At 30.0% G+C, this 57,671-nt stretch carries 42 protein-coding genes (1 of these 42 only partly in view); 33 read left to right on the top strand and 9 right to left on the bottom strand.

Annotated features, from left to right (window positions below):
• The 6 genes from radA to IPP08_10950 form a co-directional block, all read left to right on the top strand.
• A protein-coding gene (radA, locus tag IPP08_10975; protein QQS66276.1) for a DNA repair protein RadA crosses the window boundary here: on the top strand, positions 1 to 457 show its final stretch. The gene continues 899 nt to the left of window position 1, outside the view; 457 of the gene's 1,356 nt are visible here — the last part of the coding sequence; its start codon lies off the left edge, out of view; its stop codon occupies positions 455 to 457.
• Positions 458 to 613: 156 nt separating this feature from the next.
• Positions 614 to 1,402, top strand: a complete 789-nt coding sequence (gene rpsP / locus IPP08_10970) for a 30S ribosomal protein S16 (protein ID QQS66275.1) — start codon at positions 614 to 616, stop codon at positions 1,400 to 1,402.
• A gap of 5 nt (positions 1,403 to 1,407) precedes the next feature.
• Complete coding sequence (gene rimM / locus IPP08_10965) at positions 1,408 to 1,917, top strand: 16S rRNA processing protein RimM (GenBank protein ID QQS66274.1); 510 nt, start codon at positions 1,408 to 1,410, stop codon at positions 1,915 to 1,917.
• Positions 1,918 to 1,937: 20 nt separating this feature from the next.
• Positions 1,938 to 2,618: a tRNA (guanosine(37)-N1)-methyltransferase TrmD gene (gene trmD, locus IPP08_10960; protein QQS66273.1), complete on the top strand. Its 681-nt coding sequence runs from the start codon at positions 1,938 to 1,940 to the stop codon at positions 2,616 to 2,618.
• 92 nt (positions 2,619 to 2,710) lie between these two features.
• Positions 2,711 to 3,091 carry a 50S ribosomal protein L19 gene (gene rplS, locus IPP08_10955; protein QQS66272.1) on the top strand — a complete coding sequence of 127 codons (381 nt, stop codon included), beginning with the start codon at positions 2,711 to 2,713 and terminating at the stop codon, positions 3,089 to 3,091.
• A 186-nt stretch (positions 3,092 to 3,277) separates the two neighbouring features.
• Positions 3,278 to 4,375, top strand: a complete 1,098-nt coding sequence (locus IPP08_10950) for a M20/M25/M40 family metallo-hydrolase (GenBank protein QQS66271.1) — start codon at positions 3,278 to 3,280, stop codon at positions 4,373 to 4,375.
• A 6-nt stretch (positions 4,376 to 4,381) separates the two neighbouring features.
• Here the strand turns inward: IPP08_10950 and IPP08_10945 are convergent, their stop codons facing one another.
• Positions 4,382 to 5,011 (bottom strand): 4'-phosphopantetheinyl transferase superfamily protein, encoded by a 630-nt coding sequence (locus IPP08_10945; protein QQS66270.1) that lies wholly within the window; start codon positions 5,009 to 5,011, stop codon positions 4,382 to 4,384.
• Between the two features lie 77 nt (positions 5,012 to 5,088).
• Between IPP08_10945 and IPP08_10940 the strand changes: the two genes are divergently transcribed.
• Entirely contained in the window at positions 5,089 to 9,024 is a 3,936-nt protein-coding gene (locus IPP08_10940) for an amino acid adenylation domain-containing protein (protein QQS66269.1), read from the top strand.
• Between the two features lie 16 nt (positions 9,025 to 9,040).
• On the opposite strand, the gene IPP08_10935 is transcribed toward IPP08_10940, so the two are convergent.
• The 3 genes from IPP08_10935 to IPP08_10925 all read right to left on the bottom strand — a co-directional run bounded on the left by IPP08_10935 (position 9,041) and on the right by IPP08_10925 (position 11,803).
• Positions 9,041 to 9,493, bottom strand: coding sequence for a DUF1569 domain-containing protein (locus tag IPP08_10935; protein QQS66268.1), 453 nt, complete (start codon positions 9,491 to 9,493; stop codon positions 9,041 to 9,043).
• Positions 9,494 to 9,542: 49 nt separating this feature from the next.
• The gene (locus IPP08_10930; GenBank protein ID QQS66267.1) at positions 9,543 to 10,481 is read right to left on the bottom strand and encodes an NAD-dependent dehydratase; all 939 of its coding nucleotides are present in this window, start codon (positions 10,479 to 10,481) and stop codon (positions 9,543 to 9,545) included.
• Between the two features lie 71 nt (positions 10,482 to 10,552).
• A complete protein-coding gene (locus IPP08_10925; GenBank protein QQS67879.1) occupies positions 10,553 to 11,803 on the bottom strand; it encodes a divalent metal cation transporter in 1,251 nt (416 codons plus the stop codon).
• Positions 11,804 to 12,321: 518 nt separating this feature from the next.
• On the opposite strand from IPP08_10925, the gene IPP08_10920 reads away from it, so the two are divergent.
• Positions 12,322 to 13,227: an ATP-binding cassette domain-containing protein gene (locus tag IPP08_10920; protein ID QQS66266.1), complete on the top strand. Its 906-nt coding sequence runs from the start codon at positions 12,322 to 12,324 to the stop codon at positions 13,225 to 13,227.
• Between the two features lie 40 nt (positions 13,228 to 13,267).
• Here the strand turns inward: IPP08_10920 and IPP08_10915 are convergent, their stop codons facing one another.
• Together IPP08_10915 and plsX are read right to left on the bottom strand one after the other, a co-directional pair.
• Entirely contained in the window at positions 13,268 to 14,416 is a 1,149-nt protein-coding gene (locus IPP08_10915; protein ID QQS66265.1) for a glycosyltransferase, read from the bottom strand.
• A gap of 359 nt (positions 14,417 to 14,775) precedes the next feature.
• Positions 14,776 to 15,774, bottom strand: a complete 999-nt coding sequence (gene plsX, locus IPP08_10910) for a phosphate acyltransferase PlsX (GenBank protein QQS67878.1) — start codon at positions 15,772 to 15,774, stop codon at positions 14,776 to 14,778.
• A 71-nt stretch (positions 15,775 to 15,845) separates the two neighbouring features.
• Here plsX and ispE point away from each other — a divergent pair, with 71 nt between their 5' ends.
• From ispE to IPP08_10850, 12 genes are all read left to right on the top strand, one after another.
• On the top strand, positions 15,846 to 16,688 hold the full coding sequence (ispE, locus tag IPP08_10905) for a 4-(cytidine 5'-diphospho)-2-C-methyl-D-erythritol kinase (GenBank protein ID QQS66264.1): 843 nt from the start codon (positions 15,846 to 15,848) through the stop codon (positions 16,686 to 16,688).
• A 190-nt stretch (positions 16,689 to 16,878) separates the two neighbouring features.
• Complete coding sequence (locus IPP08_10900) at positions 16,879 to 19,557, top strand: T9SS type A sorting domain-containing protein (GenBank protein ID QQS66263.1); 2,679 nt, start codon at positions 16,879 to 16,881, stop codon at positions 19,555 to 19,557.
• Positions 19,558 to 20,110: 553 nt separating this feature from the next.
• Positions 20,111 to 21,235 (top strand): hypothetical protein, encoded by a 1,125-nt coding sequence (locus IPP08_10895; GenBank protein ID QQS66262.1) that lies wholly within the window; start codon positions 20,111 to 20,113, stop codon positions 21,233 to 21,235.
• Between the two features lie 46 nt (positions 21,236 to 21,281).
• Complete coding sequence (locus tag IPP08_10890) at positions 21,282 to 22,643, top strand: hypothetical protein (GenBank protein QQS66261.1); 1,362 nt, start codon at positions 21,282 to 21,284, stop codon at positions 22,641 to 22,643.
• Positions 22,633 to 24,096 (top strand): T9SS type A sorting domain-containing protein, encoded by a 1,464-nt coding sequence (locus tag IPP08_10885; protein QQS66260.1) that lies wholly within the window; start codon positions 22,633 to 22,635, stop codon positions 24,094 to 24,096. Before IPP08_10890 ends, IPP08_10885 begins: the two co-directional genes overlap by 11 nt.
• Positions 24,093 to 24,749: a hypothetical protein gene (locus tag IPP08_10880; GenBank protein ID QQS66259.1), complete on the top strand. Its 657-nt coding sequence runs from the start codon at positions 24,093 to 24,095 to the stop codon at positions 24,747 to 24,749. The genes IPP08_10885 and IPP08_10880 overlap by 4 nt, the downstream gene beginning before the upstream one ends.
• Positions 24,746 to 26,626, top strand: coding sequence for a T9SS type A sorting domain-containing protein (locus IPP08_10875; protein ID QQS66258.1), 1,881 nt, complete (start codon positions 24,746 to 24,748; stop codon positions 26,624 to 26,626). Before IPP08_10880 ends, IPP08_10875 begins: the two co-directional genes overlap by 4 nt.
• A gap of 71 nt (positions 26,627 to 26,697) precedes the next feature.
• Positions 26,698 to 28,194: a T9SS type A sorting domain-containing protein gene (locus IPP08_10870; protein ID QQS66257.1), complete on the top strand. Its 1,497-nt coding sequence runs from the start codon at positions 26,698 to 26,700 to the stop codon at positions 28,192 to 28,194.
• Positions 28,191 to 28,685, top strand: a complete 495-nt coding sequence (locus IPP08_10865) for a hypothetical protein (GenBank protein ID QQS66256.1) — start codon at positions 28,191 to 28,193, stop codon at positions 28,683 to 28,685. The genes IPP08_10870 and IPP08_10865 overlap by 4 nt, the downstream gene beginning before the upstream one ends.
• Before the next feature lie 11 nt (positions 28,686 to 28,696).
• Positions 28,697 to 30,643: a T9SS type A sorting domain-containing protein gene (locus IPP08_10860; GenBank protein QQS66255.1), complete on the top strand. Its 1,947-nt coding sequence runs from the start codon at positions 28,697 to 28,699 to the stop codon at positions 30,641 to 30,643.
• A gap of 70 nt (positions 30,644 to 30,713) precedes the next feature.
• The gene (locus IPP08_10855; protein ID QQS66254.1) at positions 30,714 to 30,953 is read left to right on the top strand and encodes a hypothetical protein; all 240 of its coding nucleotides are present in this window, start codon (positions 30,714 to 30,716) and stop codon (positions 30,951 to 30,953) included.
• A 29-nt stretch (positions 30,954 to 30,982) separates the two neighbouring features.
• Positions 30,983 to 31,375 (top strand): hypothetical protein, encoded by a 393-nt coding sequence (locus IPP08_10850; protein ID QQS66253.1) that lies wholly within the window; start codon positions 30,983 to 30,985, stop codon positions 31,373 to 31,375.
• A 189-nt stretch (positions 31,376 to 31,564) separates the two neighbouring features.
• Here IPP08_10850 and IPP08_10845 read toward each other — a convergent pair whose 3' ends face one another.
• A complete protein-coding gene (locus tag IPP08_10845) occupies positions 31,565 to 31,738 on the bottom strand; it encodes a hypothetical protein (GenBank protein QQS66252.1) in 174 nt (57 codons plus the stop codon).
• A 117-nt stretch (positions 31,739 to 31,855) separates the two neighbouring features.
• Here IPP08_10845 and IPP08_10840 point away from each other — a divergent pair, with 117 nt between their 5' ends.
• From IPP08_10840 to IPP08_10785, 12 genes are all read left to right on the top strand, one after another.
• Positions 31,856 to 32,119: a T9SS type A sorting domain-containing protein gene (locus IPP08_10840; GenBank protein ID QQS67877.1), complete on the top strand. Its 264-nt coding sequence runs from the start codon at positions 31,856 to 31,858 to the stop codon at positions 32,117 to 32,119.
• A 211-nt stretch (positions 32,120 to 32,330) separates the two neighbouring features.
• Entirely contained in the window at positions 32,331 to 33,176 is an 846-nt protein-coding gene (locus tag IPP08_10835; GenBank protein ID QQS66251.1) for a hypothetical protein, read from the top strand.
• 9 nt (positions 33,177 to 33,185) lie between these two features.
• Positions 33,186 to 34,346, top strand: a complete 1,161-nt coding sequence (locus IPP08_10830; GenBank protein ID QQS66250.1) for a hypothetical protein — start codon at positions 33,186 to 33,188, stop codon at positions 34,344 to 34,346.
• Positions 34,347 to 34,374: 28 nt separating this feature from the next.
• Entirely contained in the window at positions 34,375 to 35,718 is a 1,344-nt protein-coding gene (locus tag IPP08_10825) for a PQQ-binding-like beta-propeller repeat protein (protein QQS66249.1), read from the top strand.
• A gap of 234 nt (positions 35,719 to 35,952) precedes the next feature.
• A complete protein-coding gene (locus IPP08_10820; protein ID QQS66248.1) occupies positions 35,953 to 41,163 on the top strand; it encodes a choice-of-anchor D domain-containing protein in 5,211 nt (1,736 codons plus the stop codon).
• 165 nt (positions 41,164 to 41,328) lie between these two features.
• Complete coding sequence (locus IPP08_10815) at positions 41,329 to 43,458, top strand: hypothetical protein (GenBank protein ID QQS66247.1); 2,130 nt, start codon at positions 41,329 to 41,331, stop codon at positions 43,456 to 43,458.
• A 537-nt stretch (positions 43,459 to 43,995) separates the two neighbouring features.
• On the top strand, positions 43,996 to 45,882 hold the full coding sequence (locus IPP08_10810) for a hypothetical protein (protein QQS66246.1): 1,887 nt from the start codon (positions 43,996 to 43,998) through the stop codon (positions 45,880 to 45,882).
• A gap of 150 nt (positions 45,883 to 46,032) precedes the next feature.
• The gene (locus tag IPP08_10805; protein QQS66245.1) at positions 46,033 to 47,865 is read left to right on the top strand and encodes a hypothetical protein; all 1,833 of its coding nucleotides are present in this window, start codon (positions 46,033 to 46,035) and stop codon (positions 47,863 to 47,865) included.
• A gap of 39 nt (positions 47,866 to 47,904) precedes the next feature.
• Positions 47,905 to 49,335, top strand: a complete 1,431-nt coding sequence (locus tag IPP08_10800) for a hypothetical protein (GenBank protein ID QQS66244.1) — start codon at positions 47,905 to 47,907, stop codon at positions 49,333 to 49,335.
• A gap of 93 nt (positions 49,336 to 49,428) precedes the next feature.
• A complete protein-coding gene (gene rlmD / locus IPP08_10795; protein ID QQS66243.1) occupies positions 49,429 to 50,850 on the top strand; it encodes a 23S rRNA (uracil(1939)-C(5))-methyltransferase RlmD in 1,422 nt (473 codons plus the stop codon).
• Positions 50,851 to 50,977: 127 nt separating this feature from the next.
• Positions 50,978 to 52,342, top strand: coding sequence for a hypothetical protein (locus tag IPP08_10790; GenBank protein QQS66242.1), 1,365 nt, complete (start codon positions 50,978 to 50,980; stop codon positions 52,340 to 52,342).
• A gap of 25 nt (positions 52,343 to 52,367) precedes the next feature.
• Entirely contained in the window at positions 52,368 to 53,291 is a 924-nt protein-coding gene (locus IPP08_10785) for a CPBP family intramembrane metalloprotease (protein QQS66241.1), read from the top strand.
• 23 nt (positions 53,292 to 53,314) lie between these two features.
• Here the strand turns inward: IPP08_10785 and guaA are convergent, their stop codons facing one another.
• Positions 53,315 to 54,859 (bottom strand): glutamine-hydrolyzing GMP synthase, encoded by a 1,545-nt coding sequence (guaA, locus tag IPP08_10780; protein QQS66240.1) that lies wholly within the window; start codon positions 54,857 to 54,859, stop codon positions 53,315 to 53,317.
• 267 nt (positions 54,860 to 55,126) lie between these two features.
• Between guaA and IPP08_10775 the strand changes: the two genes are divergently transcribed.
• The gene (locus IPP08_10775; protein ID QQS66239.1) at positions 55,127 to 55,777 is read left to right on the top strand and encodes an NAD(P)-binding domain-containing protein; all 651 of its coding nucleotides are present in this window, start codon (positions 55,127 to 55,129) and stop codon (positions 55,775 to 55,777) included.
• 100 nt (positions 55,778 to 55,877) lie between these two features.
• On the opposite strand, the gene IPP08_10770 is transcribed toward IPP08_10775, so the two are convergent.
• A complete protein-coding gene (locus IPP08_10770; GenBank protein QQS66238.1) occupies positions 55,878 to 57,593 on the bottom strand; it encodes a CTP synthase in 1,716 nt (571 codons plus the stop codon).
• Between the last annotated feature and the right edge of the window lie 78 nt (positions 57,594 to 57,671).

Here is a 57,671-nt window from a genome sequence, read left to right as displayed (position 1 = left end):
ACCGATTTTGTTGGAAGCACAAGCTTTGGTAACAAAATCTAGTTATGGAGTTCCACAAAGATCTGCAACTGGTTTTGATTATAAAAGACTACAAATGATTATAGCAGTTCTTGAGAAAAGATTAGGGCTTTCATTAGGTACAAGTGATGTATTTGTAAATATAGCAGGCGGAGTTAGAGTTGATGACACAGCTGTAGATGCTGCAGTAGCTAGTGCAATTGTATCTTCATTTAGAGATATCCCAACTGATTCTCAATCAGTAATTGTTGGTGAAGTTGGTCTTGGAGGTGAAATTCGAGCAGTTTCACAGATTGAACAAAGAATATCTGAATCAATTAAATTAGGTTTTAAAACTATTATAATCCCAGAATCAAATTTAAAATCAATTACTAATAAAAAAGGGATTCAAATTGAAGTAGTAAATACAATAAGTGATGTAATTAAAAAAGTTTTATAGAAGTGCATTTAAGATAATCAAAAAATAATTTATTGTCATTGTTAATATAACCCTTATTTTCGCGAACTTAACTTTTAGGTTAAGTATGTTCTTTACTGGAGGCTGCCGGGAAGAATAATTTAAATGTAACTTTTAACAAAACAAATTAAATTAGTTATGGTAAAACTCCGATTAAGGAGAATGGGAAGCAAACGCCGTCCCGTTTATGACATCGTAGCGGCTGATGGTCGTTATCCACGCGATGGAAGATTCATTGAAAAAATTGGACAGTATAATCCAGTAGTTAATGCTCAGGAAATTGTTTTAAAACGAGATCGTGCGTTATATTGGTTATCTAATGGTGCGCAACCAACTGATACTGTTAATTCTATCCTCCGTAAGGAAGGGGTAATTATGGAATATTATCTTTCTCGTAAGGGTAATTCTCCAGATAAAATCGCTGAAGAACTAGCTAGTCATAAACTTCGCCAAGATAAGAAAAAAACTTCTATAGCTAAACCAATCAAAGTTGTTGCAGCACCAGTAGTTACTGAAGCTCCAGCGCTTAAAGAAGTGAAAGCACCAGTAGCAGAAGCTCCATCGGTAGTAGAAGTTGTAGCACTAGTAGCAGAAGCTCCAGCATTAGAAGAAGTTGTTGCACCAGTAGCAGAAGCACCAGCATTAGAAGAAGTTGTTGCACCAGTAGCAGAAGCTCCAGCATTAGAAGAAGTTGTTGCACCAGTAGCAGAAGCACCAGCATTAGAAGAAGTTGTTGCACCAGTAGCAGAAGCTCCAGCAGTGGAAGAAGTTGTTGCACCAGTAGCAGAAGCTCCAGCAGTGGAAGAAGCTGTTGCACCAGTAGCAGAAGCTCCAGCATTAGAAGATGTTGTTGCACCAGTAGCAGAAACTCCAGCAGTGGAAGAAGTTGTTGCACCACTAGGAGAAGCACCTACTCAAGAGGCATAATTTTTATGGATAATCTTGTTAGATTAGGAGTTATTACTCGCATATTTGGACTTAAGGGTGATGTAATATGTTCTCTTGATTTTAAAGTTATTCCAGAAATAGTAATTCCTTGTAAAGTGAATTTAGGATTTACTGAAGGTTATTCAAAAGAAATATTGTTGTTGAGTTCAAAACCTCATTCAGCTTATTTGGTAATGAAGTTCGAAAATATCAATACTCCTCAAGCTGCAACAGAATTAATTGAACAAGCATTATTTATAGATAGAAAATATGTAGTTTATAGTAATCCATTTATTACTCCTGATTTAATTAATTACAAAATTAAAGACAATAATAATTTGGTAATTGGAGAGTTAAAAGAAATTTATTCATCTTCAGCTCATCCAGTTTGGTTAATTGTAAATGATGATAAGCAAGAATTGATGATACCTGCAGTAAAAGAATTTATTACTGAATTAAATTGTTCAGATAAATATGCTACTGTTAAATTAATAGAAGGAATGGCATTTGAATAGAATTATCGGGTTTAGATTTTATGAGAATAGATATTATAAGTGCAGTACCTCAAATTTTCGATAGTTTTTTATCTACCTCTATACCAAAAAGAGCAATTGATAAAGGTGCTGTGGAGATTATAATACATAATCTTCATAATTATGGAGTTGGTAAATATAAACAGATAGATGATACACCTTGTGGAGGAGGAGCTGGCATGATACTCAAGCCAGAACCTATTTTTGATTGTATAGAATCTTTGAAATTGGAAAGGGAATATGATGAAGTTATTTTTATGACTCCAGATGGTGAACAGTTGAATCAGAGTTATTCTAATAAATTATCTTTGCTTAATAATCTGATTATCCTTTGTGGACACTATAAAGGGATTGACAACAGAGTAAGAGAAACCTTAATCACTAAGGAACTCTCAATTGGTGATTATGTTCTTTCTGGAGGTGAAATTCCAGCGATGGCATTATCTGACTCAGTTATTAGGCTTTTACCAAAAGTGATTAGTGATATTGATTCTGCATTAACCGATTCTTTTCAAGACGGGTTATTAGAAGCACCTCAGTACACAAAGCCTGCTGAATTCAGAGGGTTAAATGTTCCAGAGGTTTTGCTCAATGGAGATCATAAAAAAATTTCTGAATGGAGATTGAATCAATCACTTGACAGAACTAAGGAAAGGAGACTTGACTTGTATGATAAATTTTAAATCATCAGATATTTTATAGAAAATATTTTTTATAAAAATAATGTTTTAGACTTTCCTTTAAGAAAAAATTAAATTAAAAATAAAAATTGACAATGAAAGCAATTCTAGAACTACAGAGCGCAATTATTGCGCAAGTTGCCTCAGAACGTAAAGAGCGTAACGGAGGTAATGATGTAAACATCCCAAATTTTAGATCTGGAGATGTTATAAGCGTTGATGTTCGTGTTGTTGAGGGTGAAAAAGAACGTATCCAAAAATATGAAGGGATTGTTATTTCACGCAGAGGCTCTGGAGTTTCAGCCACATTTACAGTTCGCAAAATTAGTAATGGTGTTGGTGTTGAAAGAATTTTTCAACTTAACTCACCTATAATTCAAAACATAAATATTGTTCGTGAAGGTAAAGTTCGTAGAGCAAAATTATATTATTTGCGTGAACTTTCAACTAAAGCAGTACGAGCAAAAACAACTTAATTGTAATACTAAATAATGTTGTTCTTACATTAATGATTTAAAAATTATTGAATTTTTTGAGCCCATGATTATTTATAATTATGGGCTCAATTTGTTTTAAAAAACTATTTTAAATTAATTACAATCAATGTATTTTCAGAATTAAATACCCATTATTTTAACAATGATTTCTTAAATTATATTAACATGAAAAATCTTGATAAAACATCTATTATAAATAGTACTTCTATGAAATTTTTGGAAGACTATTTAAATAATCCAGCACCATCTGGAGATGAATCAAATGGTCAAAAAATTTGGTTGAATTATATTGGCAAATATATTGATGAACATTTCGTAGATAACTATGGTACTGTTGTGGGAATTATAAATCCCAAAAGTAAATTTAAAGTTGTAATTGAAGCTCATGCAGATGAAATTAGTTGGCAAGTTAAATATATAACTGATGATGGATTTATTCATGTTTGTAAAAATGGTGATATAGATCATCAAATTGCTCCATCAAAAAGGGTTAACATTTTTACCGATAAAGGAATTGTTAAAGGAGTCTTTGGGTGGCCATCAATTTCTATACGTGAAAAATTAAATAAGCCATTTCCAAAAACAGAAAATTTAAGTATAGACATTGGAGCTACTAGTAAATCACAAGTTGAATCTTTAGGAATACATATTGGATGTTTGATAACTTATGAAGATCAGTTTGAGATTTTAAATTTCGGCAATTGGATTGGAAGGTCATTGGATAATAAAATTGGTGGCTTTATTATTGCAGAAGTTGCAAGGTTAATTAATATAAATAATGTTAAACTTCCATTCAGTTTATTCATTGTAAATTCTGTTCAAGAAGAAGTAGGCTTAAATGGTGCGAGTATGATTGTAGAAAATATTGAACCAGATTTGGCAATTTGTATTGATGTTACTCTTGATACAAATACTCCTTTTATAAAAAAAGAAATTCATGGGGATGTTAAATGTGGTGAAGGTGCTGTAATAAATTTTGCGCCATCAATTCATAAAGTAGTTCGTGATTTAGTAATTGATAATGCCAAAAAAAATAACATCCCATATCAATTTGAAGCTACTTCAAACGTTACGGATACAGATGCTGATGCTTTTGCATATGGATGTTGTGGAGTCCCAACTTGCTTGATTTCAATACCATTGAGATATATGCATACAACTGTAGAAATGGTTAATAAAGGTGATGTGGAATCTTGTATTCAATTAATTTATGAAACCCTATTATCAATAAACACTAAATTAGATTTAAAATATTTAAAATAATTAAATTCAACTTTCCTCTATTATCAAGGAGCAAATAAATTTATTATTTATTTCAAGTTGAGTGAATTTATAATTTTTACCTTGAAAAATAATATTATCATTTGTAACATCAACTGTGTTAAATTTTAGCTCTATTCCAAAACCAGTAACTTTAGACAATGCTTCTTTTCTTGTCCAAATATTATAAAAATATTGATTAGGATTTTGATTTTTATTTATCATATAAATCTCTTTTTTTGTTAAGTATTCATCAAATAAATTTAGATTATTTGGAATAATTTTTTCTAAATCAAGTCCAATTCTATTATGAATTGATAAACCACAAATAACAACATTACCGCTATGGGAAATCGAAAAATCAATTTCATCATTTAGGTATGGTTTATTAGTATTAGAAGTTTTAATATTATTAAGATTATACTTTTCTTCTAAATTAAATTCATGTATTAAATTAATCAATAACAATTTACCTTCAATTTTAAGTTGTTTTATCATAGGGTCTTTGTATTCCAAAATTGAAGATTGAATGAAAACTGGGAGCTTATGTAAGTTAAATTCAAACTCATCAATATCCCAAATTGTAATAATTTCTTTATACTTTATTTTAAGAAATTCTACTTCAACTTTTATTTCCATAATATTAAAAAATTATATTTTTTATTTTAATAAATAGTTTTACGATGAAACAAATTTAACCTTCTTAATTTTAATTAATGAAACAAAGTATTCTTTTAGGAGATATAAAGGACGAGTTTATTGTTAATGAATCACTAAGTGATATTTTTAAAAATACTGTTAAAACCTATCCAAATAAGCTAGCTGTAGTTTTTAATGAAAAAAAAATTACTTATAAAGAACTGGATCAGTGGAGTGATGAAATTGCATCTTCCTTAATAAAGGATGGTATTAATATTGGAGATTGTATTGGGTTATGGTATCATAGAAGTATTGAATTGCATGTAGCAGTATTGGCAATTACAAAAGCTGGTGCAACATACATTCCAATTGATGTGGATATGCCTATTGATAGAGTTGAAAATATATATAATGATATAAGTTTTAAAGCAATCTTTACTGAAAAGCAAATCACATTTAATTGTAAGATATATAAAGTAACCGAATTCAAAAATAAAGAAAATCCAATACTTCCTCAAAAGCCTAAGCCTTCAAATTTCGCATATATTTTATATACATCTGGAAGTACTGGCAAACCAAAAGGGATACCAATTACTCACAGACAAATTTGCCATTTAATAAGATCTGAACAATCTATTATAAATATTTCAAAAGATGATAAAGTTTATCAAGGTTTTTCTATTTCATTTGATATGTGGTGTGAGGAGACTTGGATTAGTTATTTCGTAGGTGCAACTTTATATGTTGCAGATTCTGAGACATCTAAAGCAATTGATGAGCTATCATTTTTCCTTAAAGAAAAGGGAATTTCAGTTTTGCATGCTGTTCCAAGTTTGCTCGGAATTATGGGAACTGATATACCTACATTAAGACTGGTAAACGCTGGAGGAGAAGCATGTTCAAAGCAAGTTGTTAGTAAATGGGCAACATCAGAAAGAGAGTTTTATAACAGTTATGGACCTACTGAAACTACTGTTACTTCTTCGATGGTTAAATTAAAGCCAAATGATGAAATTTCTATTGGATTGCCCTTACCGAATTATCATTATGCAATTGTTGATGAAAATTTAAATATACTTCCAATAGGTCATTTTGGAGAGCTTGTTATAACTGGCGTGGGAGTTGGGAATGGATATATAAATTTGCCAGAATTAACTACAGAAAAATTTGTGAAAAACAAAAATTTACAAACTGATTTTCCTGGAGAAACAATTTATAGATCTGGTGATGCAGCATTAATGAAAGAAGATAATACTATTGAATTCCATGGAAGAATTGATGATCAGATAAAATTAAGAGGTTATAGAATTGAGTTAGGTGAAATTGAAAATCAAATCAGTATTATTGAAGATGTTTTAACTGCTGCAGTAACCATTAAAAAAGATAGTTTTAATCAAGACCAACTTGTTGGTTACATAATTATAAAAGATAATGTTGAATTAAATGAAACCTACATTCAGAAAAGGTTATTAAATGTTCTTCCCTCTTACATGATTCCTCAGTTGATTTTGGTTTTAGATGAGATGCCAAGATTACCAAGTGGTAAAGTTAACAGAAAATTACTTCCTACCCCCGAATCATTCCAGATTAAACAAGATGACTTAAATGATTTCAGTATTGATGAAGATAAAGGAGTTGAAGAAAAAGTAATATTGATACTTCGAAAAATATTTCCTGACAAAATTGTTAGTGTAACAAGTGATTTTTTTACCGATTTGAATGGTCATTCAATGTTAGCAGCAACTTTTGTTTCTATGTTAAGGAAAGGTGGTGGGATGAAAAATATCTCACTTAAAGATGTTTATATGAACAGACCTATTTTAAAATTAATTGATGAATGGGATAAAAAACAGATTGACAAAAAACCTACAAAAAATATCTTTATAGAAACAAATTGGTTAAGGCATGCTTTATGCGGAATAGCACAAACTATATCTTTAATTTTTGTATATGGATTATTTGCATCTCAAATATACTTACCATATTTAGGTTATTATTACATCCAAACAGAATTTGGAAGTCACATAAATGCTATATTAACTGCTCTGTCCCTTTTCTGTTTTATACCATTATTACTTTCATTATTAAGTATTTTAATAAAGTGGGTTGTAATTGGTAAATATAAGGAAGGAGTGTATCCATTATGGGGAACATATTTTTTTAGATGGTGGTTTGTTGAAAAAATTGAGCGTTTAGTTCAGATAAATTTTTTAAATGGAACACCCATTTACGGTTCTTATTTAAGATTAAGAGGAGTTAAAATTGGGAATGACTCACAAATTAGTGCTTTTAATATTACTGCTGAAGACTTAGTAGAAATAGGTGATGATGTAAGCATAAGCTCTAATGTGAACTTTAGTAATGTTGAAATTAAAAATGGTACAATAACATTTAGTAAAATAATAATAGGAAACCACGCCTATATTGGAAGTGCTTGCGTAATTGAAGGAAATACTGTTATTGAGGATTGGGGTGAACTGAAAGATTTAAGTTGTTTAAATGAAGGTAAAACAATTAAATCTAATGAAATCTGGGAAGGTAGTCCTGCTGAATTGATAAAAACTAAATCAATAAGTGAATTGCAATTACCTCTTGAAACTAAAAAAATTAAGAAGTTAGTTTATTATATTATATTTAGTTTGTTATTATTTATTTTCCCTTTTGCACTGCTTACCCCTTTATTGCCAGTACTTATATTAATTACAGAACTTGATAATAATGCTAATGATTATGATTTTTCATATTTCATTTATATGCCATTACTCTCGTTAATTTATATTGTACTTTTTTCCATTCAAACAATAATTTTAACACGATTATTACAACAAAATATTAAGTCTGGTAAATACCCAATTTATAGTTTTACATTCTTAAGAAAATGGCTTTCAGATCAACTTATATCTTTATCATTATTAGTTCTACATCAAATATTTGCTACAGTTTACATTTCAACTTTATTTAGATTACTTGGAGCTAAAATTGGAAAATATACTGAGATCTCAACAGCAAACAATGTATCTCATACATTCTTGGAAATTGGAAGTAACTCTTTTATAGCCGATAATGTTACATTAGGGGAAACTGACGTTAGGGGACAACAACTTATAATTGAAAATACTTTAATAGGAAGTAATAGTTTTGTTGGAAATAGTGCTTTAATCAGTCAAGGTTATGTTCTTAATGATGATATGTTAATAGGTGTTTTATCATTACCACCAAATGAAGAGCAAACTAAAATCCATAAATCTAAAGATTGGTTCGGTTCACCATCTATACCTCTCCCAAGAAGACAAGGTAGTGGTGACTATGATCAATCATTAACATTCAGACCAACCAAACTTATTTGGGCAGCAAGAGCAATAGTTGAGCTTATACGTTGTATACTCCCCGAAACAATTCTCCTTTGTTGTAGCACACTTTTTATAGCTTTTATTCATGATATTCTAATTGATTATTCTTGGTGGGAATTTATTATATATTTTCCATTTTATTTTTTATTCTTTATCGGATTGCCTACTCTAGTTTTTACACTTCTTCTTAAATGGATTTTTATTGGGAAGTACAAACCAAAACATATGCCTATGTGGAGTAAAGGTGTTTGGTTTAGTGAGGCTATAACTTCTATATACGAATCATTAGCCGTACCATTCTTTTTAGAGTTTACTAGGGGGACACCTTGGTTGCCTTTTTTTATGAGACTCTTTGGTTCAAAAATTGGTAAGAAAGTTTATATGGATACTACAGATATTACAGAATTTGATATGGTTGAATTGGGTGATTGTGTATCTTTAAATGAAGCGAGCGGACCACAAACTCATTTGTTTGAAGATAGAGTTATGAAAATAGGTAAAATTAAAATAGGAAGTTATTCTTCTGTTGGAACAGCAAGTATAATTTTATATGATACTGAAATTGGTGAGAATGTTAATATAGGTTCTTTATCATTACTAATGAAAGGAGAAACTTTAGAAAAAAATACTAATTGGTCTGGTTGTCCAGTTAAAAGTAATTAAGAGATAAACCTAGTTTTTAGACACCAAATTGGCTTAAATGGTGGTCTAGATGTTTGTAAAATAAATTATTCCATTCACTAGTTGTTAATGCTCCAAAAGAATGAGATTCTTTATTGTGAAAATAAGATCCACCTAACTTTTGTGTTTTTAATAAATAACTAATTAATCTTTTCTTTTCTGAGTCAAAATCTTTATCAATTTTAATAATAAATTCCTTACCAGTTGGACCATTCTGTTTATAAGGTTTTTCATTGACAACAAAATTTTTAACAAATAATTTCAACAGTATTTTCTTGAAAAAATTTGGTTTGGGATTTTTATTTTCATAAACCAATTCATAAGTTACATTGCAATGAGCTAACATTTGAGACACAGACATTTTACCCCAAAGAGGTTGAGAGTTATTATTTAACAAGTTAATTCGATTTATAATTTCACTAGTAATTTCTTTATCAAAATAATTTTTCATAGTATTAATTTGGTTTTATATTCTATTGTTTGATGTTAAATTCAATTTGTTACACTCCAATACTTTTCAATGAATCTATAGTTAATCTTACAGCTTCTTTATTTGAGGTAGGTTTGAATTCAAATTTATCAATAAATTTTGTACAATCAAAATTAAAAGGTCTATCAAATTGATACATCATTTCAGCCATTTCTTTAAGTATCGGAACAAATATTCCTAATAACTTAAGTCCCCAAATTGGTAAAACAAAAACTTTATTTTTAACATTTAACTCGTTAGCGAATAATTCAACCCATTCTCTACCTGTTAGAGAATTCATATCAACAGGAAGATTCCATATTTGGTTGTATGCTTCAGGAGTATTTCCAAGCAAAGCAGTCCCTTTTGCTAAATCAGGAGTAAAGCCCATTGTATGAACAACATCAGCATTTACAAACCATTGAGCAGATTTCCCTTTTATTAAATTATCATAAACTAAATTCATTAATAAACTATTCTGCTTTTTTATTGGACCAAAAAAATCTGGTGCTCGAGCAATGATAGCATTTAAATTACCTTCTTTAACTTTATTTAAAATAAGAAGATCTACTTCAGCTCTAACATCACCTTTTTTACTACTTGGTGAGATTTGAGAATCTTCTGTTATGCGTATTACATTGTTACCACCTATTGCATAAACATTATCAAACAATACTAACTTGCAATTATGTTTAACACAAGAATTTATTGTATTTGAAATGAAAGGGACCCATTTTTCTTGCCATACTTTTGTACTATAATCAAAACCTACAGTTACATAACAAATTTCACTCCCTTCAATTGCTTCATCAAGTTGTAACGGATTGGTAACATCAGCTGGGAATAAAGAATCTGTATCATTAATTTTAATTGGATTTCTATTAACCAACCTGATATCATTTGTATACATCATCAAAGATTTTGCTAAATCTATTCCGATTGATCCTCCTGAGCCTATAATTGTTTGCATTTGTTAATTAATTTAATTAGTACTTAAGTTTAAATTTTTAGATTCTTTTATAATATCATAATTAATTTATTCTATGTAGTTAACTGCAAATAAAGTAAAATTAAACTTGAAGCGGTCATAATAAATAATGTTATAAATCCTAAAACATTTGATTTAATACTATTTGTAAAAGTTCCCATCACTTTTTTATTATTGCAAATATGCAATATGATTGCTATCAAAACTGGAGCAGTGATTCCATAAAAAATGGCTGAATATATCAAAGCTTTAATAGGGCTTATGCCAATATAATTTAAAGATAAACCAAGCAATAATGAGATTGCAATAATTATATAAAAAGGTTTAGCCTCGTTAAATTTATTATCAAGCCCTTCTTTCCAACCAAAAGTTTCACAAAATATATATGATAAAGCTCCACTTAAAACAGGAATTGCTAACAGACCAGTGCCAATTACACCTAAAGCAAAAAGTAAATATGCAAATTCTCCAGCCAAGGGTCTTAAAGCCATTGCTGCTTGTTCTACTGTATCAATTTGATGAATACCAGATTTGTATAAAACTGTTCCTGTTGTTAAAATTATGAACCAAGCAACTATCCCCGAAAATGACATTCCAAAGTCAACATCAGCTTTCATATCGTGAATAATTTTTTTATTGACCATAAGATGATTTTTTTTATGTTTCATATCTTCAACTTCCATTGTTGCTTGCCAGAAGAATAGATAAGGAGAAATTGTTGTGCCCAAAATTCCAACTATTATACTTATAAAATTTTTATCAAACTTTATTGTTGGAATAAAAGTAGCAATTAAAATAGAAGACCAATCTTGTTTATATAAAAATGGAACAATCAAATAAACTAAAAGTACGATGCATAGATATTTAAGAATTGCAGCAATTTTTAAATAAGGTAAATAAATTATTGTAATTAGTAGAAGCAATGTAAATAAAACACTAAAATATGAAGCCTCAATTTTTGGAAATAACAAATTGCCAACTGCTCCCATTCCAGCTATATCAGCACCTATATTAAGCACAATTGCAGGGAAACTAAAAGCTAACATTAAATACAAAATTGATTTTGGATAATATTGTTTTAAAGTTCCGGTTAAGCCTTTTGAAGTAACTAAGCCAATCCTTGCACACATTTCCTGTATTGCTGCCATTAATGGAAATGAAATCAAAGTTGCCCAAAGCGTTGAAAGCCCATAAGCTGCCCCAGCTTGAGAATAAGTTGCAATCCCAGAAGGGTCGTCATCACTTGAGCCTGTAATTAAACCTGGACCTAATTTCTTCCAAAATTTAATTAGTTTATACTTAATATTATTTTTGATATTAATTTATGATGAAAAATTATGTGTAATTTTTAGGAATTTATTTGAAATGAATTTGCAACATTGAATTTACACATTTATAAAATTTTTTAACTCAATACTTATTTAATCTTAAATCTTGGTAGTTTTTATAACTTTATCAAATCCAAACTCCTAATTTGAATTTGAAATAGTATAATTAATGATGATTATTCATAAATTCTTATCTTATTCCATTTTTGATTTTCTTTTGATTATAAGGAATTAAAATATTTTTATTATAAATAGTTCCAATAAAATATATTATTTTTTTATAATTAAGATTTAAATCAATACTTGAATTAGCTTATTACTCAGAACAACTTATAAATATAAAGCAAATATACACAACTTAGAAAACAAGTAAATAAAATATAAAATTGAAAATTGATTTAAATAAATAAGCTCTAACTTTTAAATTTTAAAGATTGACTATTATTCAAAAAACAATAAACAATGAGGTTGTATATTTGTAAAATATTAATAATATGATAAAAGCAGAAAATCTAAATAAAAAATTTGCAACTGTTCATGCTGTTAAAAATGTATCTATTTCAGCACAAAAAGGTGAGATATATGGGCTTATAGGTCCTAATGGTGCTGGGAAGTCAACAACTATTAGGATGATAACTAACATAGTGCAGCCCGATAGTGGGAGCATAACATATAATAATGAGATATTCTGTGATAAAATTAGAGATAATATAGGCTATATGCCAGAAGAGAGAGGATTATATCAGAAGTCAAAAATACTTGAAACTATAATTCATTTTGCAAAGTTAAAGGGTATGGATAGTAATGATGCAAAAACTAAATCTGAGAATTGGTTAAAAAGATTTTCAATAGAAAAAGCTGAAACAAGACGTATTGAAGAGCTTTCTAAGGGGAATCAACAGAAAGTTCAGTTAATTATTTCATTAATTCATGAACCAGAATATATAATATTAGACGAACCAGCTTCTGGACTTGACCCAGTAAATCAAGAATTACTAAGAGAAATTATTAACCAGTTAAGAGATGAAGGAAAAACAATTCTATATTCAACTCATCAAATGGAACTTGCAGAAAAACTCTGCAACAGAATTGCTTTAATTAATAAAGGTGAAATTGTAATTGAAGGTACAATTAAGGAAGTTAAATCTAAATACGGAAATAAAAATATATTATTGGAATTCGAAGGGGATGGTAAGTTTATTAGCTCATTGAATGGAATTGAAAAAGCTGATATTTATATGAACTATGCTGAGTTAACATTAAAAGGGAATTCAAATTTAAATGAAATAATATCTCAGGTTTATGATAAAATAACAATCTCTAAAATTGAATTAGTTCAACCATCCCTTAAAACTATTTTTATTGAAACAGTAGGCAAGCAAAGCTTAGAATCTAATTAAAGTGTAAAATATATATTTTATTATTAGTTAATTATATTGATTATTCAATTATCTGATTATCAATTAATATATCAACTACTTTATATGCAGCATCTGGGCTTGAAATCCTTAAAGCATTTTCTTTCATTTTATTTAATTGAATTTCATCTTCAATTATTTTATCAATTTTATAAGCTAATGTAGATAGATTATTAGATTTAATTGCAGCTCCTTGTTCAGTAATAAAATCTGCATTATAAACTTCTTGACCTGGAATAGGATTAACAACAACAAAAGCAAGTCCTTTAGCCATTGCTTCGGCAGTTGTAGATCCTCCTGGTTTCCCAACAACTATATCAGCAGCTGACATATATTCAACCATTTTTGTTGTGTATCCAATAATATCGAAAGTTAAATTATCAATTTTTCCATTTTCAACAGCAATATCAATTAGCTCCTGAAGTCGTAATTTTATACTTTCATTCTTACCACAGATTACAACTATATGTGCTTTCTTAGTCATTCTCATTAATGATTCTATCAAGTAATCAGCTGTTAAACCATGTCCAAAACCGCCAGCAGAAATGAGAATTATTTTATCTTTAAGTGGTAAATTTAAAATGCTTCTAGCTTCAGATTTATCTAATTTATTCATGAAGGCAGGATCTATTGGAATGCCTGTTGTAGATATTTTTTCATCGAGTATTCCAACTGATATTAAGTGTTCTTTAACTTCATCTGTAGGCACAAAATACCGATCAACATTTTTACATAACCAAAGAGCGTGTGCATGATAATCAGTAATTACAATAGATAATTTACAACTAATTTTTTCATTTTCAATCAAATCGGAGATTACAGATGCTGGAAGGAAATGAGTACAAACAACATAATCTGGGTCAAGTATCTTTAGTAATTTGACAAGTTTTCTAGAGTTCATTTTATCTATACTAGACCTTGAAGAGTTGTTCTTCCAAGGTTTATCTAAATTTTTATAAACCCATCCAACAATATCCGGAACATTCCTAATTAAATCGAAATATGTTTCTGCATAAAATTTTCTAAATGTTTTTGGCATGAACTGAAGTGCATCAATATGGTAAATTTGACGGGTAGCATTTTTATTTCCAAATGCTGTTACCAATGCTTCAGCTACTCTTAAATGACCACCCCCTGATGAAGCTGAAATAACTAAAACTTTATTGAACATTTTTGTAATTATTTTATTGTGTCAAATATTGAGTAATTGAAAAGGATAACAAAATAAAATTGAAAATTTAATCTTTATTTATCAATTCTAAAAAATTTAATTTCAAACTCTTCAATACTTCGAATAAATAATTTTTCAACTCCTAATTTGGTATACAATACAAAAACTGAACCTTCATTTGAGTTTGTGCAATCTATTACCTCAGCTAATTTTATATACTCTTGTTTATTCTTTAAATTGATATAAAAGGTGGGCACTATTGAATTTAGTATTTTTAAATTATGATTAATAAAGATATTTGTTAAATTGATAAAAAAAATAAGAGAATAAACTTAAACTATATTTAATTATAAAATTAACTAATTTGATAATTCCTCTGCAATCCGCATATTTACTTGCTTTATTACCATCTCTCTTGCTTTCAAAATCATGTTCTTCATTGCTTTTTCATTAGAAGATCCGTGCCCAATAATAGTAACTCCATTAACACCTAATAATGGAACACCTCCATATTCTTGATAATCTAATTCTTCTAATACTTTTTTTAAAGTACCCTTTGAAAGTCCTGTAATTATTTTATTAAACAAGCTCTTTTTAGAAAATTCTACGAGTTTTGTTTTCAATAGTTTAGGTATACTTTCGGTTAATTTGAGAACTACATTGCCAGAAAATCCATCACAAATAATTACCCTAGCTTTGTTACCAAGAATATCTCTTCCTTCAACATTTCCAACAAAATTAAGTTTGCTTTGTTTTATAAGTTTGTAAGCTTCTTGGGTTCTTTCATCTCCTTTACTTTCTTCTTCACCAACGCTTAAAAGAGCAATAGTTGGGTTTATATATCCTAAAATTTGTTCAGCATAAATGCTTGTCATAACAGCAAATTCATAAAGATTTTGTGGCTTTGTATCAACGTTTGCACCAACATCAGCAACTACAGTAAAACCTTGTGTTGAAGGAAATAAAGCTGCTATTGTTGGTCTTGATACACCATTGATTCTTCCAAGAATTAAAGTTGATGCTGCCATTACTGCACCAGTATTTCCTGCTGAAATAAAAGCATCAGCTCCTGAATCTTTATGTAAATTGATCCCTTTTACAATAGAACTTTCTCTTTTTGATCTTACAGCTAAAGCGGGTTCATCTTTCATTGTAATTACATCAGATGCATGATGAATTGTAATTCTTGATTTATCATAATTATTATGTTTTGATAACTCAAAATTCAACTTATCTTTATCACCAACTAAAATAATATCAAAATCAGTTTCCTTAGAATCTTTAATAGATTTGATTGACCCAGTAATATCTGCAATTGGAGCATTATCAGAGCCCATTGCATCAACAGCTATTTTGATTTTATTAGACATAATTATTATTTATCTTGCAAAAATAATTTTATTTAATTATTAATTTGATTAAAACTAGAATGATACATAAATCTCCTGCTAAAATAAACCTTGCACTTGAAATATTGAACCGTAGAGATGATGGTTATCATAATATTATTTCTTTATTTTCAACTGTAAATTTATTTGATGAGTTAAAAATAGAAAATCTATCAACTGGTTTAATTCGATGTATAGTAAATGGTAACGATAAATTATCTACTGAAATAGATAATTTATGTATTAGTGCTGCTAAATTGTTAAGAGAAACTGCAAACAACAATTTGCTTGGAGCTGAAATCTTATTGAAGAAAAATATTCCAATTGGTGCTGGTTTGGGTGGTGGAAGTAGTGATGCTGCAACTACATTGATTATATTGAACGAAATTTGGAAACTAAATTTAAGTATTTCAGATTTAAAAGAACTTGCATTTAAATTAGGAAGTGACGTACCATATTTTATAGAAAAAGGATTAGTGGAAGTTAGTTCAAGAGGTGAAGTTATTAAAAAAATACATATAAAATTACCTTATACTGTTTTGCTTGTTAACCCAGGAATTCATATACCAACAGTATGGGCTTACAATTCTTTAATTATAAATTTAAAAAAAGAAAATTTAAATCTAGAAAATTTATTGTTTGAAGCAGTCAATGATGTAAGTTTATTTAAAAAATATTTTGTGAATGATTTTGAAAATGTAGTGTTCAAAGAGTATCCTGGTATAAAAAAAATAAAAGATCAAATGTACGATAACGGATCTTTTTTTAGTTTAATGAGTGGAAGTGGTTCAACTGTTTTTGGGTTATTTGAAGATTTTGAAAAAGCTAATTTGGCTAAGCAAAATTTTGATAATTGTTTTACATATGTATGCAATTTTATTTAAAAAAGTAAACTTAAAAAAACTAAATTATTAATTGTAACATATAGATACAAATATTTTTAATTTTTCTTTGTTTTCTTATTTATAAAAGTTATAGATTTGCTTATATTGCTTTAAGGGGAATTCCTTTTAGTATAATTTAATAGATTTTATAATTTCAAACTATAAAGCTAACTGGGCAACCAAATCATTTATGATTAAATTTTCACTATTTACAAAAAAATCAATGTTGCTTATAGTTGCATTGACATTATCGGTAACAGCATCTAATGCACAACCATCATGGGGATTAAATCCTACTTCTGGTACAATATTGTCACCTGGAATTTCTGTGGTTTCTTCAATGGCTCAGTTCAATAACGTTCATCCATTTCCTCCTTATGCTCCAAATGGTGATCCTTCAACAGGGTTCAATATGGATACATACGTTCTTACTGTTGTTGATGTAAGAAATAGACCTGCAACAGGACCAGATAACTGGAATGCACTTAAATATGTAAATGATTCCTGGAAGTTTAGCAACATTGGGTCTATTTTTGGTTTAGCAACAGATAATAATGAGAATATTTATGTAACTGCAACTTCTTCTTTTAGTTCAGGTTATATGATTAATGGAAGAAATGGTACTTTTTCTGGAACAAATGGATTTCAACCATTGGGTATTACACCTTATGGATTTGGTGGACCCGGAGCTGTGTATAAGATTAATGCAGTTACTGGGGCTGTAACTTTGTTTGCTTCTTTGCCACAACAGAGTTCTTTACCTATTTATGATCAATCTAATGTTGGTCCTGTAGTTCAAGGAACTGATACTTTTTATTATGCTAATGACAGAGTAAAAACAGGTCCAGGATTAGGTAATATTGCATACGATTGGTCGAATAACCAGTTTTTTGTTTCCAATATGGAAGATGGTAGAATTTATAGAATTAGCAACACAGGTACAGTTCTTGGTGCTTATGATCCTTTAATGCCAGATAATGGATTAGCTGGTTTTGCACCACTTGGTGAGAGAATTTGGGGTTTAGGTGTAAAAGGAAATAGACTATTTTATAGTGTATGGGTTGAAAATAATGGGAATAGAAATGCAATTAGTCAAAACGAAATTCGCTCTGTAAAATTAGATGCCTCAGGGAATTTTATTTCAGCTACTGATCAATTGGAAGTAACTATGCCTTCAATTGCTTTTCCAGGAACAACATATTCAAATCCAGTTTCGGATATTGAGTTTTCTCAAAATGGTAAAATGTTAGTATCAGAAAGAACAATGTTAGCAAGTTCAGCGCTTCGTGCTCATGCTGCCCGAGTTTTAGAGTTTAGCCCATTAGCAGGTAGTTCTTGGAGCGTTCCTAAGGAATTTCATGCTGGTTCTCCAAATCCTGATCCTCGAAATAGTACTTCAGGTGGTTCAGATTATGGATATCTAAATTATAGTCGTAATTCAGGAGTATCTGGTTGCGATAGTATACTTTGGATGGGAGCTGATGCAATGAGGTTTAGTTTAGAAGATGGATTTCCTTTGCCTCCAGGATTTACATTTTATGGTATCTTTGGAATTCAAGGCACTCCAGTTACAGGTAACACTAGAGCAAATTTATATACTTCAAGTAATTTTGTTGATATTGATAATTTATTTAATGCAGCAACAAAAGCTCAAATGGGTGATGTGGATGTATTTAGAGTTTATCCAATGGTCTCTGGGGCAAGTGTCTCAGAAGTTTGTATAGACAAACCATTTACTCTTAGTGCTAATGTTAAAGATAATCCTCCATTTATTGTAACTCCATTTACTTACCAATGGTATCGTGAAGAAGCTCCAGGAACTCTTATTCCAGTTGGTTCCTTGGGTACAATACCTAGTGGAACTGGTTCATTCTCAATTAGTACAACACTTACAGGAACTTCAGGTGATGTTGGAAAAAGATTCTTTATAAAACTTAACTATGATGGGAATACTTGTTCAGTTTTAGATTCTACTAAAGCATGTCAATCAGGAAAAGATTGTTGCCCAAATCCAAAAATAGGACTAACTTTATCACCAGACAATAGGGTGATTGGTTCTAATGCAACAATTACAGCAAATGTTACAGGAATTACCGCACCGTTTACTTATAGATTTTTCCGTGAAGATTCTCCTGGTGTTCGTACTCCTATAACTGTTTTAAATACAGTTTCTTCAGGAGTAGATCCTTTTGTTTTAAGCTATAGTTTTGTATATGCTGCAATTGATTTAGGAAATAAAAAATATATTTTAGAAATCAATAAAGAAGGTTGTATTGCCGAGGCTGGAATTTTACCAGTTGAACTAACTTCTTTTACCGCTAATTTAGATTATCAGATTGTTTCTTTAAATTGGTCAACAGCTTCTGAAGTAAACAATGCTGGATTTGAAATTGAAAGAAATTATAATGGTATTTGGGAAAAAATTGGGTTTATCAAAGGATTTGGTACCACTTATGAATCACATATTTATAAAGAAACTAATGATGTATCAAATTTGATTGAAAATCAAGTTGCTTTTGTTGATTATCGTTTAAAAATAATGGATATTGATGGTAAGTCAAATTATTCAGATTCTAGAAGAGTGTTACTTTCTAAAAATGAAGAGTTTGGAGTTACTTTATCTCAAAATATTCCAAATCCATTTAATAAAGAATCTGTGATTGAATACTCAGTTAAGAATGAAGGAAGAGTTGCACTTGATATATATGATATGCAAGGTAAGTTTGTTAGCAATTTAGCAAATGGAGTAAAGCTACAAGGTAAATATAAAGTAACTTTAAATTCAGATGGTTTAAATTCTGGAATGTACTATTATCGACTAAATGTTAATGGTAAAATTCTTATGAAATCATTAGCAATAACAAAATAGGTTCTTTAAAATATTTTAAAGTTTTTATATAACCGTTTGAAATGAAAATTTTAAACGGTTTTTTTTTTAGCTATATTTTGATTTAAAAAATTATTTTCATTTGTATTATAAAATAATTAAATTAAATAATGCATTACAAATATTTGAATTATTCCTAAATGCTCAAAGCACGATTTTATATAGCTTTGAAGAGATTTGAAAAATATAATTTTGATAATTTTTTATTAAAACATATTTTTGAATTACCTGAAAAAATAATCTAAAGTTTTTCTAATAAAATAATTTGACTAATTGATATTGGAAAGTATTTTTATAAAGCTTATAAAAATATCATTGTCAATTTAAAAAAATAAGTTACGTTGTGTTTGTAGAATTGAATTTTTTGAACCCTAATTCAGAAGTACCAATTTCACGACATCCAATTTTAATTAGAGTTATAAATTAAAATTTATTCCTAAAATAAGTTTTAATTAAAATGTCAAAAGGACTTTAATTTATTTTCCTTGCCGTGTTTGTTTTAAATAAATTAATCTAAATTATTTTACAAACCCCTATGTTAAAAACCTATTTTAAAGGCACTCATTTAGTGACCTCAAACTCTGTTCTAGAAAAAATAGAGCAACTTAAAGAAATGTTAAGTTCAATAAGTGAACGATTAGCCACTAAATTAAATAACTCATTCCCCAAAAAAAACAATGAATGTACCCATTTAAAATGCTTTAGAAATGAATTCCATTATTTAAAAAATTTTGAACTTAAAATTTTCACTTCATCAATAATCATCAAACCTCGAATTTATAAGTCTCGATTATTATTTTTTAGTTTTAAATTTCAAGTTCAAACAATCTTAATAATATCAACAATTTTCAGTAACAAAAATATTTGTTTAGCCCAAAGCAAAGAGCCTAATATCAAAAAAAATGATTCTGAATTAAAAAATAATCCAAGTGCAAATTTTATAAATCCTTTAAAGGATATTAAGTTGCAAAATGAAAAAAATGGAAACACAAATTTGAATTCACAATCTCAAATTGTAGTAATTGACAAGGTTCCAGGCTTTTCAGGTGGATTTGATATGGTGATTAATCAACATTTCCAGTCAGCCTTTGGAGTAAGTAATGAGTATTGGGGCTCACCACACTTCCATAATGCATTGCCTTTTATTTCAGATTTAAGAAGTAAACCTATTTATAATAATCCATTATTTATGATTGGGAATGGGAATGAAGATGATAGAAGAAACGCTTTTGAAGTTTCATATAACGGACATTCTATAGTTTCAGATGTAAATGGACCCGGAACAGCAACATCATTCACACAAAGAGGATCAATTCAAGGAGCAACTTATGTTGATAACGTAATATATGCTTGGGGAAGGTCTGCTAATATTAATCCTACAAGTTTTGGTACTTATAAAATTTTTAGTGCACCTGATGAAGATCCACTGACTAAAATGACGTTTCTCCCTGGAGTACATAAAGTTGTTTTAAACCTCATTGACAAATATGGTAATAAGTCGGAACTTAGTGATATGTGCCCTGTTGTAACTTCAGAGCATCCTTGCTATATTCCTTGTATAACAAACGTTGCAAAAAATTCTTTCTATGTAGAAATATTTGATAACAACTGTATAAGACAAGATGGATCGTTTAGTTTTATTGTAACTGGAAGACCATAGCAATTTACATCCTAATAATTTATAAAAATCATAAAATACAACCCTAATGAAAAATTCAACAATAAAAATTATATCTATATATTTTGCTTTATCAATAATTGGAATATCTCAATTAGAATCACAAATACAAACCAGAGGCTGCTCACAACTTTTTGTAGGATGTTTAGAAGGTGATATAAATGGATCTAATGGATACAGATCATTGCCATTATCTATTACTGGACTAATTCAAGACAATAATCCATTATTAAGATTTTCTGCATTTTCTGGAAATGGTACATCTAGAGTAAGAACATTAGAGTGCGATTTGGGAATTGGGAATATGAATGAAACATCAACTTTTTCTGGGATTTATGACGCAACACTTAGGGCTGGGGATAATTCTGAAGATTTAATACTTACCTTAAGAGGTAAAGAACCTGGTGCAGTTAGATTAGGTACTAACTTTACAACCGGGAACTCACTTTCCGATGACATTGAAAGAATGACAGTTTACAATTTTGGATGGGTTGGAATTGGGACTGAAGATTCATCAAATGCATTTAAACCTGGGATGCCAAATCAACAGTTAAGACCAATTCTCGCGAAAGGTGAGTTAAAAGCTCAAAGTTTGCTTCATTTACATCAACCAAATGGTTATTATGGTGAAAATTTATTAACCTTATCTTCAAAATATCCAAACCTAGAAGATGCAAATTTCCTTGGAATTAACTATGCAACTTTTGGATTAGCAATAAGGAACAAAAATAATGTTATTATTGGGTATAATTGGAATGACAAAGCTGCTTTACCTACAAACCCTATAAAACCTTGCAATGATTTAGATAAAGGTGATGGGAATTATTTAGATTTAGCAAATCATGTGGAAAATATCAACAAAACTTTTTGTGGGGATTTTATAAGACTTAGTGAAAAAAGGGGGATAATGTTTTTTACTGGAAAAGAGCTTACACCCACAACAACAGAAGTTAAAGAACGAGTTAGAATTACTGAAGATGGAAAAGTTGGTATTGGTGTATCAAATCCAAAGCGCGAACTTGTTGTGAATGGTACTGCATGTATGAAAGAGGTGTTTGTACAACTACCACCAACAACTGGTCAGTCTGCTAATGATTGTTGGTATCCAGATTATGTTTTCGAAAAGGATTATAGGATAATGCCATTATCTGAATTAGAAAAATATGTAAGAACTGAAAAACATTTGCCAAATGTACCGAGTTCACAAGATATAGAAAATGCTGGGGGAGTACCAGTTGGGGCATTGCAAGTAAATATGTTAAAACAACTTGAAGAACTTACATTACACGTAATTTCCCAAAACAAACGTATTACAGAAATTGAAGAAAATAACAAATCATTAATTGATAAACTATCAAACCTACTATCAAAACAATTCAATGAAAAATAGAATAATAATAACAACAATTATAATGTTGGTATATGGATTTGGAAAAATGTATTCACAAAGTGACAGCAATGATGTTTATTGGGATAGTACAATATCACCATTTCGAGAATTACAAAGTAATTCAGACATAAAGTCTATGATAACAACAAATGATAGTGCAATAATAATAGGTGGATACTTACTTGGTTCAATAGCAGAAAGTTTGGGATTAAAGAGGATAATTATTTATAAAGAAGGAATTTGGTCTTCTTTAAACAAACCAATTTCAGAACCAAATGGAATTGTTAATTGTTTGTTGATTAAAAATAATGAGTTGTATGTAGCAGGTAACTTTGATAGCGTAGGTAATAAAAGAGCAAGAAGTATTACAAAATGGAATGGTTCATCGTGGGATACTTTAGGAGGAGGAGTAAATGGGGTAATAACTTCAATGAAAATTTTTGAGAATCAATTATATGTTGCTGGAAGATTTGATAGTGCAGGAAATATCAAAGCAAAGAATATTGCAAGTTGGAACGGTACAAATTGGATTGCATTAGGGAAAGGAATTCGTGGAATTATAGATAAAGATTACCAATTTAAAACAACTGAATATGTAAATACAATGTTAGTAAGCGAGTCTAATTTATTTGTAGCAGGTGTATTTGATTCAGCAGGAGAATTTAGTGCAAAAAACATATCAAAGTGGAATGGAGTAAATTGGTCTGCCATAGGAGGAGGATTAAATGGTCCTGTTAATTGTATTGAGAAGATAGGAAAAACAATTTTCATTGGTGGAGAATATGATACTATAAATTCAACTATACGGGCAATTAGTATTTCTAAATGGGATAGTGTAAATGGTTGGGCAAATTTAGGTACAGGACCAAAACACCCAGGAATAGTTGGAGTAACTTCTATCAATAGTATGAAATCAGTAAATGGTAAGTTGTATATAGGTGGATATTTTACATCAATATCAGATACAATAGCAAATTATATAGCAATATGGAATGGATCAAAATGGGGAAGGTTAGGATCTGGATTAGATGACGCACCATACTCAATTGAGGTAGGGAAAACTGGATTATTTGTTAGTGGAAGTTTTAGAAAAGCAGGAAATATAAATTCATCAGCAATTGCAAAATGGAGATTAGAAAAAGATACAACAAATAATGGCTATATCAAATCTATTGATAAACCACAAATTGATAGAAATCAAAAATTAAAAGAGAATTTCCCCCAACCATTCAAAGAAGAAACAAAATTCTATGTAAACTTAGAAGAACCCAAAGAAGTAACAATAAGTGTATTAAATGATAAGGGACAGTTAATAGAAATAATATTCAAAGGATTAATTGAAGGAGAAAAAGAGTTTAAGTGGAGTGGAAAAGGAGAATCAAATGGGATATATTATTACAGAATAACAGGAAACGGAATTGATGAAACCAAAAAATTTGTATTAGTAAAATGAGGAAAATTTACTTGATGTTTCTATTTATAATTTTTATAAAAGGAGTATTATTTGGGAGTAACAATTTAACAAATAATCTTGATAGCACTATTAATGACAGTTTAAATAATGTGTATCAAAAGCATATTAATTCTTTAAATACAAAATCGATTTATTTATACGAATTTTCATTGGGTATCCACAACCCAAATGCAACTTTAGATAGAAATTTTCTTCATGATAAAGCTAATTCAATTGTTCTAAGCACATCTTTGAAATTTCCATTGTATAAAGATTTGTGGAGGTTTGAAACAGGTATTTATATGTATAACGGAACTAAGATAAATATTTGGGGTTCTAGTGATAAAAGATATGAATTTACTGAGTTTGGTTTTATATTTGGATTCGAATTGAAATTGATTACAATGGGAAAATTTAATGTAGTATTAAGCCAAAAGTCGGTTAATTCCTTTGATTCATTTACCTTTCCAATATCAAATTTATTAAGTGGGTTTTCGTTGAGTTATTATTTAACAAAAAATGTTTCAATTGGTTTTTCTATGGAACTTTTCTATAACATTATTGAATGGTTCACTAGTACAAGTTTTACTACTGGTTACCAACCAACAGCTATTTACCGAATATTCTACAACTTAAATTTAAATTCGAAATGAAATCAATTATTGTAGGCATTGCACTAATATTTAACTTTAATATACTCTTTGCACATAAGGAATATACCCATCAGTTTATAACAAGAGAGGCATACAAACTTTTAAGATTTGAGTTAGGAAAAGACATTGATGTACTGAAAGATTATCTAAATTTGATTGAGAATTCACAATCTGACCCATGTTTAGGAAATGAGAAAACATACCCATATTTATGTGGAAATGTTACTGGTGGATGTTGGGCAGAAGATCAGCAAGATCCTGTGTACAAATTGGATGTTGGGTTGCTAGCATCTGCTTGGGTTTCAATATCACATTTTTGGAATTCAGATGAAGGGAAAGATTCTAAAGTAGATTTGGGGACAATTTGGTTTACACATTTTGAATCAAAAAAAGGAGTAAATGCTTACAGAAAAGCAATTTATTATATGGGTGGTCTATGGGATATGAAATTGAATATTGGTAATAAAGACTATAAAATTTATTACAGAGGACTTGCAAATTTTTTGAAATATGGGGATGTAGTAAATGTAAATACCAGTCGAACAGTAAATTTTGAAACATTAATTGGAATATCTCCAAATAATCTTAGAGTAAGAAAAGAAATAGTATTTAATATTCTTGGAAGAGTAGTACATTTATTACAAGATATGGGTGTTCCAGCTCATGTTCATAATGAACAACATGCATGTACTTTATTTTCAAGCAACACAGGTTTTCAAAACTGTGATCCATTCGAACAAATGATGGATGTTGAAGGTATTAAAGATCCATACGCTGAAAACATATCAGATTGGTTAGATCCAAGATATTGGAGTTGGAATAAAGTATTAATAAAAAAAGGAGGGAAAGTAAAAATTAATTGTAATGAACCAATAACATTTTTAATGTACACTGCAAATCAAATAACAGACCATTTTGCAAGTCGAGAACATGATGGTGATGATAAATATGAACATATAGGTGAAATCGATTACATATTGAGTAAAGCTACCGGTCCAACCAAAAAATCATTTTATACATCAATTGATAATTTGAATCCACCTCTGGTGAATATGGCTAAAGATAAAGATGGACTAATTGGAGTTAGAGATGCAGTTTTTACTTACTCAATCCGGGCAACAGCATCATTACTACTAAAATTTGCTTGTGATGCAGGATTGTTAGATGAATTTACTAATAGTAATATATATACAGGATTAGCAGATTATAAAACTGAAGATCAATTCTATCCAAGTGCATTTGGAAATGATGTTAAATTATCAGGCTACTATTATGAGTTCCAAGCAAAGCGAAGTGTGATAGCAGGAAAAATTGGTTCAAATTCAAATCATACATTAACAATAGAGGATAAAACAATTGCAGATTTACATGCTGGAGGTTTGGTAAATCTAAGGGCAGGATTTCATGCTACAGCAGGAATAGAAGCAACATCACATTTATATATCTCTCCACCAAGTTACTGTTGCAATACGAATACAACCACCATAGAGCTGAGCACAAATTTAAACAAACAAACAGAGGAAGAAATTCAAACAAATCCAGTATTAAAGTTCGAATTAAAAGAAATGCCAATATTGCCAAATGGAGTAAAATTTAAAGAGAAAACAAGTTCAAGTGAATTTACAATAACAGCATATCCAAACCCATTATCGAAGGAAACAAGGATAGAATATACAGTTCCATCAAAATGTAAATTAAGGATAATAATCACAAATACAAATGGAGAAGAGATAAAGAAAATAGTATCAGAAAGTAATCATGGAAAAGGGAAATATGAGGTGGATTGGAATGTAGAAAAAGAAGAAAGTGGAGTATATTATTGTGTATTAAGTTCAGAAGGAAAACAGTATGTAAAAACGTTGATATTAAAAAAATAAAAATACTCAAGAAGAAAGTTAGAACAAATGGAAATGAGTTGACTAAAAAAATATAACCACAAAACAAATCAATGAAAAATAGAATAATAACAACACTCATAATAATGATTTATGGATTTGGAACAATGTATTCACAAAGTGATAGCAATGATGTTTATTGGGATAACTCACTCTGTGATAGCACATGTAGTAGGTTTCATGGTGTTAGTTCAATAGCTCAAAGTAATGATAGTACAGTTTATCTTGCTGGAAATTTAATATACAATTGTGATGATTCTTATATAAGAACTTTTGCAAAATTTAAAAAATCTATAAATAATTTTAGAGATGTAGATATAAATCACCCAATTCCAAATAAAGATTCTGGACAATACATAAGTTCAATAGTCATTAAAGGAAATAGTATTTATGTAGCAGGATATTTTAATAGAATAGGTGGTATAAATGCAAATGGAATTGCAAAGTTTGATGGTACAAACTGGTTTTCATTAGGACAAGGAATAAAAGGGTTGGTAAATAAAATAATGTTTAAAAGTAGTGACTTATATGCAGTCGGTTTGTTCGATTCAGCTGGCAATGTCAAAACAAGTTGCGTGGCAAAATGGGATGGGAAAACATGGTCAGGATTTGGAAAAGGAGTAACATCACATGTAGGAAAATATAATAGAGAATATGTAAATTCAATAAGTATAATAGGGAGTAAAGTATTTATAGGAGGTGAGTTTGATACTGTTGGAGGAGTAAATGCAAATAACATTGCAATGTGGAATGGAACAGTTTGGAGTGGTATGAATTTAGGCGTAAGACTGGAAAAGCAAGATCAAAATAGAGATGGATTAGTAAATACGTTAGAGAGTATAGGTGGAGTGTTATATGTTGGAGGAGAGTTTGATACTGTTGGAAACAACATAGCAACAAATAATATAGCAAAATATGATACTATTAAAGGATGGTCATCACTTGGAAGTGGAACGATAAGTATAGGTGCTTTGAATAATACATCAACTGTGGAATGTATGAAAGTTGTAGGAACAAAACTATTTGTGGGTGGAACATTTACATCAATCTGTGGAACAGAAGCTAATAATATTGCTATGTTTAATGGAACAACATGGAGCTGTTTAGGAAGTGGAACAAGCGGAGTTGTTAGTGTAATAGATGTTGGCAAAACAGGATTATATATTGGAGGAGGTTTTGATAGTGTAGGACATAAGTATTGTTTTGGATCATTTGCGAGATATACCAAAGAGATTGATACAACAAACAATGGAACAATAAAATCTGATAATCTAAACAACAATTTAAATATAGGTATAAACTTAAAAGAGAATATACCCCAACCATTCAAAGAAGAAACAAAATTCAATGTAATCTTAAAAGAACCCAAGGAAGTAACAATAAGTGTATTAAATGATAAAGGACAATTAATAAAAATAATATACAAAGGATTAATAGAAGGAGAAAAGGAGTTTATATGGAGTGGAAAAGGAGAATCAAATGGGATATATTATTACAGAATAACAGGAAACGGAATAAACGAAACTAAAAAATTTGTATTAGTAAAATGAAAAAATTAATAGTAATATTAACTGTAGTTTTTAGTGTGCATATAGCATATTCTTGTGGCTTAGAGCCAGATACAACGAAGAACATAATTGTGGACACAAAAACAAAAAACACAATTTATTTTGGACTTTTAGGAAACACACCTATATTTTCAATTAATTATGATAGGATAATTAGTAAACATATTTCATTGAAACTTGGTATAGGCTCTTTAATTACAATTTCTTTAATAGGATATCCTATCAATTTAACATTAAATTATTTTACAAATTTATTGAATAGTGGAGCAGAATACAGTTTAGGAATATCAAGAGTTCTAGGTGTTGATGGAAATCAAAGTTTTGAAATAATTAGTTTTGGAATAAACTATAGGTATCAATCAAAAAACGGAGGCTTATTTTTTAAAACCGGAGTTGATTTGATGCAGGTTATAAGAACAGAATTTTATAATATAATACCAATACCTGGTTTATCAATAGGTATTACATTTTAATCGAAATAAATATGAAAAAATTAACATTAATAATGTGTGTTTTTATCGTTATGAGTAATAAAGCATACTCACATAAAGAATTTACACATCAATACATTGTTCGAGAAGCATACAAACTATTAAAACTTCAAATTGGAGCTGATATACCAATATTAAAGAATTTCATCTCTTTAATTGAAGATAAAAATAATGATCCATGTGAAGATAAATCTTACAACACTGATATAAGAGGTGATGTAATAGCTGGTGCATGGGTAGAAGATGTGTCAGATGTCATATACGATTATGGTGGTTCAAGAGGAGGATGGTGGTGGCCATCATACACAATTAGTTCAATCTCTCATTTTTGGAATGCGGATAATGGAGATAATAGTGATGTATGGCTTTTTGGAAGTATGAAAACAGAACAAGGGAAAAGTCATAATGCTCTAAATAAAGCAATAGCATACTATTCATTTAATCAACAATTTGAAATACATGTTACAGTTAATAACCGAAGGCATTATTTTTCGTATAATAATCTCCCAGATTTTTATAAGAACGGGAATATATACTACAAAGGTTATGATATAGGAGGAGGTAGGAATGTTCAAAACACTTACGGAAATTTTGAGCAGAAATTAGGCATAAATCAGAATGATAAAACATTACGAAATAAAATTACTTTTCATTTGTTAGGAAGGCTAGTTCATTTATTGGGTGATATGGGAGTGCCAGTTCATGTTCATAATGAGGCACACGCATGTACCTTTGTATCAGGATTATTTGGATCTAATAATTGTGATCCATATGAACAATGGATGGATGTAATGGGGGATGAAGATGAATATGCAGAAAATGAACAAAATTGGATTGATCCAAGGTATTGGAGTTGGAAAAGAGTTTTTATGGAAAAGGGAGAATCAGTAAAAGTAGATTGTAATGTAGAGCCAATACGATACTTAATGTATACAACAAACCAAGTAGCTGATTTCTTTGCATCCAGAGGTCATGATGGCAATACGAATACAGAGAAAATAGGAGAATTACCATACATATATAATACAGCCCATGGTCCAACAACCAAAAATTTTTATAGTGATGTATTATTAGAATTTCCAACAAAGTCAGATATAAATGATTTAAGAGGAATACGAGATGCAGCATTTACATATTCAATTCGAGCAACAGCAGCAATGTTGTTAAGATTTGCCTGTGAATCAGGAATATTAAATGAATTTACAGATACAAATTTATTTCATGGAGTGATTAATTATATAACAGAAGACCAGTACCCAACTAATGTGTATAGCGATACAGTAAAACTATTGGGATATTTTTATGAGTTTCAAGCAAAAAATAAAGTAGTAACTGGGAGAAATAATGCTATGTCACAAAAAGTGTTTTCAATAGAAAACACAGCAAATGTAGATATGCATGCAAGTAATACAGTTAATTTTAAACCAGGTTTTCATGCAGTATCAGGAATAAGAAAAATAGATAATGAAAAAATCAATGATAGAAGTACATACTTACATGGTTATATTTCCCCACCAAATTACTGTTGTAATGCAAACGTAAACACTATTGAGCGGAGTACAAATTTAAACAAACAATCAGAGGAAAAAATCCAAACAAATCCAGTATTAAAGATCGATTTAAATGAAAAGCCAACATTGCCTAATGGAGTAAAATATGAAGAGAAATCAAGTTCAAGTGAATTTACAATAGCAGCATATCCAAATCCTTTATCAAAGGAAACAAGGATAGAATACAAAGTTCCAACAAAATGTAAATTAAAGATAATAATCACAAATGCAAAGGGAGAAGAGATAAAGAAAATAGTATCAGAAAGTAACCATGAAAAAGGGATATATGAGGTGGATTGGAATGTAGAAAAAGAAGAAAGTGGAGTATATTATTGTGTATTAAGTTCAGAAGGAAAACAGTATGTAAAAACGTTGATTCTAAATAAATAAAATTTACAAGAAGAAAGTTAGCAAAAAGAAATTTAATAAGCCTATAAAAATCAAACCACAAAACAAATCAATGAAAAAGCGAATAATAACATTAATAATAATAATGATATATGGATTTGGAATAACGTATTCACAAAGTGACAGTATTGATATTAATTGGGATAATAGTGTTGTAAATGGATTAGATGGACTAAATAGTGCTACTGTTATTAGAAAAAATCCTGACAGTAGTATTTATGTAAGAGGAGGTTTTGATGGGCATTATTTCCACAGTGCAAATTCAATAGTTAAACTGAAAGATGGTGATTAGGTAATGGAGTACAAGGATTAGTAAAAACAATGTCAAGAAATGGATCAACACTATATGTTGGAGGATTTTTCGATACTGTTGATGCTATAATAAAAAGTAAAGGATTATCAAAATGGAATGGTACAAATTGGTCAAAAGTAGGTGAAGGAATTAATGGTTATGTACTTTCAAGTACAATGAATGGGAATGAATTGTATATCGCTGGAATATTTGATACAGTTGGTAAAATAAGATCTAAGAACATAGCAAAATGGAATGGAATAGTTTGGTCACCCCTTGGGAATGGAGTAAGTGATAAAAATAGTTACCCATTAATTAATACAATGTTATATAATAATGGAAATTTATATGTAGGAGGCAAATTCGATAGTGCTGGTAAGATAAAAGTTAATAATATATCAAAATGGGATGGCATATCATAGACTACTTTAGGTAATGGAACAAATGGTGAAATAAACTCTATAGCAATCCTAAACGGAATTTTATATGTAGGAGGAGATTTTACAATTGCTGGAAATGATACATGTAATGGAATAGCTAAATGGAATATTTAAATGGGATGGTACGAATTGGAGTAGATTAGGAACTGGAGTTAGAAGATCAGGAAGTACTCAATCATATGTAACTACTTTAGATACAGCAAATGGTAATTTATATGTTGGAGGAGAATTTACATCAATATGTGACACTATTACAAATTGTATAGTAGAATTTACAGGAACAAAATGGAATATGTTAGGATCAGGATTAAACAGCAGCCCATCAGATATAAATATAACACCCAATGGTTTGTATGTAATAGGATGATTTAAGTTTGCTGGTATTAAGCAATCATTTTATTTATCAAGTTATTTATCAGTTTAAAATACAAACATTGAAAAAGAAAATCCAATTCAGAATTCATTAAAAGGTCAAAACTAAAAGAGAATATCCCCCAACCATTCAAAGAAGAAACAAAATTCAATGTAATCTTAGAAGAACCCAAGGAAGTAACAATAAGTGTATTAAATGATAAAGGACAATTAATAAAAATAATATACAAAGGATTAATAGAAGGAGAAAAGGAGTTTATATGGAGTGGAAAAGGAGAATCAAATGGGATATATTATTACAGAATAACAGGAAACGGAATAAACGAAACTAAAAAATTTGTATTAGTAAAATGAAGTTAATGTTAAAAAAACAAATTATTATTTTCACAATTTAAAAATCAAATAAATAGTATTTGAATTTATAATTAAATCAAGTTAAAAACTCTATTTGATTTAGTAAACACATGTTTATTTATATACAACATCATATTCCCTAAATTTTAACAAAACACAAAAAATGAATCACACCCTAACAAACAATTTCATCATTAAGTTAATCTTCTTATTGTCAATAATTTTAAATGGTTGTAAGGATGCTAACAAAACAATATCCACAACATCTTTTAATAAAATTTTAGTTGGTCAAACTTTAAGTTATGATGAAGAAGTAATTGATAGTTTGGAGTTAAATTCAACTCAATTTAATTTACCTGAAAAAGAGAAATCCCTTTTGATAAACAAAAATTGCTCAGAAACTCATGTCATTGTTAGTGTTCCTGATACCAATGTAAAAAGTTTTAAAATTGTTAGAACAATTCTTAAAATGTCAGATAGAGATACTCTGGCAAATGAAAAAAATCAAATATGGAAATCAGAATTGTATAATTCAACTTATAAAAAATTTGATAGAAACAATAATTTGATTCGAATAGAAAACCTACCAAAGGCAATTTCTGAGCCAAATATTAATGAAATACCGTTGTCAATTTCATACCCAAATAAAGTAACTGATTCCATAAGGTTGATTTTTAAAAACAAATGCAAGGAAGATGGTTCTACAGTAAATGAGCTTGGTAATTTTATAAAAGTAGTTTCAATATTAAATGATAATTCAATTGAATGGAAGATTGAAACTCTTTTCGATAGAAATTATTTATGCATTGATAGCTTAACAACCTTTAAGGAAAATGAATTATGGAATTCAGTTAAAAATACTTATCAAACTATTGGGAATTATAGGGTTGCTGTTAAAATAATTGATAAATCTTTTATGAGAATGTCTGTTCAAGAAAAGGATTCTCTTAACTCAATTTACAATTCATACATTCATAATCCACCAATAAATATTAACCAAAGTATGGACAAAATACTCGTTCATATAATTAATTTATCAAATATTCTAATCCCTTAAAAAACTAAAATGAAAAATTCAATTCACATCTTAATTCTAATATTCTTAACAAATGTAGTAACAATAATTGCTCAAATTGCTGTACCTTGGAACCATTGTGAACTACATGGTTTTGGTGGAGATCCAAAAGGTATGAGTGAAATTGATAATCATGTTGCATTTAATTATCCAAGGTTCTTTGGTGCTCCAAGATATGGAGTTAGACCAGACATAATGTCATTTTCACAAAGTTTTAATTATCAAACTGATGAGAAAATTCCAACAGTATTTAGTATGCCTCCTGCTGGAAGGCTAAGTAAAATTTTAAAATCAGCAAATTATCCTTATAATTATATAGCTATAGGTCATTCATTAGGAGGACTTTTTGCTAGAGCATTAGTACATAACCAAGATTGGTCTGACACAACAAATTTATTGGTACGTGGATTTATAACGATTGGTACACCAAATGAAGGAGTTGATATGATTCGAAATGCAAGATTTTTTTCTGAACTAGAGGCTCAAGCTCAAATTAAAATGGGAAGAGGAGATTTTTCAATTTTAAATGTTTTAGGTGGTGCTATTTGGGAGATAATCCGACCTGTAATTCATGTGGTAAGCATTTTAGCTCAAAGCAACATCCCTCAATTACAGGAATCTGAACCAGGATCGAATTTTTTAAAAAATGCAAATGGTCCTAATTTGCAGAAGTTAGAAAGTAGATTGCCAAGTGGAAGAGCAATTGTTTGGGGAGATTATGGAGATTTAAAATTCCCAGGATATTCAGAGGGGAGGGTGGGTTCTGAAAAATATAGGGCGGTAATTAATGAAGCACAATCAAAATCAAATTGGCATAGTAATGAAGAGTCAAATTTAAAATCACAAGAACATTGGTGGACTCCAATAATAGCTATAAAAAGGATATGGCATGGATTAAGAGCAATTGATTGGAAGATTACAAGAGATGGTTATTGGGATGCAAATAATGCTTGGGAATGGGCAACAGCTAATCGTGGAGCATCTGATACTTTTATTTCAACAAATTCTCAAAAAGGAATTCCAAATGTAAAAATAATAGAAAAGATTAATAATAAACCAAATGAAGAAATTATTCATACAGACGAAGATGAAAAATGGATTTCAATTCTTGCTGTTGAAAGAGCTTTAATTAAAATGGGGATAACACATTAAATTATTACTAATTAATTCGAAAATTATAATGAAAAAATTTAAAAATATCTTTTTTAGTTTGTATCTAATTTCAATAATTTTTATTTCATGTTCGAACCCTAATTCAGACTCTAAATATCATTATGTATCAACTGCAAAAGATTCAGCTCTTTGGGGTGCAAAACTAAGAACAGTATGGAAAATTAAAAGAGAAACTGGTTTTGCAAGTTGGCCTGGTTTGAATGATGTAGCTCCATTAACCATCGAGAATAAAGTAATTTTTTTATATCATAACTTTGTTCATTGTGTAAACAGTGAAACTGGAGAAACAATTTGGAAAGAAAGAAATCCTATAGTGGATACTATATATTCATTAAGCAATCATGCAAATGAAATGGTCCTTGAAAATGACAGACTTTATATTATTGGGAATTCAGGAGTTTATTGCAGAAATGTAAATAATGGGAGTTTAATTTGGTCAAATTACCCCATAGTAATTCCTGATATAGATTGGATTAAGAATGGCATATCTGATGATGCTATATTTATAACATCTCATTCTCCTTTCGATCCAAATATCCTAATAAAGATTTCTAAAGCAGATGGTAAAACTGTTTGGAGTGTAGGTGGGTTGATAGGAGATTTTGGAGAAGACAAAACCGCAAGTTGGCCTGGTCCACCCTGTTATTATAACGGAGTTGTTTATGTTGGAGCAACTATATTCCCAGGTAATGGTCCAATTATATATAATGGTTCAGTTGCTGCATTTGATGCTGTTTCAGGAAAAAGACTTTGGAGAAAATTGATCCCAAATCCTGATAGCTCAACAATTGGTTATTATAATTGGAAATCTTTAAGTAGTAATAAAAGTTCCTTTATTATATATGGCATGAATAATGGAATAATTGTTCCTGGTGGTCAAGCAGTTATTAAAATGGATTTCAATGGAAATATCATTTGGAGAAAAGTTATTCATATTGATGGATCAGTAGATCAATTTCAACAAAATCCATTGATGTATAAAGGAAATTATTTTGTTTTTAATAATGGAGATGGTGCTAATTGTTATGTTTACTCATTAAACCTTGAAACAAATAATACTAATTGGATAGAATACCTTAAATCAGACCCAAAAGAACAAAGTACGGTAATTAATTGGGCTGCACAAATAGATAGCTCAAATAATACTTTGTATAAACTTACAGATGGGTTTGAATTATTCGGTATTGATATTACAACTGGTAAAATTTTATGGTCCACATTTTTAAGCACTTGTGAGTTAGAGGATGGTGAATCTATTATGTATACAGGGGGTTATAAGGTTGATGGAAAGAGAATCTACTTAACAAATCGAAAATCATTATTATGTATGGAAAAAGTTGATTCATTATAATTAATTCATTTTTTATCTGTTTAAATTAAATTTCAGTTCAATTATAATTGGGCTGAATTTTTTTTTTTTGTGAATAACAACATTTAGGAATTAATAATTTTTATTAAATGTAATTTTTAACAATTATTTGGTGTTATGATTTTTGAAGAATAAATTCAACTAACTCGAAAAGATTTTTTAAGTTAGACTTTCAATTTTTCAATTTTCTTCTCTTTTACAATCATATCAAAATATATGAGATTAATTTTTATAGTTTTTACATTTTTTTCGATATTGTTTTTAACATCTAACGCTCAATTCCCAGCTGCTTGCGATCAAGATAAAGGATGCTTAGGAAATGTTCTAACATTTACTGTAAGTTCTGGAAAAGGTGCTCATTATGTGGATGTAGATACAAGTTCTGCATTAAGAAATCTAGATTCAGCAATTACATTTGAAGCCTGGATAAATCCAAAATTACAACCTGGTAAAAGAGTTTTTATTGGTGGTGTATGGGGACCTAATAAAGATGCAAATGACCAGTGGGTTGTATATATAGAAGATAATAATATCTATTTTGTTATTAATGCTGATGGAGCATTTAAAGGTGATGCAGACAATACTGTTGCTAGTGTTAACGTTCCTAATTTGTATTCAGGTTGGCAACATATTGCAGCAACTTGGAATAGAAATGGTGCTAAAATATATGTTAATGGAAATAGTTCTAACGTTTTTACTAATCCTCAATATCCAATAACTAAACTTCATAGAATAGATAGTAAAACTCTTTCAATGCAATTAGGAAGTTGTAATGGATTGTATGATGATTCACTAAAATTCAGAACTTTTAAAGGAGATTTTGATGAAGTTAGAGTTTGGAATAGAGTTCTTACTGATAAAGAAATAGATTGTCAGAGGTTATTATCATTGGCTGGAAATGAAACTGGATTGATACTTTATTATAGATGCAATGAAGGAACTGGGATCCAAAATTTATGTGATGCAACTGGAAGGAATATTATTGGAAGAATGAGAAGTGGTGCTCAGTGCGGAGGTGGAAATAGAAGTATTCCAGCAATTCATGTTGTTACTCCAGGTAGTATAACTCAGAATATCTTTTGTACTGGTGACACAACATTTAATTTTTCAATTATAGATACTTCACTTTGCGGAAGTACAGCAAATATAAGAGTTGAAGGTAGGGATGCTGGGCTTTTTACACCAAGTCCCGCAAGCATAACTTTCAAACCAGGTGAAACAAAAAGCGCAACAGTTAGGATGAGAGCAGGAGTTGTAGGTGCAATCTTATGTACCCTTGTTGTTGACAATTCAAATCGTTGTGGAAAACAAGTTCGGATTCCAATAACTATAAATCGAACAACAGAATTTACTTATTCTACCGGTCGAGTATTGTTAGATACTTTATGGGTTGGTTGTACAACTAAAACTACCGCTGAAAAAACAATTAAAATTTGTAATACTAGTAATAGACCTTTAAAAATAACAAGTGCTTCTTTTTTAGATACTAATTTCTTTTGGAGTCCTGATAGTGGATCTGGTAACCTACCTCAAACAATTGCAGTTGGTAAATGTTATTGGATAAAAGTTGGAATGAAGGCAGGAGATACAACAAGAAATAGAATAGATACATTCAAAATTATAAGCGATGATGTTTGCCCTGGCAGTGGTAAAATACCAGTTCAAGGTCAATCTCAAGATGTTTTAATGATCTTAAATTCAAGTGCTAAAGGAAAAGTTGAATCAATGGATTTTGGCTCTGTTTGTCCTGGAGACATTAGTGATGTAAGGTTATATCAATACCGGAACTTTACTAATGAACCAATTAACATTGATACAATAACAATTCTCCCAAATAATTTTTTTGGTAGAAGGAATAGTTTCCCAATTCAATTGTTACCAAAATTTGCTTACCAAGAAACATATATACGTTTCAGACCTGATAAGCCTGGACCATTTACAGGAGAGGCAGTTTTTAAAACAACATTTAGGGGGTGTCAAATTGTAAAAAAAATAAAATTAAAAGGAACTGGAATTTCTGTTGATGTTGACTTCCTTGACAATAAAATTGATTTTGGAAATGTAGTAATTGGTAATACTAAAAATAATTCAGTTATTATTAAAAATAATGGGACGAGCCCTAGAAATGTATCAGTATATTTAAAAGTTGGAGATGCATATTCAATTATTTCTGCTAAAGGAATTGGTTTATCACCTGGAGGTACTTCTACTATTACTCTTTTATTTCGTCCTCGTGAACAAAAAACTTATCTAGACACATTGTGTATATTTGATACTCAATGTTACGGAACTCAGTGTATTCCAATAACTGGAGCAGGAGTTTACGATGAGTTGTCATTTGCTCCACCACTGATTCAATTGTTTAACACTGTTGGTTGCGATTGTAAAATTGATAGTATAGCTGTTAAGAATATAACTTCCTCTCCTGTTACAATTAATAATGTTGTACTTAATGATGTAACTGGAAAATTTACATTGATTACTAACTCTGGAAATCAAGTTATACAACCTAATAGTTCAGGATACTATTCAATAAAGTATTGCCCAAATGATTTAACAACCGATAGAGCAGATCAATCTATTTTAGATATCAATTTATCAAATGGAAGGAAGTATCAGGTTTTGGTAAGAGCTACAAGTGTAGTTCCAAGACTTTATGTTACTCCGCTTACAACCTATGGAGTAGTTGAAGTTGGTTGGCAAAAGACGATTCCTATATTAATTGAAAATTCAAGTTCTATTCCAATTAATGTAACAAAATTAAATCTTCCTCCAGGATATGTTTTAATTGCCTCTAGGCCAGCTTTACCTGTATATTTAAACCCTAGAGATTCTCTTTGGTTCGATGTCCAATTAAAGCCGACTGCAGCCCAAGTTTATGCAGGAGATTTTTTAATTAATACTGACAAACCATGTGTAATTGATTGGACTGGAAAGATAACAGGAACAGGTGTTATAATCAAACTTGAAGCTCCTATTAGTTTAATAAATTACGGGTTAGTAAAACCATGTGAATGTAGCAATAGAGAAATTCCATTGCCAAATTATAGTTCATATATACCAATGTCAATCGATTCAATATGGATTGATCCTGGCACTCCTCCTTTACCATCTCCAAGACCAGCAGTTTTTAGTTGGAAATCAAAATTGAATGGAAGTAAAGCACCATTTACAGTTGCTCCTCTAACAGTTGATACTTTAGTAGTATCTTTTTGTCCGAATATTCCTTCTATTGCACCAAATGTTTTAAGTAATGCAATTCTTCATATTAAAGCTAAAACACCTGCTTGGAAAGATGAATTTAAAGTTTCATTAAGCGGAAGAAGAGAGCTAAATTTAGCTCCTTCAAATGTTAATGTTCAATTTCCAGCAACTAGGGTTGATACATCTTCAGCAGCAATTGCTGTAAATTTAGATGTACCTTCAGATCCATTTAGTAATCCAAGTGGAGATTCAGTTGTAATTTCTGGAATCCAGTTTGTACCAGATATTGGAGTATTTACTGCAACAGCATTACCAGGAAATACACCACCTACATGGGTAGTAAAAAGAGGTTCTAAATTAACTTTAAATATTGTGTTTTCTCCTCGATCTCCAAAGTCTTATTTAGCTAAGCTTAATATTATTACTAAGTATCCATGCAATAATATTGATACTAGTATAACATTAAAAGGAAATGGTTTTGCTCCAGCTTTTGGTATGCAAATGGCATTTGATACTACAAGAATAAACAGAGATACAATACTAGTGAATACTTGTGATGATTTTGAGTTGCCTATTTTCTGTTCTCGCGATGTTCCTCAAAGGATTATTGATATGTTCTTTAGATTAAACTATGACTCTACAGCATTGAAAGTACTAAGTATTACTTCACCTTACTCAAATAATGTTGCAATAAAAGCAGATACTGGAGGTATTGCAAGGGGACAAGTATTAAATGGAATTAGTATAAAAGCTGGTGAAGTAGCAAGAGTGAAATTTAAAGTAATTAGTGGCAAACCTTTTGTTACTCCTATCAGTATTGAAGAAGTAAGTTTTGATAGTGATTCTTTAGTATTTTATAAAATCGTAGCTGCTGGCGATAAAGGTACTATTATTATAACTCAACCATTAATCAAAGCTGAATCAATTACTTTTGATACCGTTGGAGTTCAAGATTGTTTAGACAAACAAATTATAGTAAGAAATCCAGGTTTAATACCAGTTAGGTTTGATTCACTAATTCTACCTCCTGGATATACTATTACTTCTTCTTTACCACCAATTCCAGTTGATTTGCAACCAAATGATTCTGTAATTGTGATGTTGAAATTCTGCCCAACAAATGAACAAAGTTATGATTCAATAATTAGAATTGTATCAAATGTTCCTTGTAAATTTGAAGATACTTCTAAGGTAAATGGATTTGGTTATTGCTCAAGAATTGCTATGAGCCAGTTAATGAGCTTTGATACTGTGAATTTGAAATATTGTGCTGATAGAATTGTAAAAATTTGGAATCCAGATAAAATTGATATGAGATTTGATTCATTAATACTTCCAAAAGGTCATAAAGTTTTATCTAGTAATATCCCTTATCCAACTACATTAAAAAAAGGAGATACTATTGAATTAACTGTCAGGTTCTGTCCATATATTGAAGAAGTTTATGATACAACAATGACAGCATTATCAAATTTTCCATGTTCAATTAATACTTCAGGTAGGATCTTCAGTATAGGTTATGCTCCTCCGTTTCCTATGAAAATGAGTTTCGCACCTTCTGATACTCTTTATGGAACTATTGCAGATACAGTATTACAAAAAGTAATTGTTGATAAAGATTTGCCTCAATCTCCTATTGATTTAAAATATTTCTTTGAATATAACAAAAGAGCATTGCAGTATTTAGGTATTAAAACAAAATTTGGGAGAGCACCTTTAGTTTCAGAAAAACAAAATGGGATTGAAGTAATAATGGAAGATTGTGAAAATGTAACTACTGGTGAAATTGCTGAAATGAGATTTGCTGTTGCAGTGCCAGATTCAAATTTATCTTACATGGGTATTTCTCCAATAAAGTTTACTAGTGATTCAATATTTTGGGTTAAACCAGTTGTTACAGGTGATAATGGGAATGTTTCAGTTAATGGCAAATGTAATATTACTAAGCTAAATTATAATGGTGGTGCCAATAAATTAAAAGTTATAGAGAATAATAATATTATCAAAATTGAAATGGAATTTTTTGAGGATGGAAAACCAGATTGTTTTATTTCAAACTTATTAGGAGAAAAAGTGTTTGTAATATTCGATGGAAAAACTTCAATTTCTTTTGGTAAATATAGTGCAGTTATAAATAGTAATGGCTTACCTCAAGGGAATTATATTTGTACCTTTAGAAATAATAAATTTATTGAAGTCCAAAAATTTGTTATTAAAAAGTAATAAATTTCAACCAATATCATTTAATAAAAGGAGTAAGTACACGCTTACTCCTTTTTTATTTTTGATTGGGTTCAAATCAATAATTCACTCTGAAGTATTAATAAATAATAAATATTATTTAAAGATGTAAGTTTGTATAAATAATTATTAAATTGAAAATTTTTTATGAAAGGTCTAATTATCATTTTATTTGTTTCAATAATATCATTTAAAAATTCTTTATCTCAACAACATGAATTTTTAAAAGATAGAAATAGCCTTTCTATTCCAGATACATTATGGGATGAAGCAATTAAAAGATTTGAGATAAACGGAAAACAATTAGGTTATTCATACGATGAAATGATGAATTTTTCTCCTGATGAATTTGTACTCCCATCAATTTGGAGAGCTTTTAGAAATGCAAGAAATATACCTCGGAGTAGTGGTGGAATAACAACTTTACTTTTAGATAGCTGTAAAAGTATGTCAGCTATTGTTCAAAGAGCATTGAGTTTAACTGATGTTTCATCTGGACGTGGTATGGCTGTTCAAATAGATTCACTATGGTTTGCAAAAGATGAAAAGAATCGTACTTGCAATTCTCCAGAAGAGGCATTTAACAAATATATTGCCGAGGGGCAACGTGATAAATCAAAATTATTATCAGCAAAAATTGAATTTTTATTGTTACCAGATAACCTTAAAATTCTTTTGATTAGAATTTCTACTTGTATAGTTGAAACTAATAAATGGTTATTAAAAGCAATTCCTCTTGAACAATTATCACTTGATGCGCCACGAGGAAATCCAATTGATTATTATTATTTATTTGCTTCAGCACCATGGGGGGAAGAACATCTTGGTCAGTCAGCAGTTACCGATTCACGTGTATTTGATTTAATTCGTAAAACCGATAGAAAGTATTTAATGTTTGCTTCAACATATTTCTATAATCAAATTCAATATGCAATAAATGAATTTAAAGAGTCTAAACAATTTTTGAAAGGTCAGCCAAAAATGGAGAAAGTTGATATACCAACCCCAGAAGGTAATATTGTAATTTATGGTGGGAATAACGATTTAATTGATGATGAAGAGAGTATTGCAATTATTGATATTGGTGGAAATGATAAATATTCTGGGAGATTAGGTGTTTCAGCTGGAATTACAAAACCTACAAGTTTGATTATTGATTTTGATGGGAATGATACATATAATTCAACAGATAAACCTTGTTCTTTTGGTTGTGGATTGTTTGGAATAGGTGCTGTAATAGATTTGAAAGGTAACGATATTTACCATATAAAAGAGTCAGGGTTGGGCTCATCTTGGTTTGGAGTTGGGACATTATTTGATTTTTCTGGTGATGATAATTATACAGTTGATTCACTTTGGGGTGAAGGTGCAGCTCATATTGGAGCAGCTATATTGTGTGATATCTCTGGAAATGATATCTACACTTGTTCTCAACAATCTCAAGGGTTAGGTTCAACCTTAGGTGTTGGTTGCCTTATTGATGTTGAAGGTGATGATAAATATATTGCTAGAGATAGCGGAAATATTTCAGCACTTTACTTAGGTCAGTCAGTTTCAATGGCTCAAGGGTGTGGTTATGGAAGACGTGCAGATTTTGGAGATGGACACAGCTTAGCTGGTGGTTGGGGAATTTTAGTTGATGGAAAAGGGAATGATTATTATAGTGCTCCAGTCTGGAGTCAAGGTTGTGGCTATTGGTGGGCTATTGGTATTCTTGAAGATAGGGAAGGGAATGATACTTACAGAAGTGGAAAATACTCAATCGGTTCTGCAGCACATTATGGTATTGGTTGTAAGATAGATTTGAAAGGCAATGACAAATATGCAATTGGATATAAAGAAGCTGTAAATCAATACTGTGGTCATGCTAGGGATGGTTCAATTGGTATTTCTATAGATGCAGATGGCAATGATAAATATTACCTAAAACCAGTTTGTGGTGGTTCCGCAGATTTATGCAGCATTGGTTTATTTTGGGATAGAAGCGGTAATGATGAATACAATTTAAATTATGAGGTTGTTGGTGAACAACTTGGTTGGGTTGATACTCCACCTTTAGGTACATCAACAAAATACGAAGTTCAAAATGGTTGGCGTGATGATGTGAAATCCTTTGGTTTGTTCATTGATAGTGGTGGTGACGATGAATATAATTGGGATAAAAAAAGCAGCGATAAATTCTATTCAGAAAAACCAACTAACAATAAAATATGGAATAGTAAAAGAGCTCCAAATTCTTTTGGTGTTGGAATTGATATTGATTGGTTTAAACAATAAATTTATAATTGATATTCTGAATATTTAAATTTGATTAATAATTATAATTTTATTTAGTTAAACTAAACTATAAAATTCAACAAATAAATCCAATAAATAATTTTATAAATAAAAATTTACTTTGTTAAATAGTATAAAATTTTTAACTTTGGTTAACTTAAACTTTTAAATGTTAAGAAATAATTAAGAAATAAATAAATATTCTTTCAATAATTCATTTTTAAATGAATTTTTTATATTTGATTATTGGTTTAATTTAGTAAATAAACAGAATATATTTTTGAAATAAATTGGATCTAGAATTTTTTTTAATGTTATATAAAATAATAGAATATTTTAAATGAGGAAAAAAAGTTTTTTGAAAAAAAATTTAATAATAATAAATTAAATTTTACTTATCTTGCTTCTCCTTTTCTAATGAAATTAATTCTAATGGTTATATGTATGTTATTAGTATGTGGGGTATAACGGCTTTCTTCTCTAAGTATTTGCATTCCAAAGTAAATTTATCCATTTCCTACTTTTGTAGTATAATTTATGTCTAAAGGCGGTGCAGGCAAGGTTTATTTCGTATTATATCTTGCCGTAATTCTCGAACTTCTTATTATCTTTATCGAACGCGACGAGGCGGAAGAAGGCTTGCGTCGTAAACAAAAAGAAGCGATTGAGATTGTTCAAACTATTCTCTCGCAACTTCAAACTGGTAATGGTGCTACTGGTATCACTACCATACCTAAGGACGAAATAGTTCTAGAACCCAAAGACCAAAAAGGATGGGCTAGAAATTATAAAATTTTCGTTTCAGTTGGTGATCCTGCTGCAAAGCAGGTTATTAATGGTAAGGAAATAGCTGGAGATGACATCTCATCATTGCAGTACAGCGTATCATTAATTCCTAATCCAAATTTAGATGAAGGTGCTTTAGGTCCTGACACAACTGATATTGAAGGGGGACAACAGATTTTACTTTCGGAATTAGGGACTGATGTGGGAAGTTATACTCAACCTCGTCAAATTTCTGGAACATCAATCCCAACAGAAACTCCTGAGTCTTATTTTACTATTAATGATAGTGCAACTCAAGATATGTTGGCTAAAGGAAAAAGAATAAAAGTTTTTAATGTCAACTTCAAACCGACTAAAGGTCAAGGTTGGTACAGACTTAGGTTCCATACAAATACAAATAAAATCATGACAGTGGCTCAAGAGCCTTCTGATAATGATACTGTTAGAGTTGGGAATATTAAATTTGCTGTTAAACAACTCAGATTAACTAAAAGATTTATAGAAAAACAAGGTGATAAGGCAGGTGTTCCTGGAAGTGGAGCAACAGTTATTTCATATATTGATAAGCTCTTAACTCCTAATGCTGCAAATCAATTTGAAGAAAATCAAAGTGCAACATCTTTCAATATTAGGGTTAAAAATCCACCACCAGTTCCTATACAAAAACCACAAGATCCAGTTGCTGCGATATTAATGGCACGTGATACAGCTTACTGGTATGATGCAGCACCATTTGAAGTTCAAGTTAAGTTAGGTCCAAAGGATGCTTCCTCAAAAAATGTATCAGGTGCAACTCTCACAGTTTTAGATGCGAGTGCAGGGATTTATAATGCAACTATTGATAAGCCACAATCTGGAGGTATTACTCCTATTGTTGCAACTGCTTCTACTAAAGCTGGAACGCAAACTGCTACTAAATATCTTATGGTTGAAAAACCAACTCTTAGAAATTCTCCAGATAGATGGAAAGGTAATAGGGCTGTTATTGGTAGAAAGTATAATCCAACATCGGAATGGATGAGTGGTAATGTTCCAAATAGTCATTATCAAACTGTTGTTGAAATAAATGGAGAACAAGCACTTAATCAAGAGGGTACTGTATTTAAAGAAGCAGAATTAGCTGCAAATATGAAAGTAACAGAAAGTACTAAATCTGTCAAAACTACAGTTTATTGGAAACCAAATGGTGTAGCTGATAAATCAAAATGGGTAGCTTTACTTACAAATGATAAAAATGGTTCATCTATTATTAAACCTACAAAGGACTTCCAAATAGTTTTCCCATCACCAGAACAGACTGATGGATTTGAGGCTGAATGGGTAATTAATAGTAAAAAACTTACAAGTGATGTAACAACTATTACTGTAAGCCAAAGGTTAGGAGATAATTCTGTTCCAGCAGAAATTCAAGGAGAAGCTGGGTGTTCAGAATGTTCAACTTACGGATTAACATTCAGATTAGTTGGAGGTGATGGTGGAATTTATACATTAAGTGGAACTGTTTCAGATATTGCAGTATTTAAGAAAAATATTGCAGGACTTCAAGGTAAAAGATTTGAAATAGGATTTACAATTCGTGGACGTGGTGGAGTTAGCTCTCAAGGAACTACTTTTGTAACAGTAAGAGCTATTAAGTAATATTAGAATAACAAACATTTATGCATTAATCAAATTCAATTTATTTTAATTGTTAAATGCATAGATTTATAACAAATAGATAAGGGAAATTTTCTCTCTCTTTCTTTTTAAAAGATAATTATTAATTTAAATAATTTCCTAAAGCCAACAATGAGAAACTTAATATCTCGGTATGTGAAATTAGCCTCTTTACTTGCAGTGCTTGTTGGCATTGCCTTATCCTATGTGCCTGCAAAAGCACAAGGAGGAGATGAGCGCGAACTTGTCAAACTAGACCGTAGAATCAAAAATCTTATCCGTTCTATAGATGATATAGTTTGGGCAGATATCATGATTTACAAATTAGAAGACGAATACAAAAGTCGTCTAATAAGAAGTATGGATGCTGTTGATAAAGCAGACATAGATTATGTAAATGAAAAAGGCAAAAGTGGAGCACTTTGTGGCGAAGCAATGGCTGATTTGTTTGATGGTTTACGCACTGTTGTAAGCCGTGCTCGTGATTTAAAAGCACAAAAGAAAATGTTAGCCGATAAGTATGGCAACTGTGATGAGGAAGACATGGATGAAACTGAACTTCAAGATTTAATTGGTAGAGTTCAAGGTGTAATCAATAAACGTAAGTCTCGTCCAAAAGAATTCTATATCGTTAGTTCACGTAATAAATCTAATCCAAGATTAATTGCTTTTATGGGTATTAACATAGACCCTGTTTCTAATAAAGCTAGTATTATGGATGTTAAAGGTGGATTGGATATGTACAAATATCTATATTCAAATGGTGGACCAGATACTGGAATGTATAATGAATTAAGATCTGGTATTTCTGAAGGGAGCCCAAGTTTAACAAATCAAATGTTTTTGTTAAGAGATTTAGCTCAAGTTCAGATTGCTCCTAGAACAAAAGTTAGAGCTAATTCAATTAACGAAGAAGAATATCCTCACGCACTAATTAGTGTAAGTGAAGGAAGACCTCTAAGAAAAGAAAAGAAAGATGATGAGGCTGACACTGTTAAGAAAGAGGAGGATTTATTTAGTGATGCTGGTGGAATATTTGGCGGTTCTGGAGTAAGTAAAAATAAGTTAGCTGGAGCAGAAGTTCCTGGTACTGGAGAATATCCTTATGAATTTACTGTTGGTACTGATGTGATTTTAGGTTTAAGATCTTATGATTTAAAAGATAAAAAGAATCCAGATTTACAATGGGGTGTTGAGCTAAAAAATGGTTTAGATGAAATGAATTTCCCATCAATTTGGGGTGGAAGATTTACTTTAAGTGCAATCCTCGAAAATATTAGATTAGGTTTAGTATTGCCAATGGTTCGCTTTGGTGATACTTCAATTTCTACAAGTGGATTGGGTGGCTCACCACAAAAAATTATAGGTGGAACTGGGTTTGCAATGAGTGGAGATTTTACAACTCCATTTATATCTAATTCAGGTATGTTTAACTTTTTTGGAACCTACTCTTTTAGTGCTTCTAATACTGATCAAATCAGGAAAGCGTACGATTCAGTGCTTAAAATGTCTGAAAGAGGATATCTAATTAGATATGCTGGACAGTTATATTATTCATTCGGATTTTTTCCAGATGAATCAGGATCACATGTTTTCCGTTTAAAATTTGGAGGTTCATTCTATGGTGTAGATTCATATGAGAGAATCGCAGATAGTAGTAAAGGAGCTTCAAAAAATGCTACCATAATGAACAAAGTTGAAAGTACTTCAAAAGGAGGAGTATCTGGTAAAATTGAATATATGAGAGGAGGTAAAAAAATTCCATGGGGAGTTTCTGTTCAATATCTTGATGAATCAATTTTCTCTAATGCTTGGATTCAGTTTATTGTTAACCCTCAATTAGATTTAAAAATTGAAGGAAAGTTTGCAACTGTGCTTTCACGTGAAGCTCATTTATGGGAAAATTCAACTATTTTTGCTCCTAGTGTGAGCTTGAAATATCATTTTAATAATTTAGGTTTTTAACTAGTAACATTAATCTCTCTCTCTTTTTATATTATAGACATGAGAACAAAAAATTTAGTTCTTAAAAATATCTTCTCATTGGTAATTATAGCTATTGTCTCCTTAGTTTCTATACAGAATAAGGCTTTAGCTCAAACACCAACAAAAGATGAATTAAAAGAGGACATCAGTGACCTAACCCGTCTTGATCCTGATATCGAAAAATTACTTCCTCGTTGGAATGTACTTGAAGCAGATTTAAAAATAAAAATAGCTCAAGCATTCAAGTTAGATGGAGTTCCTGTTCGCGAAACTGATGTTGTTACTGTCTCTGCTACATTTGCCAGACCAAATGCAGAGCAACAGTTATTGACAATCAGAATGGGTGAAAACAATAATGCTATTATTACCGGAACTCAAAAAATACGTGGTACTATTGGTGAGGATTTATATCAACAGTTATTAAGTAGAAGTTATGCTCTAAGCGACATAGAGCCTGAAATTCCTACTACAAAAACAAATCAAGAAAGAATGCCAACAGTTTTGAATCCTGTTAATGCTCGCCAGTTTATTTCAGCTTCACTAACTAGGCAAGTAGTTCAGGTTGGTACTTCTAGTTTTAGATTAGAACATTATATTGGAAGTGATGAAATTGGTTATCCTTTTTGGTTTGGTGGAGAAGCTAAAGCTATGATTAGTTACCCTATTGTTCCTCTTAGCGATCCTGAACTTAGAGCAAAAGGTGTTCCAGATGTTTTTAAAGCATCTCTAGGATTAGCATACAAGTTCAAATCTGGTGGAGAACCAACTGGAGTCACCAGCTTTTTACCTGCTCGTTTATTGAATGGAAATAATGGACTTAAGCCAGTTGTTAAGTTTGAGTATCGTTTTCCTAAATTTGAAAATAGTTATGAAACTGGTGATTTTGGTTTAGCTTTAGGTATTGAAACTGGTAAAATGAAAGACACTTCAACAATTGATGGAAGTATTGATTATGCTAGGTCTTCTCAATTAATTGGTTCAACTGTAAGGCAAGTTGGTTATTTCGCAGAAAATATTGTACAAGGTAATGTATTTTGGGAAAAATGGATTGATGGTTATGAGCATTTTGTTAGATTGAGTTTAGGAATTTCATATCAGGATTTTGCTCGTGGTGTTTATCATATTACTCGTTCATTACCAGCTAAACCTATTCCAGTAAGTGGTTCAGAATATGCTGATGCAGTTGTATATTCAGGTTTGATTCATCCTACAGAATTTGGAGATTGGTTTTATTTTAAAACTGAATATCTTAATCAGTCAGGTTTCCCATTTAGTGCCTCAATTCAACTTGCAAACAGAAATTTAACTTTTAGTGGTGTTATTCCTGTTATACCAAATTGGTTGTTGATTGAAGGTAAATTTTCTTCTACAATTCTTGGAGATAAAAGACCTTGGGAAACTGGAAGTATGTTCATGGTTTCACCAATGCTAAGATTTAGAATTGATTAATAGATTTAATCATTGAAATATAATCCCTGCAACGCACACAGTTGCAGGGATTTTTTTTTAATAAATGTATTAAAAATTAAAGTTAATAAAATTATGGAAGAAAAAAATACAAAACCAAAAAAGGGAGATGAAATAGTTATTACTCCAAACAAAGCTGCTTTTGAAGGTTCTTGTGTTGGAAGAACTGAAGATGGTTTTACGATATTTATTTCGGGATGTGTACCAGGGGATACGGTAAAAGCTGTTCTTAAAAAAGTAAAAAAAAGTTATGCAGAAGCAAAAGCTATTGAAATTATAAATCCATCAATTTACCGTGTAGATCCTGTTTGTTCCCATTTTGGAGATTGTGGTGGATGTAAATGGCAAAATTTTGCATATAGCTCTCAAATCGAATGGAAACGACAACATGTTATAGATTCATTTGAAAGAATCGGTCATTTGAAAGATATTATTGTGAAAGAAACTTTGTCAAGTGAAAATGAGTATTTTTATAGAAATAAAATGGAATTTTCCTTTGGAGATAAAAGATGGTTAACAGATATTGAAGTAGCAAATGATGAAGAAATATTAGATAGAAATTTTGCTTTAGGATTACATGCACCAGGTAGATATGATAGGGTACTTGACGTATTAAATTGTTACCTGCAATCGGAAGTTAGTAATAAAATTTTAAATTTCAGTAAAAAGTTCTTTAAAGAAAATTCCACCTCAATTTATAATACTCATTCACATTCTGGTATATTAAGAAATTTATGTATTAGGCATTCTGTTGCAAGAAAAGAGACAATGGTTATTATAGTTACTAGTGAAGAAGTAGATGATTTAATTTATGAGTATTCAGATATGTTAAAACTAAATGTTCCAGAAGTTACAACCTTGGTTCAAGGTATTAATAGAGGAAAGGCACAAATTGCATTTACAAATGAAACAAGAGTCCTTTATGGAAATGGAATAATAACTGAAAAAATTGCAGGTAATGAGTTTGATATTTCACCATTTTCATTTTTTCAAACAAATTCGCTACAAGCAGAGCAACTTTATAAAGTAGCTATTGAAGCAGCGGAGATTCAACCAGAAGATATTGTTTGGGATCTATATTGTGGTGCTGGAACAATAACTTTAGCAATAGCTGCTAAAGCTAAATTTGTATTAGGAGTTGAGCAGAACGAAGGCTCAATTAAGGATGCTGATTTGAGTGCAATTAAAAATAATTACTTTAATACAAAGTTTATTGCTAGTGATTGCAGAAGCTTTATCAATAGGGTTGATTTGCCAAAACCAAATATTATTTTTACTGATCCACCCAGAGCAGGTATGCACACAGATGTAGTCAATATGATAAAAAAAATTGCACCAGAAAAAATAATTTACATAAGTTGTAACCCAACAACTCAAGCTCGTGATTGTGAACTGCTAATGGATATGTATTTAATTGAATATGTTCAACCTGTAGATATGTTCCCTCAGACTTATCATATTGAAACTGTTGCTAAACTCACTTTGTTAATGAAATAAATTAGTTGATTAGTATTACAAATTATTAAAATTATTTTCTGAAAAGGTGGTTATTAAGAAAATAATCGAAGAGAAATTCTATTGTAGAAGATTATTGAACTAATTAAAAAGAAACAAATAAATCATAATGAAGTATTTCAACATATTTTTTCTTGTAATTTTATTAAGCATTAAGTTTTGTCCTGCTCAATCGGCTAAGAATACAGCAGATAGCCTTATTAAGGCAAATCCTCAGTTGTTTGAACCACTAAAAAATGATTCTAATAAAATTGATTCTAACAAAATTGATTCAATTAGATCAAATAAACCAATTAAAATAGATTCTAATACAACAATAAATTTCAAAGTAAATACTAAATTAATTGATAGTATTAAAGCATTAAGATATTCTGGAATATTTGAATCTTTTGTACCAATTTTTGAACAAATCAAAACTAAAGAAGAATTGCCATTTATTAGTTATGATAAAGCTGATGGATTTTATATAGGTATTGGCTCATTTGATTTGCTTTCTATGTATAAAAAAGATTTTGGAATTAGTGTAGGTTTTGGTTATGGATTTGGTTCTCATTATTGGCAATTTAAAGGAGGATTATCAAAATCATTCGGAGACTTTACAAAGCCAACAATTGTTAATATTGAGGGACATATTCTGACTGATACAAAGGATGCTTGGAAAATGAGCCAAACAGAAAACATATTTAGTGCCATGGTTATGGGTCGAGATGCTAGAGATTACTATAATAGGAATGGTTTTTCAATTGCAGTAGGAAAAATATTTTCAAAAAAATTGAATATGAAAATTGAATACAGAAATGATATGTATTCTTCATTAATTAGGAATGTTAATTGGTCAATATTTGGTGATAAATTTCCTTTTTCTGAAGTTGCTGAAGTTTATAACGGAAAATTAAGCTCATTGATTTACAGAGTAGGTTATGATGAAGTAACAAACGGTGAAAACACATGGTTAAATGGTATTTTTGGAGTTGAAGGTGAAATAGAATTATTGTTAAATGATATAAATTTGAATAACACATCTGATAATATTAAATATAAAATAATTGTTACTGATATTGTATATAAAAATGAATTGTTTAAAAACGTAATTTCATTTGCAATGCATGGAAGGTTCGGAATTGGTTTTGGAGATGTACCTAATCAAAAAACTTTTACTGTTGGTGGAATAGGTTCTTTAAATGGATTTAATCAAAATGAGTTTAGTGGAACTAGATTAGGTTTAATCCAAACTGATATGTTTTTTAGTTTATGGAATGTTACAAACTTAATCTTAACAAATGATTTCTGTTTTATAAGTAATCCAGGTTCTAGTTCAAGCTTGTTCTCTGGTTTACCTACTAGCATTAACGATATAAAATATTCATTTGGTATTGGTTTTGGTGGTCGTGAAGGAATTAGTATGGGATATCATTTTAGGGGAGATATTTATAGTAAACCAAATTTTATTTTAAGATTAGCTAAGCGTTTTTAAATTTTAAAATTGCAATAAATCAATATTGGAGAACTTTATTTCAAATTCAAAATACCAAAAGAATAAGGCTGGTTGGTATTTATTAGGTACTATTACTTACTTAATATTTTCAGGAGTAATAATGGCATTACCGCTTTATTTCATTATGAACTATTATGAAGTAAGCAGTTTTTCTTTAAATAAGCCACTAATTGAAAGTTTAAATTTATTAATTGGAATTGTGTTTAGTTTTTTAGGTGGGATAATTGGATTGAAGTTGATGTTTAAGTATATTCATAAAAGCACTTTGCAAAATATAATATCAACATCAAACAAAATAAGAATTAATAGAATTGTTTGGGGGTTTGTAATTTTATTTTCATTTAATATAATGACAGATATTATTAATTATTTATTTAATCCCGATGACTATCAATTCTTAGGTTTATCAAGTTTTAGAGTAATAATGTTTTTTGCATTTTTGATATTAATTCCAATCCAAGCAGGAGCTGAAGAATTATTATGTAGAGGTTATTTAATGCAAGGAATTTTTAGAACTACAAAATCAGTTTGGACTAGTATAATTTTGCAATCTTTAATTTTTGCATTGTTACATTCAGCAAATCCTGAAGTACTTAAATTTAATCCAATTTACATTTATTTAAGTTATATATCTACAGGTATATTCTTTGGTTTGTTAACAATATTCGACAATGGAATAGAACTAGCAATAGGTATGCACGCAGCATCTAATATTTACTCATTGAGTATAATTAACTATAAAAATTCTGCAATTCCAACAAATAGTTTTTTTAATGCAATAGAAATTAATCCTCAATATTCATTTTACTTAGGAATCTTAAGTTATGTATTAATTTTAGTTATCTGCTATTATTTATTTAAATGGGAAGAGATTAGAAAAAATCTAAGTAAAATAGAAATTGAAGAAAATTTAATACCACTAGATTAAAGAAAAATAATATTAAATACAATTTACTCCCATTCAATAGTTGCAGGAGGTTTAGATGAAATATCATAAACAACTCTATTTATCCCTCTAACTTCATTTATAATTCTATTAGATACTCTTGCAAGAATATCATAAGGTATTCTTGCCCAATCGGCTGTCATACCATCAGTACTTGTAACTGCACGTATTGCACAAACATTATCATAAGTTCTTTCATCACCCATAACACCAACACTTGAAACTGGAAGCAAAACAACGAAAGCTTGCCATATTTCAGAATATTGATTTGAAGTATGTAACTCATCAATGAAAATCTCATCAGCTTTTCTTAAAATTTCACAACGTTCATATGTTACTTCACCTAGTACTCTTACAGCCAATCCAGGACCTGGGAAAGGATGCCTATCAATGAATTCATTTGGCAAACCAAGTTCTCTTCCAACAGCTCTAACCTCATCTTTAAACAATTCTCTAAATGGCTCTAACAGTTTTAAATTCATTCTTTCTGGTAATCCTCCAACATTATGATGAGATTTAATTGTTACAGAAGGACCCTTAAAAGAAACTGATTCTATAACATCTGGATAAAGTGTTCCTTGAGCTAACCACTGTGCATTTGAGAATTTTTTAGCTTCTATTTCAAATACATCAATAAATGTTCCTCCTATAATTTTTCTTTTTTTCTCTGGATCTGTAATACCTTCTAGCCTAGATAAAAATAAATTACTTGCATCAACAAATTCAAGTGGAATGTGTAATTTATCTTTAAATAATTTTAATACATTTTTAGATTCGTTCTCTCTCATTACACCATTATCAATATGAATGCAAAGTAATTGGTCACCAATTGCTTTGTGTAACAAAACTGCTGCAACACTTGAATCAACGCCACCTGAGAGCCCACAGATAACCATACCATCACCAACTTTTTCTTGAATATCTTTAATAGTAGATTCAATAAAAGCACTAGCACTCCATCCTCCAACTGCTTTACAAATCTCAAATACAAAATTGTATAAAATCATTTTTCCATTAGGAGTATGGTGAACTTCAGGATGAAATTGAACTCCATAAATATTTTTTTTAGCATTTGTAATTACGCAAATAGGTGCGTTATCAGAATGAGCAGCTATAGTAAATCCTGATGGAATTTTGGTTAATGAATCACCATGACTCATCCAAACAGTATTGTTATTTTGAAGACCTTTAAATAATTTACATTCATAGTCATCAATAATTAATTCTGCACGACCAAATTCACGTTTGTAGGATCTGTTGACTTCTCCCTCATTTTGATAAGCTATCAATTGCAATCCATAACAAATTCCTAAAATAGGAATACCTAAATCAAAAATCTGATTTGAGCTATGAGGAGCATTTTCTTCATACACAGAAGATGGTCCTCCAGAAAAAATAATACCAATCGGTTTAAGTGATTTAATTTTATCAATGGTGATATTGTACGGATGAATTTCAGCGTAAACACAGCATTCACGTACTTTACGTGCTATTAATTGAGTATATTGAGATCCGAAATCGAGAATTAGAATTAGCTCAGTATGTAACATTTAATGTAAACGATTTAATAATAAAAAATATCAATATCTTATAAATGAGTTGAAACACTTAGAATATATAAGCGTTACATTAATCTTTTTATAATTTTTGCAAGGGGCAAAAATATGGAAATATGTTTGTTATACATTATGAATTCGAAGAATTTATTGAATAATTAAGTTAAAATTTTGAGTTTGTGATTTTATAAATTTGACAATATCTAGAATTAGAAATCGTCTTACTATTATGTAAAACAATAATTTATACTTCACAATAAAATGAAAAAAATTGGGATTATAGGATCGGGAGTTGTGGCAAAAACTTTAGGTACTGGCTTTATTAAACATGGTTATGATGTTATGTTAGGTTCAAGAGATATTAGTAAACTTGAAGAATGGAAAAACCAAAATAGTGGTAAAACTGGAAGTATGGAAGAAGCCGCTAAACATGGTAACATAATAGTGCTTGCAACAAAAGGTTCAGCTAATGAAGAAGCAATTAATATTATGGGTATTAGCAACATAAAAGGTAAAACTATTATTGATACAACTAACCCAATCGATGAAACTGAATTCCCACCAAAAGATGGAGTTCTAAATTTTTTTACTCCAAAAAATGGATCATTAATGGGGAATATTCAAGAGAAATATCCTGAAGCAAATTTTGTAAAAGCATTTAATTCTGTTGGTAGTGCATTAATGGTAAATCCAGAATTTGGAGGGGATAAACCAACAATGTTTATTTGTGGAGACAATGATATTGCAAAGAAAGAAGTTACATCAATATTAGATCAATTTGGCTGGGATGCTGAAGATATGGGTACATCACAAGCAGCGGGTCCAATTGAAAGTCTTTGTATACTTTGGTGTATTCCAGGATTTAAATCAAATAATTGGAACCATGCATTTAAACTTTTAAAAGTCAAATAATTAGTAAATTAAGATTTAAAATATAATACAAATAATAGATAGAAAAATAGCACATAACTATTTTAGTTATGTGCATTATTTTTGAAATCTGTTTAAAAAATTATTTAGATTTTTTTAGTTTTTCTTTAATTACAATATTTTTAATTTTACTAACTGATAATGGTATTTTTTTTACCCTGTTATCCATTGATGCTTTAACAAAAGACTTGAACAATGGGTGAGGAGATAGTAGCCTTGATTTGAGTTCTGGATGAAATTGACAACCAATAAAAAAAGGATGGTCTTCAATCTCAATCATTTCAACTAGCTTACCATCTGGAGAGACGCCACTTAGAACTAAATCGTTATTTTCTAAAATCTCTCTGAAATCATTATTTACCTCGTATCTATGGCGATGTCTTTCTGTTATGAACTGTTCTTTGTAAGAGTTAAGAGATCTAGTCCCTTTTTTTAATATGCATGGAAAGCTGCCTAACCTCATAGTTCCACCTTTTTCTTTAATTGCTTTTTGATCTGGCATAAAATCAATAACTGGATTCTGAGTTTTTACAAATTCAGCAGAATTAGCATCTTTTATAATACAAACATTTCTAGCAAATTCAATAACTGCACATTGCATACCCAAGCAGATTCCAAAGAATGGAATTTTATTTTCCCTTACATATTGAATTGCCATAATCTTTCCCTCAACTCCTCTAGAACCAAATCCAGGAGCAACTAGAAGTCCATTAATATCTTTCAATTCACGTTTTACATCTGAGTAAGATAACAACTCTTCACTATCAATCCATTTTAACTCAACTTTTACATTATTCGCAGCACCAGCATGAACAAAAGCCTCAATAATAGATTTATATGCATCTTGGTATTGAGTATATTTCCCGCACATTCCAATTTTAACAACTCCTAAAGAAGGTTTCTTAATTCTATGTGTTAACTTAATCCAATCTCTTAAATCTCTATCATGAGTAGTTAAATTTAGTTTATGTAATACAATATCATCAAAATGTTGGTTAGCATATATTTGAGGTACTTCATAAATAGTAGATGCATCTCGAGCTTCAATAACAGCTGTTGTATCAACATTGCAGAATAATGAAATTTTTTCTTTCATTTCACGAGAAATTTTTTGTTCACTTCTACATACTAAAATATCAGGCTGAATCCCAAGCTCTAATAATAACTTAACTGAATGTTGAGTAGGTTTGGTTTTCAACTCACCAGCAGCTTTTATATAAGGTATATATGTTAAATGTACATGTAATGCATTTCCACGACCCAACTTATGAGTAAGTTGACGAGCAGATTCCATATAAGGTAATGATTCAATATCACCCACCGTTCCGCCAACTTCAATAATAATTACATCATAATCTCCAGTATCTCCAAGTAATTTCATACGTCGAACAATCTCACCAGTAATATGTGGAATAACTTGGACAGTTTTACCTAGATAATCACCTCGACGTTCTTTAGTGATAACTTCAAAATATACCTGACCAGTTGTTGTATTATTTGATTTAGTCATTGATTGATTTAAAAATCTCTCATAATGACCTAAGTCCAAATCAGTTTCTGCCCCATCTTCAGTAACATAAACTTCACCATGTTGGTAAGGTGACATTGTTCCTGGATCAACATTTATGTATGGATCAAATTTTTGTATGGTAACCTTTAAACCTCTAGATTTAAGCAAAACTCCCAATGAAGCAGAAGTTATTCCTTTGCCTAAAGATGAGACAACCCCACCGGTAATAAAAATATATTTAGTATTGCACTTTGTTTTTAAAGGCGCAACAGTATTGAGTTCTTTCACTATTGTTTGTTTATTTGTAATGTAAAGATGAGAATTCTAATTGAAGGGATGCAAATTTAATGCATTATTCTTACTTAA

This window comes from Chlorobiota bacterium, assembly GCA_016700335.1.
In the GTDB taxonomy this organism is placed as follows: Bacteria; Bacteroidota; Ignavibacteria; order OLB7; family OLB7.
Note: the sequence above shows the minus strand (reverse complement) of the source record. Positions and strands in the feature narration are given on the sequence as shown.

What these genes read in the sequence shown, in the direction of transcription:
- IPP08_10805 (QQS66245.1), top strand. Translation starts at nt 46,033, where the DNA reads ATGAGAAACTTAATATCTCGGTATGTGAAATTAGCCTCTTTACTTGCA.
- IPP08_10920 (QQS66266.1), top strand. Translation starts at nt 12,322, where the DNA reads ATGATAAAAGCAGAAAATCTAAATAAAAAATTTGCAACTGTTCATGCT.
- IPP08_10810 (QQS66246.1), top strand. Translation starts at nt 43,996, where the DNA reads ATGTCTAAAGGCGGTGCAGGCAAGGTTTATTTCGTATTATATCTTGCC.
- IPP08_10865 (QQS66256.1), top strand. Translation starts at nt 28,191, where the DNA reads ATGAAAAAATTAATAGTAATATTAACTGTAGTTTTTAGTGTGCATATA.
- IPP08_10880 (QQS66259.1), top strand. Translation starts at nt 24,093, where the DNA reads ATGAGGAAAATTTACTTGATGTTTCTATTTATAATTTTTATAAAAGGA.
- rpsP (QQS66275.1), top strand. Translation starts at nt 614, where the DNA reads ATGGTAAAACTCCGATTAAGGAGAATGGGAAGCAAACGCCGTCCCGTT.
- IPP08_10820 (QQS66248.1), top strand. Translation starts at nt 35,953, where the DNA reads ATGAGATTAATTTTTATAGTTTTTACATTTTTTTCGATATTGTTTTTA.
- IPP08_10830 (QQS66250.1), top strand. Translation starts at nt 33,186, where the DNA reads ATGAAAAATTCAATTCACATCTTAATTCTAATATTCTTAACAAATGTA.
- IPP08_10950 (QQS66271.1), top strand. Translation starts at nt 3,278, where the DNA reads ATGAAAAATCTTGATAAAACATCTATTATAAATAGTACTTCTATGAAA.
- IPP08_10790 (QQS66242.1), top strand. Translation starts at nt 50,978, where the DNA reads ATGAAGTATTTCAACATATTTTTTCTTGTAATTTTATTAAGCATTAAG.
- trmD (QQS66273.1), top strand. Translation starts at nt 1,938, where the DNA reads ATGAGAATAGATATTATAAGTGCAGTACCTCAAATTTTCGATAGTTTT.
- IPP08_10940 (QQS66269.1), top strand. Translation starts at nt 5,089, where the DNA reads ATGAAACAAAGTATTCTTTTAGGAGATATAAAGGACGAGTTTATTGTT.
- IPP08_10860 (QQS66255.1), top strand. Translation starts at nt 28,697, where the DNA reads ATGAAAAAATTAACATTAATAATGTGTGTTTTTATCGTTATGAGTAAT.
- rlmD (QQS66243.1), top strand. Translation starts at nt 49,429, where the DNA reads ATGGAAGAAAAAAATACAAAACCAAAAAAGGGAGATGAAATAGTTATT.
- IPP08_10935 (QQS66268.1), bottom strand. Translation starts at nt 9,493, where the DNA reads ATGAAAAATTATTTTGATAAAGAAATTACTAGTGAAATTATAAATCGA.
- IPP08_10870 (QQS66257.1), top strand. Translation starts at nt 26,698, where the DNA reads ATGAAAAATAGAATAATAACAACACTCATAATAATGATTTATGGATTT.
- guaA (QQS66240.1), bottom strand. Translation starts at nt 54,859, where the DNA reads ATGTTACATACTGAGCTAATTCTAATTCTCGATTTCGGATCTCAATAT.
- IPP08_10930 (QQS66267.1), bottom strand. Translation starts at nt 10,481, where the DNA reads ATGCAAACAATTATAGGCTCAGGAGGATCAATCGGAATAGATTTAGCA.
- IPP08_10890 (QQS66261.1), top strand. Translation starts at nt 21,282, where the DNA reads ATGAAAAATTCAACAATAAAAATTATATCTATATATTTTGCTTTATCA.
- rimM (QQS66274.1), top strand. Translation starts at nt 1,408, where the DNA reads ATGGATAATCTTGTTAGATTAGGAGTTATTACTCGCATATTTGGACTT.
- IPP08_10885 (QQS66260.1), top strand. Translation starts at nt 22,633, where the DNA reads ATGAAAAATAGAATAATAATAACAACAATTATAATGTTGGTATATGGA.
- IPP08_10800 (QQS66244.1), top strand. Translation starts at nt 47,905, where the DNA reads ATGAGAACAAAAAATTTAGTTCTTAAAAATATCTTCTCATTGGTAATT.
- ispE (QQS66264.1), top strand. Translation starts at nt 15,846, where the DNA reads ATGATACATAAATCTCCTGCTAAAATAAACCTTGCACTTGAAATATTG.
- IPP08_10895 (QQS66262.1), top strand. Translation starts at nt 20,111, where the DNA reads ATGTTAAAAACCTATTTTAAAGGCACTCATTTAGTGACCTCAAACTCT.
- IPP08_10945 (QQS66270.1), bottom strand. Translation starts at nt 5,011, where the DNA reads ATGGAAATAAAAGTTGAAGTAGAATTTCTTAAAATAAAGTATAAAGAA.
- IPP08_10825 (QQS66249.1), top strand. Translation starts at nt 34,375, where the DNA reads ATGAAAAAATTTAAAAATATCTTTTTTAGTTTGTATCTAATTTCAATA.
- IPP08_10875 (QQS66258.1), top strand. Translation starts at nt 24,746, where the DNA reads ATGAAATCAATTATTGTAGGCATTGCACTAATATTTAACTTTAATATA.
- IPP08_10915 (QQS66265.1), bottom strand. Translation starts at nt 14,416, where the DNA reads ATGTTCAATAAAGTTTTAGTTATTTCAGCTTCATCAGGGGGTGGTCAT.
- IPP08_10900 (QQS66263.1), top strand. Translation starts at nt 16,879, where the DNA reads ATGATTAAATTTTCACTATTTACAAAAAAATCAATGTTGCTTATAGTT.
- IPP08_10855 (QQS66254.1), top strand. Translation starts at nt 30,714, where the DNA reads ATGAAAAAGCGAATAATAACATTAATAATAATAATGATATATGGATTT.
- IPP08_10850 (QQS66253.1), top strand. Translation starts at nt 30,983, where the DNA reads ATGTCAAGAAATGGATCAACACTATATGTTGGAGGATTTTTCGATACT.
- rplS (QQS66272.1), top strand. Translation starts at nt 2,711, where the DNA reads ATGAAAGCAATTCTAGAACTACAGAGCGCAATTATTGCGCAAGTTGCC.
- IPP08_10815 (QQS66247.1), top strand. Translation starts at nt 41,329, where the DNA reads ATGAAAGGTCTAATTATCATTTTATTTGTTTCAATAATATCATTTAAA.
- IPP08_10775 (QQS66239.1), top strand. Translation starts at nt 55,127, where the DNA reads ATGAAAAAAATTGGGATTATAGGATCGGGAGTTGTGGCAAAAACTTTA.